Origin of the sequence: Bartonella sp. TT119HLJHH (genome assembly GCF_042193385.1) — a bacterium.
In the GTDB taxonomy this organism is placed as follows: Bacteria; Pseudomonadota; Alphaproteobacteria; order Rhizobiales; family Rhizobiaceae; genus Bartonella.
Map to the genome: position 1 here is coordinate 115,343 of NZ_JBHILS010000003.1, position 57,671 is coordinate 173,013.

The 57,671-nt window shown below is 36.5% G+C and carries 50 protein-coding genes and 4 tRNA genes (2 of these 54 running past the window's edge); 27 read left to right on the forward strand and 27 right to left on the reverse strand.

Annotated elements, in window-relative coordinates:
• Positions 1–325 carry the end of an aspartate--tRNA ligase gene (aspS, locus tag ACFIJL_RS02865; RefSeq protein WP_375622405.1) on the forward strand. It extends 1,469 nt beyond the left edge of the window, so 325 of the gene's 1,794 nt are visible here — the last part of the coding sequence; its start codon lies beyond the left edge, outside the window; its stop codon occupies positions 323–325.
• Positions 326–1,101: 776 nt separating this feature from the next.
• On the forward strand, positions 1,102–3,351 hold the full coding sequence (gene parC, locus ACFIJL_RS02870; RefSeq protein ID WP_375622406.1) for a DNA topoisomerase IV subunit A: 2,250 nt from the start codon (positions 1,102–1,104) through the stop codon (positions 3,349–3,351).
• 546 nt (positions 3,352–3,897) lie between these two features.
• On the opposite strand, the gene ACFIJL_RS02875 is transcribed toward parC, so the two are convergent.
• From ACFIJL_RS02875 to rpe, 10 genes are all read right to left on the reverse strand, one after another.
• Complete coding sequence (locus ACFIJL_RS02875; protein ID WP_375622407.1) at positions 3,898–5,154, reverse strand: multidrug effflux MFS transporter; 1,257 nt, start codon at positions 5,152–5,154, stop codon at positions 3,898–3,900.
• A gap of 71 nt (positions 5,155–5,225) precedes the next feature.
• Positions 5,226–5,558 (reverse strand): Grx4 family monothiol glutaredoxin, encoded by a 333-nt coding sequence (gene grxD, locus ACFIJL_RS02880; RefSeq protein WP_375622408.1) that lies wholly within the window; start codon positions 5,556–5,558, stop codon positions 5,226–5,228.
• A gap of 99 nt (positions 5,559–5,657) precedes the next feature.
• Positions 5,658–5,891: a BolA/IbaG family iron-sulfur metabolism protein gene (locus tag ACFIJL_RS02885; protein WP_375622409.1), complete on the reverse strand. Its 234-nt coding sequence runs from the start codon at positions 5,889–5,891 to the stop codon at positions 5,658–5,660.
• Positions 5,892–5,946: 55 nt separating this feature from the next.
• Positions 5,947–8,157 (reverse strand): phosphoribosylformylglycinamidine synthase subunit PurL, encoded by a 2,211-nt coding sequence (gene purL / locus ACFIJL_RS02890; RefSeq protein ID WP_375622410.1) that lies wholly within the window; start codon positions 8,155–8,157, stop codon positions 5,947–5,949.
• A gap of 281 nt (positions 8,158–8,438) precedes the next feature.
• On the reverse strand, positions 8,439–9,110 hold the full coding sequence (purQ, locus tag ACFIJL_RS02895) for a phosphoribosylformylglycinamidine synthase subunit PurQ (RefSeq protein WP_375622411.1): 672 nt from the start codon (positions 9,108–9,110) through the stop codon (positions 8,439–8,441).
• 11 nt (positions 9,111–9,121) lie between these two features.
• On the reverse strand, positions 9,122–9,361 hold the full coding sequence (gene purS, locus ACFIJL_RS02900; RefSeq protein WP_375622412.1) for a phosphoribosylformylglycinamidine synthase subunit PurS: 240 nt from the start codon (positions 9,359–9,361) through the stop codon (positions 9,122–9,124).
• Between the two features lie 80 nt (positions 9,362–9,441).
• Positions 9,442–10,206: a phosphoribosylaminoimidazolesuccinocarboxamide synthase gene (gene purC / locus ACFIJL_RS02905; protein WP_375622413.1), complete on the reverse strand. Its 765-nt coding sequence runs from the start codon at positions 10,204–10,206 to the stop codon at positions 9,442–9,444.
• Positions 10,207–10,397: 191 nt separating this feature from the next.
• Entirely contained in the window at positions 10,398–10,946 is a 549-nt protein-coding gene (locus tag ACFIJL_RS02910; protein ID WP_375622414.1) for an RBBP9/YdeN family alpha/beta hydrolase, read from the reverse strand.
• 70 nt (positions 10,947–11,016) lie between these two features.
• Complete coding sequence (purB, locus tag ACFIJL_RS02915; protein ID WP_375606722.1) at positions 11,017–12,324, reverse strand: adenylosuccinate lyase; 1,308 nt, start codon at positions 12,322–12,324, stop codon at positions 11,017–11,019.
• Entirely contained in the window at positions 12,324–13,010 is a 687-nt protein-coding gene (rpe, locus tag ACFIJL_RS02920; RefSeq protein WP_375622415.1) for a ribulose-phosphate 3-epimerase, read from the reverse strand. The genes purB and rpe overlap by 1 nt, the downstream gene beginning before the upstream one ends.
• Positions 13,011–13,157: 147 nt before the next feature.
• On the opposite strand from rpe, the gene ACFIJL_RS02925 reads away from it, so the two are divergent.
• On the forward strand, positions 13,158–13,706 hold the full coding sequence (locus tag ACFIJL_RS02925) for a flavin reductase (protein WP_375622416.1): 549 nt from the start codon (positions 13,158–13,160) through the stop codon (positions 13,704–13,706).
• 314 nt (positions 13,707–14,020) lie between these two features.
• A complete protein-coding gene (gene dksA / locus ACFIJL_RS02930) occupies positions 14,021–14,437 on the forward strand; it encodes an RNA polymerase-binding protein DksA (protein WP_015856486.1) in 417 nt (138 codons plus the stop codon).
• A gap of 52 nt (positions 14,438–14,489) precedes the next feature.
• On the opposite strand, the gene ACFIJL_RS02935 is transcribed toward dksA, so the two are convergent.
• The gene (locus ACFIJL_RS02935) at positions 14,490–14,966 is read right to left on the reverse strand and encodes a hypothetical protein (RefSeq protein ID WP_375622417.1); all 477 of its coding nucleotides are present in this window, start codon (positions 14,964–14,966) and stop codon (positions 14,490–14,492) included.
• Between the two features lie 217 nt (positions 14,967–15,183).
• Between ACFIJL_RS02935 and ACFIJL_RS02940 the strand changes: the two genes are divergently transcribed.
• Positions 15,184–17,718 (forward strand): response regulator, encoded by a 2,535-nt coding sequence (locus ACFIJL_RS02940; RefSeq protein ID WP_375622418.1) that lies wholly within the window; start codon positions 15,184–15,186, stop codon positions 17,716–17,718.
• A gap of 272 nt (positions 17,719–17,990) precedes the next feature.
• Here ACFIJL_RS02940 and purN read toward each other — a convergent pair whose 3' ends face one another.
• Positions 17,991–18,602 carry a phosphoribosylglycinamide formyltransferase gene (gene purN / locus ACFIJL_RS02945; protein ID WP_375622419.1) on the reverse strand — a complete coding sequence of 204 codons (612 nt, stop codon included), beginning with the start codon at positions 18,600–18,602 and terminating at the stop codon, positions 17,991–17,993.
• On the reverse strand, positions 18,599–19,708 hold the full coding sequence (gene purM / locus ACFIJL_RS02950) for a phosphoribosylformylglycinamidine cyclo-ligase (protein WP_375622420.1): 1,110 nt from the start codon (positions 19,706–19,708) through the stop codon (positions 18,599–18,601). Before purM ends, purN begins: the two co-directional genes overlap by 4 nt.
• A 161-nt stretch (positions 19,709–19,869) precedes the next feature.
• Between purM and ACFIJL_RS02955 the strand changes: the two genes are divergently transcribed.
• The 5 genes from ACFIJL_RS02955 to ACFIJL_RS02975 all read left to right on the forward strand — a co-directional run bounded on the left by ACFIJL_RS02955 (position 19,870) and on the right by ACFIJL_RS02975 (position 23,063).
• Complete coding sequence (locus ACFIJL_RS02955) at positions 19,870–21,081, forward strand: AI-2E family transporter (RefSeq protein ID WP_375622421.1); 1,212 nt, start codon at positions 19,870–19,872, stop codon at positions 21,079–21,081.
• Positions 21,078–21,767: a DnaA regulatory inactivator HdaA gene (hdaA, locus tag ACFIJL_RS02960; RefSeq protein WP_375622422.1), complete on the forward strand. Its 690-nt coding sequence runs from the start codon at positions 21,078–21,080 to the stop codon at positions 21,765–21,767. The genes ACFIJL_RS02955 and hdaA overlap by 4 nt, the downstream gene beginning before the upstream one ends.
• A gap of 708 nt (positions 21,768–22,475) precedes the next feature.
• Positions 22,476–22,552: transfer RNA gene (locus ACFIJL_RS02965), tRNA-Pro, on the forward strand.
• Positions 22,553–22,641: 89 nt separating this feature from the next.
• A complete protein-coding gene (locus ACFIJL_RS02970) occupies positions 22,642–22,947 on the forward strand; it encodes an ETC complex I subunit (RefSeq protein ID WP_375622423.1) in 306 nt (101 codons plus the stop codon).
• Between the two features lie 39 nt (positions 22,948–22,986).
• Positions 22,987–23,063, forward strand: a tRNA-Arg gene (locus tag ACFIJL_RS02975).
• A gap of 750 nt (positions 23,064–23,813) precedes the next feature.
• On the opposite strand, the gene ACFIJL_RS02980 is transcribed toward ACFIJL_RS02975, so the two are convergent.
• From ACFIJL_RS02980 to ACFIJL_RS02990, 3 genes are all read right to left on the reverse strand, one after another.
• A tRNA-Val gene (locus tag ACFIJL_RS02980) sits at positions 23,814–23,888 on the reverse strand.
• Positions 23,889–23,985: 97 nt separating this feature from the next.
• The gene (cpdR, locus tag ACFIJL_RS02985; protein ID WP_375622424.1) at positions 23,986–24,348 is read right to left on the reverse strand and encodes a cell cycle two-component system response regulator CpdR; all 363 of its coding nucleotides are present in this window, start codon (positions 24,346–24,348) and stop codon (positions 23,986–23,988) included.
• Positions 24,349–25,248: 900 nt separating this feature from the next.
• Positions 25,249–26,151, reverse strand: coding sequence for a serine aminopeptidase domain-containing protein (locus tag ACFIJL_RS02990; protein WP_375622425.1), 903 nt, complete (start codon positions 26,149–26,151; stop codon positions 25,249–25,251).
• A 283-nt stretch (positions 26,152–26,434) separates the two neighbouring features.
• On the opposite strand from ACFIJL_RS02990, the gene ACFIJL_RS02995 reads away from it, so the two are divergent.
• Positions 26,435–26,902, forward strand: coding sequence for an Hsp20 family protein (locus ACFIJL_RS02995; protein ID WP_375622426.1), 468 nt, complete (start codon positions 26,435–26,437; stop codon positions 26,900–26,902).
• A 253-nt stretch (positions 26,903–27,155) separates the two neighbouring features.
• Here the strand turns inward: ACFIJL_RS02995 and ACFIJL_RS03000 are convergent.
• Positions 27,156–27,232, reverse strand: a tRNA-Pro gene (locus tag ACFIJL_RS03000).
• 615 nt (positions 27,233–27,847) lie between these two features.
• Here ACFIJL_RS03000 and ACFIJL_RS03005 point away from each other — a divergent pair.
• Entirely contained in the window at positions 27,848–28,213 is a 366-nt protein-coding gene (locus ACFIJL_RS03005) for an iron-sulfur cluster assembly accessory protein (RefSeq protein WP_375618518.1), read from the forward strand.
• Positions 28,214–28,283: 70 nt separating this feature from the next.
• Here the strand turns inward: ACFIJL_RS03005 and mazG are convergent, their stop codons facing one another.
• The 8 genes from mazG to ACFIJL_RS03045 all read right to left on the reverse strand — a co-directional run bounded on the left by mazG (position 28,284) and on the right by ACFIJL_RS03045 (position 42,108).
• Positions 28,284–29,099: a nucleoside triphosphate pyrophosphohydrolase gene (gene mazG, locus ACFIJL_RS03010; RefSeq protein ID WP_375622427.1), complete on the reverse strand. Its 816-nt coding sequence runs from the start codon at positions 29,097–29,099 to the stop codon at positions 28,284–28,286.
• 33 nt (positions 29,100–29,132) lie between these two features.
• Positions 29,133–30,062: a lipid A biosynthesis lauroyl acyltransferase gene (locus ACFIJL_RS03015; protein ID WP_375622473.1), complete on the reverse strand. Its 930-nt coding sequence runs from the start codon at positions 30,060–30,062 to the stop codon at positions 29,133–29,135.
• Positions 30,063–30,068: 6 nt separating this feature from the next.
• Positions 30,069–31,097, reverse strand: coding sequence for a zinc-binding dehydrogenase (locus ACFIJL_RS03020; protein ID WP_375622428.1), 1,029 nt, complete (start codon positions 31,095–31,097; stop codon positions 30,069–30,071).
• Between the two features lie 57 nt (positions 31,098–31,154).
• Positions 31,155–32,429 carry a beta-ketoacyl-ACP synthase gene (locus ACFIJL_RS03025; RefSeq protein ID WP_375622429.1) on the reverse strand — a complete coding sequence of 425 codons (1,275 nt, stop codon included), beginning with the start codon at positions 32,427–32,429 and terminating at the stop codon, positions 31,155–31,157.
• A 15-nt stretch (positions 32,430–32,444) separates the two neighbouring features.
• Positions 32,445–33,620 (reverse strand): beta-ketoacyl-ACP synthase, encoded by a 1,176-nt coding sequence (locus tag ACFIJL_RS03030; RefSeq protein WP_375622430.1) that lies wholly within the window; start codon positions 33,618–33,620, stop codon positions 32,445–32,447.
• An 11-nt stretch (positions 33,621–33,631) separates the two neighbouring features.
• Positions 33,632–33,916 (reverse strand): acyl carrier protein, encoded by a 285-nt coding sequence (locus tag ACFIJL_RS03035; protein WP_375613069.1) that lies wholly within the window; start codon positions 33,914–33,916, stop codon positions 33,632–33,634.
• Between the two features lie 188 nt (positions 33,917–34,104).
• A complete protein-coding gene (locus ACFIJL_RS03040) occupies positions 34,105–36,423 on the reverse strand; it encodes an NADP-dependent malic enzyme (protein WP_375622431.1) in 2,319 nt (772 codons plus the stop codon).
• Between the two features lie 1,128 nt (positions 36,424–37,551).
• Positions 37,552–42,108, reverse strand: a complete 4,557-nt coding sequence (locus ACFIJL_RS03045) for a hypothetical protein (protein WP_375622432.1) — start codon at positions 42,106–42,108, stop codon at positions 37,552–37,554.
• Positions 42,109–42,779: 671 nt separating this feature from the next.
• Between ACFIJL_RS03045 and hfq the strand changes: the two genes are divergently transcribed.
• The 4 genes from hfq to ACFIJL_RS03065 all read left to right on the forward strand — a co-directional run bounded on the left by hfq (position 42,780) and on the right by ACFIJL_RS03065 (position 47,612).
• Positions 42,780–43,019: an RNA chaperone Hfq gene (hfq, locus tag ACFIJL_RS03050; protein ID WP_005773461.1), complete on the forward strand. Its 240-nt coding sequence runs from the start codon at positions 42,780–42,782 to the stop codon at positions 43,017–43,019.
• 54 nt (positions 43,020–43,073) lie between these two features.
• Positions 43,074–44,417: a GTPase HflX gene (gene hflX, locus ACFIJL_RS03055; protein WP_375622433.1), complete on the forward strand. Its 1,344-nt coding sequence runs from the start codon at positions 43,074–43,076 to the stop codon at positions 44,415–44,417.
• 144 nt (positions 44,418–44,561) lie between these two features.
• Entirely contained in the window at positions 44,562–46,388 is a 1,827-nt protein-coding gene (locus tag ACFIJL_RS03060) for a hypothetical protein (protein WP_375622434.1), read from the forward strand.
• 147 nt (positions 46,389–46,535) lie between these two features.
• The gene (locus ACFIJL_RS03065; RefSeq protein WP_375622435.1) at positions 46,536–47,612 is read left to right on the forward strand and encodes a COX15/CtaA family protein; all 1,077 of its coding nucleotides are present in this window, start codon (positions 46,536–46,538) and stop codon (positions 47,610–47,612) included.
• Between the two features lie 21 nt (positions 47,613–47,633).
• Here ACFIJL_RS03065 and argC read toward each other — a convergent pair whose 3' ends face one another.
• Complete coding sequence (argC, locus tag ACFIJL_RS03070; protein ID WP_375622437.1) at positions 47,634–48,566, reverse strand: N-acetyl-gamma-glutamyl-phosphate reductase; 933 nt, start codon at positions 48,564–48,566, stop codon at positions 47,634–47,636.
• 323 nt (positions 48,567–48,889) lie between these two features.
• Between argC and glyA the strand changes: the two genes are divergently transcribed.
• The 6 genes from glyA to nusB all read left to right on the forward strand — a co-directional run bounded on the left by glyA (position 48,890) and on the right by nusB (position 53,428).
• A complete protein-coding gene (gene glyA, locus ACFIJL_RS03075; protein WP_375622439.1) occupies positions 48,890–50,203 on the forward strand; it encodes a serine hydroxymethyltransferase in 1,314 nt (437 codons plus the stop codon).
• A gap of 13 nt (positions 50,204–50,216) precedes the next feature.
• Positions 50,217–50,699 (forward strand): transcriptional regulator NrdR, encoded by a 483-nt coding sequence (nrdR, locus tag ACFIJL_RS03080; RefSeq protein ID WP_375611570.1) that lies wholly within the window; start codon positions 50,217–50,219, stop codon positions 50,697–50,699.
• Entirely contained in the window at positions 50,692–51,819 is a 1,128-nt protein-coding gene (gene ribD, locus ACFIJL_RS03085; RefSeq protein ID WP_273791384.1) for a bifunctional diaminohydroxyphosphoribosylaminopyrimidine deaminase/5-amino-6-(5-phosphoribosylamino)uracil reductase RibD, read from the forward strand. The genes nrdR and ribD overlap by 8 nt, the downstream gene beginning before the upstream one ends.
• The gene (locus ACFIJL_RS03090) at positions 51,801–52,418 is read left to right on the forward strand and encodes a riboflavin synthase (protein WP_375622442.1); all 618 of its coding nucleotides are present in this window, start codon (positions 51,801–51,803) and stop codon (positions 52,416–52,418) included. The genes ribD and ACFIJL_RS03090 overlap by 19 nt, the downstream gene beginning before the upstream one ends.
• 81 nt (positions 52,419–52,499) lie before the next feature.
• Positions 52,500–52,955, forward strand: a complete 456-nt coding sequence (locus ACFIJL_RS03095; protein WP_375622444.1) for a 6,7-dimethyl-8-ribityllumazine synthase — start codon at positions 52,500–52,502, stop codon at positions 52,953–52,955.
• A 2-nt stretch (positions 52,956–52,957) separates the two neighbouring features.
• On the forward strand, positions 52,958–53,428 hold the full coding sequence (nusB, locus tag ACFIJL_RS03100; protein ID WP_375622446.1) for a transcription antitermination factor NusB: 471 nt from the start codon (positions 52,958–52,960) through the stop codon (positions 53,426–53,428).
• A gap of 75 nt (positions 53,429–53,503) precedes the next feature.
• Here nusB and ACFIJL_RS03105 read toward each other — a convergent pair whose 3' ends face one another.
• Positions 53,504–53,983: an outer membrane protein assembly factor BamE gene (locus tag ACFIJL_RS03105; RefSeq protein WP_375622476.1), complete on the reverse strand. Its 480-nt coding sequence runs from the start codon at positions 53,981–53,983 to the stop codon at positions 53,504–53,506.
• A 221-nt stretch (positions 53,984–54,204) separates the two neighbouring features.
• Between ACFIJL_RS03105 and ACFIJL_RS03110 the strand changes: the two genes are divergently transcribed.
• The 5 genes from ACFIJL_RS03110 to ACFIJL_RS03130 all read left to right on the forward strand — a co-directional run.
• Entirely contained in the window at positions 54,205–54,762 is a 558-nt protein-coding gene (locus ACFIJL_RS03110) for a DUF177 domain-containing protein (RefSeq protein WP_375622448.1), read from the forward strand.
• A gap of 146 nt (positions 54,763–54,908) precedes the next feature.
• Positions 54,909–55,979, forward strand: coding sequence for a phosphate acyltransferase PlsX (gene plsX / locus ACFIJL_RS03115; RefSeq protein ID WP_375622450.1), 1,071 nt, complete (start codon positions 54,909–54,911; stop codon positions 55,977–55,979).
• 49 nt (positions 55,980–56,028) lie between these two features.
• Positions 56,029–57,003, forward strand: a complete 975-nt coding sequence (locus ACFIJL_RS03120) for a beta-ketoacyl-ACP synthase III (protein ID WP_375622452.1) — start codon at positions 56,029–56,031, stop codon at positions 57,001–57,003.
• A 77-nt stretch (positions 57,004–57,080) separates the two neighbouring features.
• Positions 57,081–57,395: an integration host factor subunit alpha gene (locus ACFIJL_RS03125; protein ID WP_015856447.1), complete on the forward strand. Its 315-nt coding sequence runs from the start codon at positions 57,081–57,083 to the stop codon at positions 57,393–57,395.
• A 196-nt stretch (positions 57,396–57,591) separates the two neighbouring features.
• Positions 57,592–57,671: the start of a MerR family transcriptional regulator gene (locus tag ACFIJL_RS03130; RefSeq protein ID WP_375622455.1), read on the forward strand. Its footprint extends 424 nt past the window's final position; only the first 80 of its 504 coding nucleotides appear in the window; its start codon is at positions 57,592–57,594; its stop codon lies beyond the right edge, outside the window.

Below are 57,671 nucleotides of genomic sequence, written 5' to 3' on the forward strand. Positions count from 1 at the left end.
ATCAGGTGGAATTCGTAATCACTTACCAGAAATGATGCTTAAAGTTTTTGAACTTGTAGGACTTTCTAAGGAAGTTGTGAAAGATCGTTTTGGTGGTCTTTATCGTGCATTCCATTATGGGGCTCCACCACATGGTGGTATGGCTGCGGGAATTGACCGCATCATTATGCTGTTGCAAGGTGTTAAAAATTTGCGTGAAGTTGCTTTATTTCCTATGAATCAACAAGCACTTGATCTTTTGATGAGTGCTCCGTCTGAGGTTTCTTCTACACAATTACGTGATTTAGGAATCCGCATGGCTCCTACTCACAAAAATAGCTCATAAAGTTGATAATGGATTGTTTTCATCTTTTCTACGTAGAGTGAAGTTTTTGTGCCTCTCAAAAGCCATCGGTGTGTGTGTATATGTACTGTTTGTAAATTTAGATAGGTAAAAACGCTATTGTGTTGATTTTTTACGAGGCATTTTTATTCCTTGTTTCTATAGTGGCTCTTCCCCTTGTGATAGGTGAGGAAATAATTATGATTGCTTGATCATGAATAAATTAGAAATGAAAGAACTCTATAATATTCGGGAGTCTCATTTTAGTTGAAAAAAATGAATTATCTTTATGTGTCAATATATTATTTATTTTTTATTGAAGTTTTTACAACGTTGTAGCAGAGAATTGTGTCTCTTCGTTTTTATGAGAATAATGTGATTTTTCATTCTATGGGCTTACTCTGAAAAGTTTAAATTTCATAGCTTTGAACATTTTTTTAGTTTTTCATAGAAAAACTGAAGGGGATTATTATACAATTTATCTTTATAATAAAAGATGATGTTTGAAAGGTGTTTTTGTCATTCCAGAAAGGATGAAATAACTCTTTGTGGGCAGTTTTATCGTCGGATTTGAAAAAACTTTCAATAAATTACTTAGGACAAGGGGGAAGGACATGTATAAATTTTTCAAATTGATATAATTTTCTGTTCATGTTCTAATTGCAGCGTTTGTTTTTATGTAATTGACTTTTAATAAAAAAGCCGACTCATAGAAGATTTCATTAAATAAATCCTATAAAATAATTTCTTATTATTGTGGGAATTGTTGTTTTAATACTATGTCTGATAAAATGAATTTACCTTTTGATAAAGAACATATTGAGCCAATAGAATTACGTTCTGCTTTACAGGAACGTTATTTGGCTTATGCGCTTTCTACGATTATGCACCGTGCATTGCCTGATGTACGTGATGGATTGAAACCGGTCCACCGGCGGATTGTTCATGCGATGCGTCTTCTCAAACTAAATCCTGGACAGTCTTATGCGAAATGTGCGCGGATTGTTGGTGATGTCATGGGAAAATTTCATCCTCATGGAGATGCATCTATTTATGATGCTTTGGTGCGCTTGGCTCAAAGTTTTGCTGTTCGTTATCCGTTGGTTGATGGGCAAGGCAATTTTGGTAATATTGATGGTGATAATGCTGCTGCTATGCGTTATACAGAAGCACGCATGACTGAAGTGGCTGCATTGTTGCTTGAAGGAATTAATGAAAATGCTATTGATTTTCGTTTGACTTATAATGAGGAAGATGAAGAGCCTGTTGTTTTACCAGGAGCTTTCCCTAATCTTTTAGCAAATGGTTCTTCTGGTATTGCTGTTGGTATGGCAACATCTATTCCACCCCATAATGTTGCGGAGCTCTGTGATGCAGCACTCCATTTGATTGCGCATCCCGATGTAAATGATGAGGATTTAAATCAATTTGTGCTGGGACCAGACTTCCCAACCGGTGGTATTTTGGTTGAATCTAAAAAGAGTATTGAAGAATCTTACCGTATAGGTCGGGGTTTTTTTCGATTGCGTTCGCGTTGGTATCAAGAAACGGGCAGCCGTGGTTCTTACGTGATTGTTGTGACTGAAATTCCCTACCAAGTTCAAAAGTCACGCCTTATTGAAAAAACTGCGGAATTGTTGCTTGCACGTCGGTTGCCAATGCTTGAAGATATTCAAGATGAGTCAGCAGAAGATATCCGCATTGTGCTTGTTCCTAAAAATCGGTCGGTTGATCCGGAACTTCTTATGGAATCCCTTTTTAAATTGACTGACTTTGAAGTGAGATTTCCCCTCAATCTTAATGTTTTATCTTCTGGAAGGATACCTAATGTTCTTTCTTTGCGCGAGAGTTTACAGCAATGGCTTGAACATCGGAAAGAAGTGCTTATTCGTCGCTCTCATTATCGGCTTGATCAAATTGATAGCCGATTGGAAATTCTTCATGGATATCTTATTGCCTATTTAAATCTCGATGAGGTCATTCAGATTATTCGTGAAGAGGATGAACCTAAAAAGCAGCTGATCAGTCGTTTTGAATTAACAGAAAATCAAGCTGAAGCTATTCTTAATATGCGCTTGCGCTCTTTACGTAAGCTTGAGGAATTTGAAATTCGTAAAGAATTTGAAAGTTTGAAAGCTGAAAAAGAAAAGCTACAGAATTTGTTAGCTTCTCCTATAAAACAGTGGAAAATAATTTCAGAAGAAATCAAAAAGGTTCGAAACACTTTTGGTCCTGAAACCCTCTTAGGGAAAAGACGTACGACATTTGAAGAGGCACCAAGACATGATCTTGATGATATTCAACAAGCAATGATCGAAAAAGAACCGATTACTATTGTTATTTCTGAAAAGGGGTGGATGCGTGCTTTGAAGGGACACTTGAACGATTATAAAGCACTTTCTTTTAAAGAAGGAGACAGTTTAAAGTTAGCATTTCCAGCATTTACGACCGACAAGATTGTGCTGATCAGTACGGGTGGAAAGTTTTTTGCTATTGGTGCAAATAATTTACCTGGAGGGCGGGGACATGGTGAACCTATTCGTCTCTTAGTCGATATGGATGATGAGCACGATATTCTCGCAGCTTTTGTGCATCACGCTGAGGAAAAATTGCTCTTGGTTTCATCTCACGGAAATGGCTTTATTGTTTCTTCTGCAGAAGTGATCGCCAATACACGAAAAGGAAAGCAAGTGATGAATGTGAAAGCTCCTGATAAGGTAAAGCTTTGTGTTCAAGTAAATGGTGATCATGTTGCTGTAGTTGGTGAGAACCGCAAAATGCTTATTTTTTCTATTGAACAAATACCAGAAATGAATCGCGGTAAGGGGGTTCGTTTACAGCGTTACAGAGAGGGTGGTATTGTTGATGCCAAGACTTTTAATTTATCAGAAGGCTTAAGTTGGCAAGATACTGCTGATCGAATCTTTAATCGTCAAGCTGATGATCTCATTGAATGGATGGGAATGCGTGCGGGCGTCGGGCGTTTGGTTCCAAGAGGATTTCCAAAATCAGGAAAATTTATCAATTAAATGTATTTTATACACAGGAAAGTTCCGTATGATTTTATGATATGCAATATATTGATTTATAAGGATCATTTATGATTTTTTTATATTAAAAAGAAAGATCTAAAGTGTGAGTTTTTCTCTTATTTTTCTTCTGTTCAGGTTAAATCAATCAAAAATGTTTGCTTGCATGTCATAAGATGAGGGGAGATTGTGTGCATAAAAACTATTTCTTGTAAACCGTTTCAAATACAAGAGTTTTACAATAATAGGTCTATTTGTTCTTTGGTCAGTGATTATGTTTTTGAAAACCGAGAAATAGTATCATAATGCCGGTTTGTGTTCTTTATTAAGTAAAGATGCTGCTATTCAATGGCTTTTATACATTTTCACATTATACCATTTATGGGTGCTGTCATGAAATGATTTGATATTTCAAGAGCTGTACTTTTAAACAAACAATATGAATGTTTAACATAAGAGTGTTCTATTGGGAGATGTTTTATTTTGTCTGATAGGTTTATCTTCTTATTGTTCAAGAGAGATGTTATTAATCTTTCGTAGTAATATTTATTCGTTAGGATTACTATGATATTGCCTAAAAAGATGACCACGTTCAGCCCATAAGACGAGAAGTATGGCAGTGAGACTCAGAAAGAAAAATCCTGCTGAGTTTGGGATGGTTGTTTCATCAAATTGTTGGGCAATAAAAAAGCTAAGTCCTGCACCGATAGATGTTTGAAGAAAGCCGGATACAGAAGATGCTGTTCCAGCAATTTCGCCTACAGATTCGAGAGCGAGTGTATTGAAATTGGCCATAATGCCACCACAGGTAAACATTAATATACAATATAACGTCATATAAAAAGGAAAAGGGATAACACCACCTGCTAAGATGGAGCCAATAAACCAAATGCATGAAGTGGCACAAAAGAGCAAAAGCATAGTATGAGCAATACGTCTCATCCCAAGACGTCCGACAAGTCGAGAATTCATGAATGATGAGAAAGCCTGAAATGCAGCACCGATGGCAAATGCGATAGGAAACCAAAAGCCTAAGTTATAAATTCCTTCATAGGTTTGTTGTGATGTATTAACAGCGATAAAAATGCACCCTAAAATGATAGAAGTTGCAAGTGTATAGCAAAGTGTTGTACGATTTGTCACAACAACCCATAAGTTGTGTTTAACTGAAGAAAAGGAAAGAGGGCGTTGTTCATGAAGTGTTTCAGGCAAGCGGAATTGAATCCAAATCATCAGCCCGAAACCAATCATTGCCATGAAAATAAAAATATATTGCCAATGTCCGAGCAGTAAAATGATCTGTCCTGTTGCGGGACCAACCATTGGTGCAACAAGAAAAACCATCATAACAATAGACATAACTTCTGCCATTTTTCGACCACTGTAGAGATCACGTACAACGGAAACTGTGAGCACGCGCATAGCAGCTCCTCCAATACCTTGCAAGATACGCAAAATAAGTAAGAGAGAAAAATCAGTTACAAAGGCACAGCCAATCGCCGTAAATGAATAAAAAGCAAGCCCGAGAAGAATAAGTTTACGTCGTCCATACCGATCGCTTATAGGACCGAAAAATATTTGAGCAATACCATAGCTAATAAGATAACTCGAAATAATATAATGTTGATCATTTTCATTAAGAACATTTAAGCCGTCCAAAATATTGGGCATAGCTGGCAGCATAATATCAACAGCTATAGCGTTAATAGCCATGAGAGAAGCAATAAGAACAACAAATTCTTTATAGCCAATTTTGTTTCTAATCGCATCACTATGTGTTTGTTCATTGAGTGAATATGACATATGGCATCCTTGAAATAAAAATTTCGTCTGAAAACAGCTCTTTTTTAGAGTCTGAATAAAATGAAAGATACCTATGATTGATTATAAGGAATATTTTTTTCTTTCAAAAGTTCCTGTAACTCATTGTTTTGAAACATTTCTTTAACAATATCACAGCCTCCAACAAATTCACCTTTGACATAAAGCTGTGGAATTGTTGGCCAATTTGAGTAATCTTTGATCCCTTGACGCAATTCGTCAGAAGTTAAGATATTAATCCCTTTATAATTCAATCCTAAATAGTCAAGGATTTGAACAACTTGTCCTGAAAACCCGCATTGCGGAGCGTCAGGTGTTCCTTTCATGAATAAAATGACGTCGTTTGTTTTAATCTCGTTATCAATAAAATCATGAACAGTGGTCATTTTTATCCCTCGATATTTTGGATTTTTATAAGTGTGTAATTTATACTCGTACTGTTTTTAAATCGTATTGAGTGAATGAATGCAAGAAAAAATTTTAGATTATTTGGGGATATTTGTTTGCAACATTAAGGCGTGAAGATCAGTTCCCATATTGCCTTTAAGGGCATCATAGACCATTTTATGTTGTTGAACACGGGTTTTACCGCGAAAACTTTCAGAAATAACTTCTGCCGCATAATGTTCTCCATCTCCAGCAAGATCACGAATTGTTACAGTCGCATCGGGAATGCCTTCACGAATAAGCGTTTCAATTGCATGGGCACTCATCGCCATCATTATTCTCCTATGTTGTTCACTTTTTGTAAGAGCTGTTTAAAAACAACAATTTTTACTCTTCACCCATAAATTGTGGAAACCAATTTTCATAGGCTTTTGTGAGTTTGTCTATAGAAAGTTTTAGTATTCCATCTATATCAAGTGCATCACCTGCAACTTGACCTAGCTCTGTTAAAGAAACTGCACTTATTTGTGCGAGCTCTTTAAGGCTATTGAGTGCTTCAGGTTTGACGGCTAAAAGATAACGTCCTTGGTCTTCTCCAAAGAGTTCTGCATGTTCTGGTGATTGGTTGCTTAATTTTGCTTTGATCCCTTTACCTGCTTTAATGACCATTTCAGCAAGTGCTATCGCTAATCCTCCGTCAGAAAGGTCATGGGCGGCGTGAATAAAACCACGATGTATGACATCTCGAACAAATTGACCATGCTTTTTTTCAAGTTGTAAATCTACAGGGGGGGGGGCGCCTGCATCAATATTTAAAATGTTACGTGCATAGATTGATTGTCCTAAATGGGAGCCGCAATTTCCTACTAAAACAAGAATATCTCCATTTTGCATACCACTTATTGTGACCATTTTAGACCAATCATTAAGAAGTCCTACACCAGCAATTGTGGGGGTTGGAAGAATGGCTTCCCCATTTGTTTCGTTGTAAAGAGAAACATTGCCTGAAACGATAGGGAAATCGAGGATTCTACAAGCTTCCCCGATCCCTTTAATAGCAAAAACCAGCTGTCCCATAATTTCAGGTTTTTCAGGGTTCCCAAAATTGAGATTATCTGTAGCAGCTAACGGTGTTGCACCTGTCGTACTAATGTTTCGCCAGCATTCTGCGACAGCTTGTTTCCCTCCCTCATAAGGGTCTGCTTCACAATAGCGAGGTGTTACATCAGAAGAAAAAGCAAGAGCACGTTTGCTATTGTTGCCTACACGAATAACGCCTGCATCACCTCCTGGGCGAATAAGGCTATTTCCTTGGATAAGGGTATCATATTGTTCATAAATCCATCGCCGTGAACTTTGATCAGCAGAATTCAATAAGGTCACAAGTGCATCACCAAGATTTTCAACTTTTTTGACGTCTTCTGCTTTTAAGGGTGTTTTTTTTGCCGGCTCACTCCAAGGACGGTCATAAACAGGTGCTTCATCACCAAGTTCTTTGATGGGAAGATTGACAACTTCTTCCCCTTGATGAAATACGCGGAAACGTAGATCATCGGTTGTTTTTCCAATAATGGAAAAATGGAGCCCCCACTTATGAAAAATTGCTGCTGCTTGCTTTTCTAACTCTGGTTTAAGAACCATGAGCATACGCTCTTGGCTTTCAGAAAGCATCATTTCATAGGCTGTCATGTTTTCTTCTCGAACAGGAACTGTATCGAGATTAAGCTGTATCCCTAAATTTCCTTTTGCACCCATTTCAACAGCAGAAGAGGTGAGACCTGCTGCCCCCATATCTTGAATAGCAACCACGGCTCCAAGTTCCATGAGCTCTAAACATGCTTCAAGAAGACATTTTTCTGTAAAAGGATCACCGACTTGAACGGTTGGACGTTTTTCACTGATTGAATCATCAAATTCAGCAGAAGCCATTGTTGCTCCACCGACACCATCACGTCCTGTTTTCGCACCAAGATAAACAACAGGGAGTCCGATGCCTTGTGCTTTAGAATAAAAAAGGGCGTCTGTCTTTGCAATACCGGCGACAAAAGCGTTAACGAGAATATTGCCATTATAACGTTCATCAAAATTGACTTCTCCACCAACCGTTGGAACACCAAAAGAATTGCTGTAACCACCTATTCCAGAAACAACACCAGAAACAAGATGGCGTGTTCGCGGATGATCAGGAGCGCCAAATCGCAATGCATTCATAGCGGCGACAGGACGGGCTCCCATTGTGAAGACATCACGCAAAATACCACCAACGCCTGTCGCTGCACCTTGATAAGGTTCAATATAAGAAGGATGGTTATGGCTTTCCATTTTAAAAACAACACATTCTCCTTCACCAATATCAACAACACCAGCATTTTCACCAGGCCCTTGAATGACACATTTTCCTTCTGTTGGAAGAGTTCTTAGCCATTTTTTAGAGGATTTATAGGAACAATGTTCATTCCACATTGCAGAAAAAATTCCTAGTTCAGTAAATGTTGGTTCTCTACCAATTAACGTCAAGATACGTTGATATTCATCCTCTTTTAGGCCGTGTTGTGCAATGAGCTCTGGTGTAATAGTGATGTTATCGCAAGGCTTCATGAGTATTTATCCGTTAAATTAACTGAAATTCAGCATTTTAGTTTCTATCTAGCAGCTATTATAAGCAATAATGTTGTTTAATAATAAAAATATTCATAGACCGTAAGCTGAAGATTTTGTTCGTTTGTTTGGTGGGATTTAAGACCAAAAACGATCTTAAATAATTATGTATTTAGAGCAATAATATCCATTGTTGTTTGTGAAGAATTTCGTTCATAGATTTACGATATGAGATATCAACCTTTGTTTTATAATTATGGAGCTCGAGGATTTTTGCGGCATCATCCCTTTACTAACTCTAAAGCACTTTGAAAAAGTAAACGACCGTCAATACCGCCATGGGCGGGTTCAATAAAGTTTTCAGGATGAGGCATCATACCAAGAATATTACCAGCTTTATTAACAATACCAGCAATATCTTTCATTGAGCCATTAGGATTTGTATTTTCTGCATAACGAAAAACAATTTGTTCATTATCTTCCATTTGTTTTAATGTTTCACTATCAACAAAATAATTCCCATCGTGATGGGCAACAGGACAACGAATAATTTGTCCTTTAGAATAATATCGAGAAAATTTTGTCTTGGCATTGACGACTTCAAGTTTGATTTCACGACAAACAAATTTTAAAGAAGCGTTACGCATTAAAGTACCGGGTAATAATCCCGCTTCCAACAAAATTTGAAATCCATTACAGATCCCTATTATTGTAGTCCCTTCTTGTGCTTTTTCACGAATGGCTTTTAAGATGGGAGTTCGCGCTCCAATTGCACCACATCTTAAGTAGTCGCCATAGGAAAAACCACCAGGAATAATAATAACATCTACATCTGGAATTGTTGTTTCTGTTTGCCAAATTTTTAGTGGCTCAACTCCCGTTATATGATGTAATGCTGCAACCATATCTCGATCACGATTTAATCCAGGAAGTTGAATGATGGCAGTTTTCATGAGTGTTTCACTTACAGAAGTTCGATTGTATAATTTTCAATGACAGTATTTGCGAGTAACTCTTCACACATTTGTTCAAGTTTTCTCTTTGCGGTTTCAGAAGGTAGATCATCAAGAACAATATCAAAAACCTTTCCTTGACGAATGGATTGAATGCCTTCGAAAGCCAAACTTTTTAAAGCACCGACAATTGCTTCTCCTTGTGGATCAAGAACGCTTTCTCTTAAAGTAACTGTAATGCGTGCTTTCATTATTTTACTTCCTGCTTTTTAAAAGAACCTCTCATTTGAAGAGGAGTATTTGTAGAAGATGATGTTATTTTATCTTGTGTTTACTTTACGAGAACGGGACCACTTGGTCGTATTGGTTCATTTTCATTCATAATACCAAGACGTTTGGCGACTTCTTGATAGGCATTAATAAGCCCACCCATATCACGACGAAAACGGTCTTTATCCATTTTTTCGTGTGTTTGCATATCCCATAGTCGTGCAGAATCAGGAGAGATTTCATCAGCAAGAACAATGCGCATGGTTTCATCTTCCCACAGGCGACCAAATTCCATTTTAAAATCAATTAACTGTATGTTAACACCGGCAAAAAGCCCAGAAAGAAAATCATTAATACGAATTGAAAGTTGCATGATATCTTCTATCTCTTGTGGGACAGCCCACCCAAAAGCCGTGATATGTTCTTCTGTCACCATGGGATCATCGAGAGAATCATTTTTATAGTAGAACTCAATGATGGATTGTGGAAGCGGGGTTCCTTCTTCCAGACCTAAACGCTTAGCAAGAGAGCCGGCCGCAACATTGCGAACAACAACTTCCAACGGAATGATTTCCACTGCTTTAATAAGCTGTTCGCGCATGTTTATGCGTTTGATAAAATGTGTTGGGATGCCTAAACGTCCAAGGTGGCTAAAGATATGTTCCGAAATTCGGTTGTTTAAAACGCCCTTTCCGTCGATAATTTCATGTTTTTTTGCATTAAAGGCTGTTGCATCATCTTTAAAAAATTGAATATAAGTTCCTGGTTCAGGTCCTTCATATAAAATTTTAGCCTTGCCTTCATAAATACGGTGGCGACGATTCATTATGTTTCTCTATTTATCTTGATGATTCTCTATTTATTTTGAGAGGTTTTTAATAACATTGACAACTGATACTATCCTAATTGATAGAAATTCTCAATGATATTGCTATAATACTTTATATAATTTTTGTCATGACACGTTTACCCAATGGTGGAGAATAGGCAATTAGAAAGAGGACTACTTCTTTTGGATCAAATTTTTGCAAGAAAGTGAGAGAGGACCATCAGCCCTTCAGGCCAAGGTCCGTGTCCAGATTCTGCATTAATATGGCCAGAATACCCAGCATCAACAAAGAGTGATCCCCAATCATTGGCAATTTCTTCTGCTACTGAAAATTGACAAAACTCATCGTTACGGCTGGCTATGACAAGAGAAGGAAAAGGCAACTTTTGGCGATAATAAGGGCCAAATGTCATTAAATGTTTGGGGCGTATTTTCTCATTGGCTACATCAGGAGGGGCAACAAAGAAAGCGCCACAAATTTTTTCTGCATTTTGTATAGTTGCCTGAAGAGCAGTAGGAACGCCTAATGAATGCGCAATAAGCATAACAGGCCTTTGAGCTTTTGCGATGGCGGTTTTAACTTTGTTAACCCACTCTTCACAAACAGGCTTTGACCAATGGAGTTGTTCAATGCGGCGGGCTGTCGACAATTTTTTTTCCCAGCGTGTTTGCCAATGATCTGGACCAGATCCTTTGTAGCCAGGAACAATAAGAATATCGAGTTGATTTGCTTTCATGAATTGTTTTCTTTGTTACAACAGATTTTTGATCATAGGTGGAATGGAGTTTGGTTCTTTCTATGTCGCTTTATTGTTCTTCAAAAACACGTTTAAAAATCGTATTGATATGCTTGGTGTGGTAAGAAAGATCAAATTTTTCGCGAAGTTCTTCTTCACTTAAAGCTTTGGTAACATCTTTGTCGTTGAGGAGTTCTTCTAAAAAGTCTTTTCCTTGTTCCCAAACTTTCATCGCATTTCGTTGTACAATCCGATAAGAATCTTCACGACTAATCCCTGCTTGTGTGAGGGCTAAGAGAACCCGTTGTGAGTGAACAAGACCGCGGAATTTATTGAGATTTTTTTGCATATTTTCTGGATAGACAATAAGATTTTCAATGACAGATGTAAGGCGAGAAAGAGCAAAATCAAGTGTAATAGTCGCATCTGGAGCAATATAACGCTCAACAGATGAATGGGAAATATCACGTTCATGCCAAAGCGCTACATTTTCCATGGCAGGGAGTGCAAATGCACGTACCATACGGGCTAATCCAGTTAAATTTTCTGTTAAAACTGGATTACGTTTATGAGGCATTGCCGATGAACCTTTTTGCCCAGGTGAGAAATGTTCCTCTGCTTCAAGAACTTCTGTTCGTTGTAAATGGCGTATTTCTATCGCTAGCCTTTCAATAGAGGAAGCAATAACACCAAGTGTTGCAAAAAACATAGCATGACGATCTCTTGGTATTACTTGGGTGGAAACTGGTTCAGCACGCATCCTCAAGGCTTTTGCTACATGTTCTTCAACGCGTGGATCGATATTTGCAAAAGTTCCTACGGCTCCTGAAATCGCGCAAGTAGAAATTTCTTCTCGTGCTGCAAGAAGACGTTTGCGACAACGGGAAAATTCAGCGTATGCAAGAGCAAACTTGATTCCAAATGTTGTCGGTTCAGCATGAATGCCATGACTCCGCCCAATGGTGATTGTCTCTTTATGCTCAAAAGCACGTCTTTTTAATGCTTCAAGAAGTTGATCTATATCCTCTAGCAAAATATCACTCGCACGCATCAATTGAATGTTCAGCGTTGTATCGAGAACATCAGATGATGTCATGCCTTGGTGGATAAAACGTGCCTCTGGTCCAATGAATTCAGCTAGGTGGGTTAGAAATGCGATAACATCATGTTTGGTAATTGCTTCAATTTCATCAATGCGATTGACATCAAATTTAGCTGCTGCCCCTTTTTCCCAAATGACTTTGGCGGCTTCTTTCGGAATAATCCCTAAGTGAGCAAGGGCATCACAGGCATGGGCTTCAATTTCAAACCAAATACGATATTTTGTTTCGGGAGACCAAATTGTTACCATTGCAGGGCGGGAATAACGTGCGATCATCATTTTTTTCCTTGTTGTGAGAGGATTGCGGCTTGGCGCAATGCACTAATACGTGTTTTGTAAAGCTCTTTATTTCCATCTTTATAAATTGAAGAGCCTGCGACAAATACATTTGCACCAGCTTTTGCAGCTATCCCAATTGTATCAACGGTGATACCACCATCAACTTCAAGATCAATAGGGCGGTTTGCAATCATGTTTTTAACGCGCTTAATTTTGTCTTTTATTTCTGGAATAAAACTTTGTCCACCAAAACCGGGATTGACCGTCATGATGAGAATGAGATCTAATTGATCAAGCAAATATTCAAGTACATGTTCAGGGGTGCTTGGATTGAGTGCTATTCCTGCTTTTTTCCCCATTTTTTTGATTGTTTGTAATGAACGATGAAGATGTGGACCTGCTTCAGCATGAATGGTTATAATATCTGAACCAGCTTTTGCAAAAGCTTCTAAATAAGGATCTACTGGTGCGATCATCAGGTGGACATCAAATATTGCTTTTGTTAATGGGCGTAAAGCTTTGACAATTTCAGGACCAAAGGTGATGTTAGGAACAAAGTGCCCATCCATAATATCAAGATGAAGCCAATCTGCACCAGCATCAACAACATCTAACATTTCTTGTCCAAGTTTAGAAAAATCAGAAGCCAAGAGAGAAGGCGAAATGAGATGAGAATGGGGCATTAAAATCTCCTTAGATTGGCAGTTTTTATCATGTCGCCTGTGTATACACAAATAACTTTTATGTTATGACGGAAAAGAAAAAATATGTATTATAGATCTTTTTATAAAAAGATCGCTTGAAATTTTAAAGCTTTATAAGTGAAAGATATGTCGAATCATAAAACATATTTAATGCCTAAACTTCAACATAATATTACGGTTTCTTCGCAAGAATATCGAGATGCTATGAGTCTTTTTGCAGGAGCTGTGCATATTGTGACAACAAATGGCATTAAGGGAAAGCGCGGGGTAACTGTTTCGGCGTGTTGTTCTTTATCTGATGATCCTCCGACCCTTCTTGTTTGTCTTATGCGCCATAATCTGAAGAATCAGGTGTTTATGGAGAATGGGAATTTTTGTGTTAATAGCTTGGCAGGAAAACATCGTTCATTAGCAGATATTTTTTCCAGGCGTTGTAATTCTTCACAAAATGAGTCTACTCAAAATGAGCATTTTGATGTTGCACAATGGGGAACTCTGCAAACAGGGGCGCCTAGTCTTTCAGATGCTTTAGCATCGTTTGATTGTCGTTTGATTTGTTGGCACGAGCATGCAACCCATTGTGTTTTGATTGGTGAGGTTGTTGCAATCAACTGTAATCAAGAAAAAGATGCTTTGATGTATTTGAAACGTGAATATCACACTTTGCCTTTATAAAGATTTTATTTTTTTGCATTGATGAAATGATTTATTGTTGCTTCATTTAGACTTTAAACAATGAGAGAGTAGGGGAGGGATGGCTCTGATATCTGATATTAGATTTCCTTCTTTTTAAAGTTTTTCAATAAGCGAGAAAAATGATTCTGGATGAGATTTGATCAAGAATCCAATCTACATAAAAAAGCGATTGAACCTAAACAGTGCATTTAGACTTATTCGTCGATTGTTATGAAAAAACATTTTACTCTTGTGTTGATGGGTATTGCACAATATATAGACCGCACATAGCATATGTGGAGGTTTTTTATTGCATGAGCGAAGAGATTGATGGTCAATATCGCCCTAGTGAAGATGAGCCTTTTATGAATGAGCGGCAAAAGGCGTATTTTCGTGCTAAATTGGTTTCTTGGAAGAATGATATATTAAAAGAAGCTCGTGAGACTTTGGAAAATTTGCAGGAAGAGAATGTTGGTCAACCCGATTTGACTGATCGGGCTTCTTGTGAAACTGATCGTACAATCGAATTACGTGCTCGTGATCGTCAGAGGAAACTTATTTCAAAAATAGATGCTGCTTTAGAGCGCATTGATAATGGGACATATGGTTTTTGTGAAGAAACCGGCGAGCCCATTAGTATAAAGCGTCTTGAGGCTCGGCCGATAGCCGTTTTGTCATTGGAAGCGCAAGAACGTCACGAACGACGAGAAAGAGTTTATCGCGATGATTAAGGTCATTGAGATGATAAACAAATAAAATTCGTGGTGATGAAATTGTATATTTTTATTTTTGAGGGGTAGGAATGAATAAAGATGGTTCTTGCCGCCCCTCAATTTCGGCGGTGATGGCTGAATCTTTTACCCCTTGATTCGTAAAAGGAGAGGGACTTTTATCCGATACATCGTTTCTTTCTGGAGGGGCGGAATTTAGATGTGTGTCTGTTTCTCTTTTTTGTATTTTTGATGTACCAGTAATATCGGATTCTACAACCACATCTGTTAATCCGCCAATAAGGAGCAAATGTTCTTTATTATCGCAACGGACTAAAACAAGGCGGCGTGCTCGATCTATAGAAATTACTTCACATAATGCTAATCGTGATAGACTTTTTTTTCTATTAATGCTGTATCTTCCTGTACTTAAGCGACGTAAAAACACGATAATTACGGTAATAGCTGCGATTGTTATTATAAAAAGCAAAAAGCTTATCGTTATGTTTGCAGCAGATACACCTATCTGCTCTGATAACCAGATATACATAGATTTTCTCCCATTTTGGATGGAAATATTATTTTTTATTGAGATAAATTTATAAACATACCCTCAAAAGATTCACTTATAATGTAAGAAATAAACTTTTGAATATTAAGCGAGCTTATCTTAGATAATATCATAGTATATACTTTATAACAACATAACAACGAATATAAAGGAAGTTTGTGACATAAGAAATAGCTATAAGCTAAGGCAAAGAGAGATGGATAAAGATTTTCAGAATAATGAAAGATCAGCGTCTTCGTTTCACCGGAGAGTTGTGATTTTTGGTATTGTTTTTGTATTAGGTTTTCTTTTCATTGTGGGTATTTTAGGTTTTTTTTATCCACAAAACTATTTGCAACAGGCAATATCAATATCTTTTTTGATTCTAGCAATGATCGGTGTTGCAACACTCGTTTTGTGTGGAATGGGAATTTTAAGATATCATGTGTGGTCGCATGAAGATTTTGATTTTAGCATCTTTAATAGGAGCGATGATGCAATTGTAATCTCTGATCTTTCTGGTTTTGTTTATTATTCTAATCACAACTATCGAAAAATTCTGACCTATAAGCCTGAAGTGTCTTGTTATAGGGTTATTGCAGATCTGCCAGGAGCTGGTGCACTCTCGTACCGCTTAAAGGTTGCAGCCTGTAATAATCTTGCAGCGCAAGAGGAATTAAGAGTAGAACAGCCAATTTTTACCGATTCTACATTAAAAAAATCTGTTTGGTATAATATTTCCATTCAACCTATCACAAAACAGAAAAAAAAGCTTTTATTTTGGCGTATTACTGATATTTCGCACTTACAACAAACGCGAGAAGTTTTTTTCTCGAACCTTCAAGAGGCTATCAATCACTTGGATCAAGCTTCTATTGGTTTTGTATCCGTTAATAGACAAGGAACTATTCTTTATGCCAATGCGACTTTTGCAGAATGGTTTTCAATTGATTTAGCGAATTTCTCAATTGGTCAATATAATTTTGATTCGTTATTTGATAGCGTTGGCGCTAAGAGCTCATGGAGTGATATCTGTTTACAAACCAACAGATATCAAAGTTCAGGTTACTCTTTACCCTATAGGTTTTCGTTATGTTTAAATTCACACACGACTTGTGAGAAAATATTCCATTGTCTTATATCTGTTTCTTCTCTCTTAGAAGAGGAAGCCATTTATCGTGTTGTGATCATTCCACAACAAATACAAAAAGAAGAGGATGATCAATTAAAATTACCCAGTATATTAGAAGAATATTTTGATGCGAGTCCTTTTGCAATAGCCGTGGTGGATCATGCAGGGCAATTGGTTCATATGAATAAAGCTTTTTCATCACTCACGGGATGTATGGACAAAGCTGTCAATTTTTATGATGTTATTTCTCGTCGTGATTGTGTGCAGTTAGAGCGTTCTTTTCAGAGAATTGCGACAAATAAAAATTATTTTGTTTCTCTAGAAACTGTTTTAGAAAAAAATGAAGAATGCCATTTACGGCTCCATATTATGTCTGTACCGCCCTATCATGGTGATGCATTGCAAGATTTGCTTATTATCTCTGTCATTGAAACAACCGAACAAAAAACACTTGAAGATAAAATGATGCAAAATCAGAAGATGCAAGCTGTAGGACAATTGGCTGGCGGCATTGCTCATGATTTTAATAATGTTTTAACAGCAATTTTAATGTCGTGTGATCTTCTTTTAAATACGCATCGTAGTTCTGATCCTGCTCATGCTGATCTGATCAATATTAAAAACAATGCTAATCGTGCAGCTGCTCTTGTCCAGCAATTATTAGCTTTTTCTAGAAAGCAAACACTTCGACCTGAAGAAGTCGATTTTACTGAATTTTTATCAGATATCCGCAATCTTATTTTACCACTTTTGGGGAATAATATTCAGTTAAAAATTATCCATGGAAGAGATTTGTGGAGCGTTGAAGTTGATCAAGCATCTTTTCAGCGTGTTATTATGAATTTGGTTATTAATGCGCGTGATGCCATGTTCGATGGAGGTATTGTTACGATTGCAACAAATAATATTACAAAGCAACAAAGTGCTGAATTTAATCATCTTGGATTAGCAATTGGCGAGTATGTGCAATTGACTATTTCAGATACAGGGGCTGGTATATCTGCTGCTATACAAGAAAAAATGTTTGAGCCATTTTTTACAACAAAAGAAGTTGGAAAAGGAACCGGACTTGGTTTATCAATGGTTTATGGAATTATCAAGCAGAGCGGTGGGTACATTTATTGTGAAAGTAAAGAAGGTGAAGGAGCAACATTTCATATTTTTCTTCCCCGTTATATCCCTAATATAAAAGGAGAAATTTCTCAAAAGATTGAAAAAGATGAAGAGAAAGATAAAAATATAGATTTAACAGGATCTGCGACCGTTTTATTGGTTGAAGATGAAGATGCGGTTAGAATGGGAGGGGTAAGAGCTCTTAAAATGAGAGGATATACGGTTTTAGAGGCTGCAAGTGGGGTGGAAGCACTCTCTATTCTTGAGGAACAAAAAGGAGATGTTGATATTATTGTTTCCGATGTGGTGATGCCAGAAATGGATGGGCCCACTTTATTGAAGGAAGTCCGTAAAAACTATCCTGATATCAAATTTCTTTTCGTTTCTGGATATGCAAAAGATGCTTTTTCTAAAAATCTTCCACAAGATGCTGTTTTTGGTTTTTTGTCTAAACCTTTTACACTCAAACAGTTAGCTGTAACAGTTAAAGAAACACTTTCGTCATGATACAAAAATTTAATGCCATAGAAAAATTGCGTGTTTTAAGATTTTTTAGGTGAAATACAAGAGTATTTTGATAAATAATGTTAGAAAATTAAATAAAGAAGAACCATTTAGAAATTCAATTAAAATTCAAAAAAATCACATATTCTGTGCAAAAAATTTATGAAGAGATGGACTCTATTATGTCAACATTTCATAGAGATTTTTAATTGTAGATACTGAGCAAAAACTATGTGTAAAGCATTGAAATATGCTGATTAATAGATTGTTGATACTCAAAAAGATAAAAGCTGTTGTTGCGTATCGACTATTTTGCTCTTTCCTTCAATAAATGCTTTTAAAGCTTCAGGGTAGAGTTTATGCTCTACTTTAAGAACTCTTTGTGCTAAGCACTCAGCAGTATCATGAGGATAGACTGGAACGGCTGCTTGGGCAAGAATTTTTCCTGCATCCATGTCTTCTGTAACAAGATGAACAGTGCAACCCGTGATTTTTACACCTGCTTGTAAAGCTTTTTCATGTGTGTTTAAGCCTTTAAATGAAGGTAAAAGAGAAGGATGAATGTTTAAAATTCGTCCTTCATAAAGTTTTACAAAACGTGGTGAGATAAGGCGCATATACCCCGCAAAGCAGAGAAAATCTGGTTTATATTGATCTAAAATCGTAAAAATATCTTCTTCATGCTCTTCTTTTGTTTTGTAAATTTTGCGCTCAACAATATGAATGGGTAAGTTGTGGTTTTGCGCTTTTTCAATACCGTTTGCACGCGGATTATCGCAAATAACAGCAACAATTTCAGCAGGATATCCTTTTTGTTGACTTGCTTGAGCAAGGGCGACCATATTGGATCCATTACCAGAAATAAAAACGACGATTTTTTTTTTCATAAATGCAGTACCCCTTTATAAAGTATTCCTTTATTTTGATCTTGTCGTTTTGTTAAAATGCCAAGTGGAGTCACCTTCTCTCCTTTTTTTTCAAGAGCTTGCGTAATTGTTTCAGCCGCATGCTGTGCTACGATAATGATCATTCCAATACCACAATTGAATGTTCTTAACATTTCTGTTTTTTCTATTTTACCTTGTTTGGCAATCCATGAAAAGACGGAGGGAACATTGATGGTAGAAAGATTAATTTCAGCGCAGAGAGAAGATGGAATAACCCGTGGAATATTTTCAGGAAAGCCTCCACCCGTAATATGAGCAAGAGCTTTGATTCCTTCATATTTTCGCATGATGGGAAGAAGCGATTTTACATAAATGCGTGTTGGTGTAAGAAGTGCTATACCAAGGCTGTTTTCAGGGGAAAAAGGGGCAGGGTCATTCCATTTGAGATAATTTTGTTGGATGATTCGTCGAACAAGCGAAAAGCCATTGGAATGAATTCCAGAGGCGCTTAGACCTAATATAATATCACCTTCTGTCAAATCTTTTGAAGGGAGTATCTTGCTGCGTTCGCATGCTCCTACAGCAAAACCGGCTAGATCATAATCTCCCTCTGCATACATTCCTGGCATTTCTGCAGTTTCTCCTCCAATAAGAGCAGCACCGGCTTGTTTACATCCTTCTGCAATACCAGAAACAATCGCAGCACCTTGTTCTGGGTCAAGCTTTCCAGTTGCAAAATAATCCAGAAAAAAAAGAGGTTCAGCCCCCTGTACGAGTAAATCATTGACACACATAGCTACAAGATCAATACCTACAGTGTTATGGTGATCTACTTCAATGGCAATTTTTAATTTTGTTCCCACACCATCATTGGCTGCGACTAGGATAGGATCTGTAAAGCCAGCTGCTTTTAAATCAAAAAGGCCACCAAACCCGCCAATTTCTGCATCTGCTCCGGCTCGTTTTGTCGCGCGTATAAAGGGTTTAATTTTTTCTACCATAGCATTACCCATATCGATGTTTACACCGGCTTTTGCGTAGGTAAGACCAGCTTTGGATTTATCCCCAGCCTTGGATTTATTATTTGTAAGATCTTGATTGCTCATTGGAGCCTTCCTTTAATGGAAAATCAGTTTTTGATGTTATGCAATGCCATGATAGAGTTTCCTCTGCAAGAGATATTGATAAGAAAATAAGCAACTTTTCTTGTACCTTATTTTGAAAATGCTTATAATTTTTTGTGAAGAAATTTTTTTTAGGATATTTTATGAACAAGATATCAGATAACCACGGAAAGTCTTCTTGGCAACTTATGAGAAAAAAAGTGAATGAGAATACATCCCATGACCGTTATAAAACTTATATGCCAGCATATACTCAATTACCGTTGCCGAATAATATGAAAAGACAAATCTTTTTTTGGCTTGGTACGCTGATTTTTTTCATTCTTTTTATGTTTGTTTTTGGATCAATTTTGCTTCCTTTTGTGGCTGGGATTGTGTTGGCTTATTTTCTCAATCCCATTGTTCAATTACTTGAAAAATTTGGTATTCGTCGTGTGTTTGGGACTGTCCTTATTACTTTATTTATTGTTATTACCTTTGTTGCTGCTTTAGTTATTTTGATTCCTGTTATTAGTTGGCAAATACAGCAATTTATGAGTGATGGTTTACCTGTTTATATTAATCGTATTCAGACCTTTTTTGTTGAGCATGATTTTGATTGGATAAGGCGCTATTTTGGAAGTGATCCAAATGAATTACGGAATAATATTAAAGGATTTTTGGGAGAAGGTTCGGATTTTATTACGTCTCTTTTGAATTCACTTTTAAAGTCAGGAAAATCTATCGTTAATATCGTTAGCCTATTGGTTGTGGCGCCTGTTGTGGCATTTTATATGTTGTTAGATTGGCCACGGATGGTGAAAGCAATTGATTCGTTAATACCGCGTGATCATCTTGAAACTGTTCGGAGTATTTTTCATGAAATGGATAGAGCTATAGCAGGCTTTGTTCGTGGACAAGGAACAGTTTGTCTCATATTGGGAGGCTATTATGCTATTGGTTTAACGATTGCAGGACTCAATTTTAGTCTTTTGATTGGTATGTTTATTGGTCTTATTAGCTTTGTTCCTTATATTGGCACAATGAGTGGTTTGGTCCTTTCTGTTGGTATTGCATGGGTCCAGTTTTATCCCAATAATTGGGGAGGAATCATTGTTGTGATGACACTTTTTTTAATTGGTCAATTTATTGAAGGTTATATTCTTCAACCCAAGCTTGTAGGTTCATCAGTGGGATTACATCCTGTATGGTTGATGTTTTCACTTTTTGCTTTTTCTTCACTCTTTGGTTTTACTGGTATGCTTGTTGCTGTTCCTGCGGCAGCGGCTGTTGGCGTTTTAGTTCGTTTTGCTCTTCATACTTATCTGAGTTCTCAGATGTATTCGCGAAGCGGAAATTCGGAGCCGCTAAAATGAATGGGCGTGAAACGCAATTATCTTTAAATTTTCCTCATAATCCAATTTTTCAATTTGATGATTTAGTAGTAACGGAAAGCAATCGTATGGCTTTTCAGCTTATTGATCACTGGCCTAATTGGAGCTTACCTATTGCAGTTTTGGTTGGCAAAGAAGGATCTGGAAAAACGCACTTTTCTAATATATGGCTCCAAAAAGCAGATGCTTTCAGGATTCAGCACAATGAAATTGATCAGGCTATTACTATGGCTTCTTTAGGCAGATCATTTTTAATAGAGGATATTGATGCAGGTGAAATCAATGAGACAGAACTTTTTCATTTAATTAACAGTATTAAGCAAGCAAATCTTGATGCACGACAAGCTACTTTATTGATGACGGCACGAACACTTCCTTCCGCTTGGAATTTAATGTTAAATGATCTCAAAAGTCGTCTTAATTCGGTGATGTTCGTTGAAATTAATCAGCCTGATGATGCATTGTTAACAGCTGTTGCATTTAAGCTTTTTTCCGATAGGCAACTTATTGTACATCCAGATACGGTTTATTATCTTGTAAGTCGTTGTGAACGTTCTTTATTTTCATTGAAGCGTGTTATTGATTCTGTTGATCAGTTGGCATTACAAAGAAAAAGAAAAATAACACGTGCTGTTATTGCTGAAGTTTTAAATAGAAGAAATCCGTAAATACTCCTTATCATGGCTTACTTATTCTGTCCTTCTATTATCGTTTCAATATGTGGAAGACAAGTCATTTAAATTTTCTTCTTTTTGGATATCTATATAAGAGTAAAAAATAGTATTTTTTACTCTTATCGTGTGTTTATTTTAAATAGCTTTGAGATTTTATTGTATGATGTTGAATTCTTACCATTTTCGCATTTGAAAATTTTTCTAAAAAGAGCGCTTTATTTTATTTATAATAAAACCTTTGTGCTTTGAAAAAATGTTTGTTGTTTATGGATTTGGATTGTAGAAGATTCTAGAATTTTTAATAAAAGTGTCCTTGGAAAGATAGAAAAAGAGGGGAAAAAAGCTTAATACAGCTGAATTTTTTGGCTTATGTTCTCTTTGGGAAAGTTTTTCTATGATATTTAAGTCATTTTTTTCTAAAATTGTATCTGTGGAATGTGTTTTGATACAATGAGAGCTTGCTTAAAGCAGGATAAAAATTATGAAGTCCTTATAGAGAAATTCATTCTTTTTTATATAGATTGGATTTTTACGGAGGTTGTTTTCTACTATTTGTCAATAAATTTGTTATTGAGTAGGGAAAAAAATTAAAAAATGTGCTTTTTTGTAAAGAAATGCAACAAAATTAAAAAAAAGTGTGTTTTTCTCTTGCACTTCTGTTGTGAAAATTTTAGGAAATGTGCATCAAGTAAATGTAAATGGCGGAGCGTAGCGCAGCCTGGTAGCGCACCTGATTTGGGATCAGGGGGTCGTAGGTTCGAATCCTATCGCTCCGACCATATTTGATTGAGTGTGTGAGAATGACCCAATTGGGTACGTGTGGTGAAAAACTATCATCCAAGCGTTGTGTAATCTGAAGGAAAAAGGCATGATCGCACGTATTTATAGTCCTGCTAAGACAGCTATGCAGTCAGGTAAGGGGAATACAGGTTTTTGGATTCTAGAGTATGAGCCAATGAAAGCAAAAATGCTTGAACCTCTTATGGGCTACACAGCAACGTCTGATATGAATAATCAGGTAAGGATTCGATTTAATAGGAAGGAAGAAGCGATTGCTTTTGCGCGTAAGAATGCTATCTCTTACCGTGTAGAAAAGAAACATACATCGATTCGACGTTCTATTTCTTATTCTGATAATTTTCGCAGTGATCGGCAGCATTCTTGGACACATTGAATTGAAGATGCTATTTTGAATTGAGAAAATAATCAGTTGGGTCCCGTAGCTCAGCTGGATAGAGCAACGGCCTTCTAAGCCGTAGGTCACAGGTTCGAATCCTGTCGGGATCGCCATGTTTAAATATATTGATAGGCTATAAAAATTTAGAGAGTTTTCTTTTTATTCTGTTAGCTTATTTCTCTGTATACTCCCGAACCTTTTTGATGTTTTTTGTAGATTTTGTTGCTAAATGCTTTCTTTTGGCTATTTTAGTATAAAATGATTCTATTTTATCTTTTTTCAGTAAAAATTGCTTTCGATTGCTGAAACTATAGCATTGCATTTTCTTACTGCGTGTTGCTACTACATTACATGCTTTAGGAAACAGATTGCAAAATTTTTTTTACGAGATTCTTTTCATCTTTCTGAAAATGAATATTTTATTTCTTAGATTAGATTTAAGCATTGCGGCTAATGCTGGTGAAATTACAAAAAAACATCTATTGTAATTTTTTTTATTTTTTGTGAATAATATTATTACGTTTTTCAGCATGTTTATATAATTTATTACCTAATACCAGTTCCTCTTATGACGTATAAGAGAGAAGACGGTTTTGATTGATTCAATATAAATAGGTTTAAAATGAGAAAACATTACGATATTCGGATTTCTCATTCAACGAGGCTGTTATTACGTTTGTGATACTTTTAGATGGCTTCCTCCAAGAGGCGCTATCAGAACGTAAAAAATATTAAAAACACTCCGTAAAGCATGCCCTTTGTAGAGGCATGTTGCAAAATCTTATTTCCGAATCTTTATTTATGCATCCCGTACCTTGAAAGAATACGATAACTCAATAATTTATTTATACTATAAAGTTGAATGGTGGGCGTGACAGGGATTGAACCTGTGACCCCTACGATGTCAACGTAGTGCTCTCCCGCTGAGCTACACGCCCATTCATTGATGTTGCATACATCATATAGAATGACAAACGTCAATGCCTAATTTCATTTTCTCTTTTATCAGACATGAATAATTTAAAAAATATCCTTTTAAGCAGCTATAAGAATCTTTTCAACCTCATTTACCAGATCACGTAAGTGAAATGGTTTAGAGAGTACTTTTGCATCAGGAGGGGCATCACTATTTGAATTGAGTGCAACCGCTGCAAAGCCTGTAATAAACATTACGCGTAAATCAGGGTCAATTTCAGTAGCGCGTCGTGCGAGTTCGATGCCGTCCATCTCTGGCATCACAATGTCAGTAAGGAGAAGAGAAAAAGGCTCTTCTTGTAAACGTTCATATGCGCTAATGCCATTATCGAAGTCGGCGACTTCGTAGCCTGCACGTTCTAAGGCTTTGACTAGGAAGCGACGCATATCGTTATCATCTTCTGCGAGCAGGATTCGTTTCATGATTATGTTCCAATAGCTCCATTTGTCAGAGTTTTTGCCGCATCAATTATACAATATAGAGTATTTATAAAAAAGATGGTAAAATGCTCATAATTGAAATGAATGGCAAAATGGTTAATTTTTACATTCTTATTCAGAATACAGCATATTCGTTGTGAGTTGGTTAAATTCGAAATGTATGTACTTTAAAAAAGGAGGGACTTGCAAAATATTTTAAGATAATTCATTGTTATTTTTTCTTTTAATTTTTTTCATTCTTAACAGAACTCCATTAAAAAACTTATGAAAATCATTACTGTAGAGACTACCTATATTAGAAAATTAGAAGAATATTATGTTAATTTGTTGTTTTAAAAAATTTATATTACAAAATATATTTTTTATAGTTATTTGTATTTTATAGATATTTTAAAATAAATATTATGAACAGCGTTTTTTTAGAGTATTTTATTTAAATGGATAAAAACTGTTATTTTTATAGATATAATATAAAATAACAACTTAATAATAAATAAAAAACAGTATTTTGATGTTTTATTTATAAAGATGTATAATTTTTATTAAATCCGTTTATTTTATTTATTTTTATTTAAATTTATATTAATAATATAAAATATTTTTATTTATATAAGTATAATTTTATATATAATTATTTTTTTATTTTATAAATTATATTATTATTTAAATAATATCGTTTAATATAATGATATACTTTGTATATTAGGTATTTTTTAGAGGATGTAATGAATATTTAGCTCATGGCTTGCATGTAGAGTCTATAAAAAGAATCATGTGAGTTGTTAAAAGAGGCTATCTACTGTATCAAAGAAGTCTTTATAGATTGACGTTGCTCGTAGAAATTTTTGTTTTGATGGAGCAAGCGGAAGTGAAGGTCTCATGTTATTTTACAGATACATTATCGGGAATAAAAGCATCAAATGCAGCCCAAAATTGTTTTTTGTAATCTTCGTTAACCATAATTGTATCAAGTTCAGCGCCTGTAATAGTAATATTTTCTGTCAGACGTGTGTGTTGGCATAATTGCCGCACTTCAATATTGTTTGCAATATTTTTTTGATTGGCGAGAATAAAGAGTGTTGGGATTTGTAAATGCCCGTGAAGTAGATTTTTTTTCACAGAATCAATCGCATTAAATACCGATGCCATCCATAGGGATGTTGGGGGATTAATGAAAGGGAAGGACACTTTTTGAGCGTGTTTTAATTGCATATTTTTTAGTTTTTTTTCATTTCTCGCTGGTATGAAGCCAAGACCTATATCAGAAAGAAATTGTGTTAACTTATGTTGAAAACCATTTGTTTTATTGCCGAATGGAGCAAAAAGGGGAGAAACACAGAGCAATTTATTAAACTGATGATTAATAAGATCTAATCCGCTCAGTGCTATCAATCCACCTATGCCATAGGCTAGCATAGAGTAAGGTGGCGGACAATTAGGATAAACAATATTTTTAAGAAATTCATATAAATCATTAATATCATTATTTATATCAAAATAATAATGTCGGCTTTGTTTTCTTGTTTTAAAGGATGTCTTTTCTTGATCAAACCAGTCAAATATTGCCGTATGAAAACCACGTTTAGAAATTTCATTTATTGGTAAAAAATATTTTTCTAAAATATTTGCGTAGCTTTTGAGAATAACAATTGTTCCCTTAGATTTTTCTAATTCAGGATATGTTATCGCAAAACGGATTTCGCGATCTATTGCTATTTTAAAGGTGCTATGATGAATATTAGGAGGAGTAGATTCCCAGTCTATGCGATAAAGAGGTGTTTCCAATTGACATCCTTTACAGTAGTATTTCTGCAACTTAGTGCAACGTGAGATAATGAGATGACTTTGACTATTTATGTAATGAGGAAGAAGGATTAAGAAAGGGGTATGGTACTTTTTAGATAGTTTTTATCAATTCAGGTACAAAAGAGTTGAAATGAGGAAAAACAATTACCAGATAATATAGTGTGGTTGCCGTGAAGGGACCACTGGTTCACAAGTAAGTTTGCCATTTGGGAACTTTGTGAATCAATTATAAATTATAGTCGCTCTAGAGGAGGGCAATATTATGCGTCAAGTAGATTTTTCACCATTTTATCGTTCCACAGTAGGTTTTGATCATCTTTTTAACTGGTTTGATTCTAGAACACAACCAGACGAAGTTTCTTCTTATCCGCCTTATAATATCGAGCGTTTAACTGAAGATTCTTATAGAATTTCTATGGCTGTTGCTGGTTTTTCTCAAGATGAAATTGATATTGAAACGCATTGTAACCAGTTGATCGTTAAAGGAGACAGAAAGCCTGAAAATGATAATGAAGAACGAGAATTTCTTTATCGAGGTATTGCTTCGCGTGCTTTTGAACGGCGTTTTCATTTGGCTGATCATGTTAAAGTTATTGGAGCAGAACTTGGAGATGGGCTTCTTCATATTCAGCTTAAAAGGGAGATGCCAGCTGAATTAAAACCTAAAAAGATAACCGTACAGATGTCACCATCCATTACAAAAAATGATAATAGCAACAGTATCGCATAAAGAAAATTTAGAAAATATGAGATCGAATAATTATACATTTTTCTAAAGAATGAAATAACGCGAGACAAAAGGTCTCGCGTTTCGTATGTGTTTTCCTAAGAACGAAGCGCATTTAAATAAAACAGCTTATCTCGAATTTATGATAAAATATCATTGCACATTATTCTTTGTTGAAGAAAAAGTTCATGTGTGTGCAATTGAAATACATAATAATTCACTTTTTAAGTAAGCTTATTTTATAGCTTTTTAAAAATGGTCGGAGCGGCGGGATTTGAACCCACGACCCCTTGACCCCCAGTCAAGTGCGCTACCAAGCTGCGCTACGCTCCGAGTTCGTGTAAAACGATTAAATGACTGTTTCTTTAAAGGCAAGAGAAAAAATAAACAGAATAAAATCTAAAATGCTCTTGCACTTAGAGCTTTTGAAAAAAAATTTGGACATCAATATTTTGTTGTTAATTCAAGATAAGTAACGAATCTATAAAATTCTTTGTGATCATTAAATTTTTAGTTCTATAGTTAATAGATGTATGCATTTAATTACTTTTGCAGATTATAAGGGGATAAGATTAGTGACTTTAGGGGTATGCATTGGAAAAGGAGGGGAGAAAATGAATGTGGGAGGTATATTTTTTCCTTACCTAATCGTTACTTTATCTAAAAAGATAAAGACTTTCAAAGGAAGAGAAGTGAATGTATGGTTTTGAAAAGTTTTCGTTTTTTTAGAGTTTTTATAGATGAGGTATTTTGCATTTTATGTGGATAAAAAATTGTAAGTTTTGGATTGTATAATCACAAGTCTCATTTTACGGGTATGTATTTTTATCCAAACAAACAAGGTCACAATGCTTTAATTTATGTTTTGTTTTTTTTCTAAAAGATCAGATAAAATATTATAGAGGAAAAACTTTCAAAGTGTCTATTGAACTAAGAAAAGAGTAAAGAATGAGCCGTTTTTCGGTAATAAATTTGACGCAAGCAGCAGTGGATCGTGTTAAAGCGATTATGGATGCAAAAGATGCACAGGGTATTCTTGTTGGTATCAAAAAAGGTGGTTGTGCAGGGATGGAGTATACAATTACTCTTGTCAAAGAAAAGGGGATAGATGCGGACGTTGTTGAAGTGAATGGTGCCCGTGTTTTTGTAGCACATGATGCGGTATTATTTTTATTAGGGACGCAGATGGATTATGAAGTGACAACGCTGCGGTCTGGTTTTGTCTTTAAAAATCCTAATCAAGTTTCAGCATGCGGGTGTGGAGAATCGGTGGAACTTCGTCCTGCTACGCAGGATCAATATAAAACAAATTGAGCTGAGCTAAATTATAATTTAGTAATTTTAGAGGGGCTTGTTCTTTTAGGTAGAAGAAATCTACTATTTTTTATTGTTCATTTTTAGCTTGCTTCCAAAGTGCTTCCATTTCCTTCAAAGATGCATCAATGAGTGTTTTAGATTGAGTGGATAGCTTTTCTTCAATATAGGCAAAACGATTTCGGAATTTTGTATTTGTTTTTTTTAATGCTTTTTGTGAATCAATCGCTAAGTGGCGTGCCAAATTGAGGAGAATAAAGTAGAGGTCTCCAAACTCTGCTTCTATTTCTGAAATTTTCTTATTTTTGATGGCTTCTTTGAGCTCTTCGAGTTCTTCTTCTATTTTTGCAAAAACTTTATCACTCTCTTGCCAATCAAAACCCACTTTCGCCGCTGCTTCTTGTAAAGCAAGCGCTTCTTGGTTTGCTGGCTGGATTGGTTTTACTTTTGCGAGTATGCTTGTGGAGGAATTGTTGTTTTTTTCTTCACACATTCTTTTTTGTTCAACCTGTTCTCTTTTTTTTATATATTCCCACTCTTCTTTTATAAATCCTCGTTTTTTTTGCTCAGCATTTCCAAAAACATGAGGATGGCGTCGAATCATTTTTTCCGTGATTGCATAAACAACATCTTCAAAAGTAAAGCTGCCTTCTTCTTGTGCTATGGTAGCATGATAGACAACTTGTAAAAGAAGATCCCCAAGTTCTTCACAGAGATCCTTTCGATTTTTTCGTTCAATAGCATCGATGACTTCGTAAACTTCTTCGAGCATATAGGGTATGAGGGATTCAAAAGTTTGTTTTTTATGCCAGATACAACCATTATCAGAGTTTCGTAATGCAGTGATAATTGCAGTGAGATCTTTGATATCTTTTGAGGCTAACATTTTGCACTTCCTTTGTAAGCAATAGAGCTTATGTTAGATGTCCCAACGTCTATGTAACCACATCCATTGTCCAGGATATTCACGGACCCAAGATTCAACAATATCATTTAATTTTTGTGTAGAAGCAGCTATATCGATATCATTTTTTTCATCACGTGGAAGTTCTACATGTTCATATAACTCTAAACGATGACGTCCACTAGGCAAACGAATACAACGTGCTGGATAAATATCACAGTCATATTGTCGAGCAAGTTTTATAATTAAGGGGTTTGTTTTAAGAGGTCTGTTAAAAAAAGTCCCCATGACACCGCGGCGAAATTTTTGATCAACGAGCATACCAACATTTTCACCTTCTTCTAATTTGGCTGCTAATGCCCATGCTGCACCGGCCTTGGAGGGAACAAGATGTCCCATAGAAGTTTGTCGTGCTTTAAGGATTCGTTTGGCAACATAGGGATTATTGGGTGGTCTAAATAATACTGTAACATTAAGATCAAAACTTTGTGCGCAAATAGGCAGAAGTTCAAAATTTCCAGTATGTGCGGTGAAAAAAATATGTGGTTTTTTTTCATTTTTTAATCGCTCAAATATTTCAATGCCTTTAACCTCAATGAAACCTGGCTCGTCTGCATGAGGATCAAAATCAAAAATTTTATCAAGAAAAATATATTCGGCTAGGAAACGTCCTATATTTTCCCACATTTCTATTGCAATCACATGGAGTTCTTGCTCTGTTTTTTCTGGATATGCACTCCTAAGGTTTGCAAGTGTGATTTGATGACGATGTACAAGGGGACCAATTTTTTTTGCTAACCAAGCAAAAAAAGAAATTCCCATTTTGGCTGGAAAACATTTTAGAATAAATAAAGAACCAAAGAGCAGATATGCCCATAACAAGTAGGATATTTTTTTAGCTATAATTTTAATACGATATATGAGATTTTTAAGAGAAAGCTTCATCATGATTTAATCGATTTTAAGGATAATTTTACCAAAAACATCACGACTCTCCATTCGTTTTAAAGCTGTATCAATTTCATCCAGCCCAACAATTGTATCAATGACAGGGTGCACGGCTTTTTGTGCCATTTTTTGCATGGCATTGTTCATATTTTCCATACGGCAGCCAAATGAACCGAATATCTTAAGCTGTTGCTGGAATAATTGCATGAGATTTATTGGTGCTGAAACACCAGAGGTAGAACCGCAAGTCACTAAGCGTGCTCCTTTTTTCATACATAACAGAGAACCGTTCCATGTATCGACACCAACATGCTCAAAAACAACGTCAACACCTTTTTTTTGGGTTAATTTACGCACTACACCTTCAAAACGATCTTTACGATAATTAATCACATGATCTGCCCCAAGAGCGTGCGCTTTTGCAATTTTTTCATCTGAACCTACAGTTGTGATAACTGTACAGCCCATGTGTTTTGCAAGTTGAATGGCTGCAGAACCAATACCTGAGCCACCAGCCTGTACTAGGATTGTTTCTCCTGCTTGTAGTTTTGCGTTATCGAAAAGCATATGTTCTACGGTACCAAAAGTAATTGGAGCAACAGCTGCTTGCAATTCATCACATTGGAGAGGGGCTGGAACTAATAAACGTGCTGGCAAATTGACAAGCTCACACGCAAATCCATCAAGGTGAAAACCGTAGACTCCCTTTACATTACTGCAAAGATTATCCCGTCCTTCATGACAAGCTTGGCATATTCCGCAGGTTTGTGCACCATAAATTGAGACAATTTGTCCAAGTTGGAGATGTTCAACGCCATCTCCTATTTGTATAACCTCACCAGAGGCTTCAGCACCAATGATGAGTGGCATTTTTCTTTTCGCAAAGGCCATGCCACGCCATCCCCATACATCAATGTGATTAAGGGCAACAGCTTTTATCCGTACCGTTACTTCACCTAGGCTCGGTGGAGATGGCGAGGGAATATTGGTGATTTCAAGCCGACGTTCATCGAAGAGTTGCAGTGCACGCATTATTATCCCCCTTAAATATATTATTGGTTAGCGTTATAAAATTTTATTATTAAAGGATTATCCTTTATATGCTGTGATAACAAGACTCGTATTTTGACCACCAAATCCAAAAGAGTTTGACAAAACCGCATTAACACAGGCTTTACGGCTATGATGAGGAACAACATCTAAAGGGATAGCAGGGTCAGGATTATCGTAATTTATTGTCGGTGGAAGTATCCCCGATTGAATGGTTAAAAGCGAAAAAACGGCTTCTATTGCACCAGCAGCAGTTAATGTATGCCCAATCATTGATTTATTAGAAGAGACTGGAATATGCTCTAACTGATCACCGAAGACTGTTGATAACGCAAGATATTCCATTTTCTCATTTTCAGGTGTTGAGGTTCCATGTGCATTAATATAGTCAATTTCATTGATGGTTATTTGTGCATCGTCTAAGGCTTTACGAACGGATTCAATTGCTGGTGATGCATCAGGTTTTGAACGTGTACGGTGAAAATCATCGGCTGTTTCTCCACAGCCAGCTAAAATTCCTAAAACTGTAGCGTTACGGTTTAATGCGCTTTGAAGAGATTCAAGAACAAGAGCGCCTGAGCCTTCTGCCATAACAAAACCATCTCGATCACGGCTAAAGGGTTTTGCTGCTTTTTCTGGAGGCTCATTCTGAGTTGAAAGAGCAGATAGTAGCGAAAAACGAATAAGAGATTCTGCTGAAACTGACCCATCTGTCGCAATTATGAGAGCACGATTTGTCTCTCCCCGTCGAATAGACTCAACACCTAATTGAATTGCTGTTGCACCAGATGCACAGGCAGTGGAAAGTGTAACAGGAAGTCCTTTTGTACCGAATGTTTTTTGAAGTTTTTCTGCAATTGCACCAAATTGTGTGGTTTCAAAAAGCGTTTCATGGAGTTTATGCTTACAGACTTTAAGAAGATGTGCATAAGAAGGCTCATTATTGAATTCTTCCTCTTGATCAAGACTAAAACGTGCTTTCCATTCAAGTTCAACAGGAGGAGCAGCTAGAAAGAGTGGTCCATTAAAATTTGTTTTATCAATAGCAGCTTGTTTTAAAGCTTCTTCAGCAGAAAGATGCGCAAGCTTTTCAGAGAGAGCTGAAGCACCAAGCGTACTTTCTTTGAGGAAATCAATTGTTCCAGCAATATATGTATTTAATCCCTCAACGGGAAAACGTGTTATTTTGTGGATACCGCTTACACCGTTTGTTAATTTTTGCCAATTTTCATGTTTCCCTTGTCCTAGTGATGTGACAATGCCTGCACCAGTTATTGCTACAAGTGGACGCCCAAAATGATCATGATATTTCACTATAGAAATTCCCCTTCAAACAGCTGTAAGACGTACGATACCTTCAGCTCTTTTTATACCAATAGTTGTCACAAATATTTCATGTACTTCTTTAAGAAAAGGTTTTTCATGAGGACTTAACGCTGGAAAACAGTGTTTTTTTTCAATTGCAAGTGCTGCAAGAGCAAGTGCTAGAGGAAATTGTGCTTCCCGCATATAGCCAAATAACGTTGTAATACCGCGATAAGATAGATTAGCATCATCAAGAGCATTTTGTTCTGCTTTTGTTGCTTCATGAGCACCAGAGGCTGCTGAAATGGCTAAGGCAGATTTAGTGCCCACAGTTTTTAACATTGTTGCAATTGATTCTCTAAGTGAAGTTTTGGTTCTATCTATTTGGTCTGTAACAATTTGACTAATTTCAGCATAAGCACGTGCGTTACGTTTTTTCGCATGTTCTCCACTTTCAAGAACGAAGAAAATACCACCAGAACCGGTTATAATACCGCCGCCAGGGTGAACTTTACGATCCCACACTGGGCTCCACCCATTATGAGTTAAAAGACCACCAAGCTCATGTGCTAACAACATATCATAACTTTGTGCATTATAGGAACTTCCTACAAGAGCATGGGTACTTTGTCCCGATTTAATACGGGCTACAGCAACTTGAAGTGCAGAAAGTCCACTACCTTCTTCTCCCATAAATGTGCGAGATGATCCAGTGACTTTATGAACAATTGAAATGTTTCCTGCCAGAAGGTTTGAAAGTTGTGCCAAAAATAATGTTGGACGAAGTTCGGTTGCAAGAGCAACATTTAACATAGAGGCATGATCGACGACTGCGCGCGCTTTAGAAAGGATTTGTGTATCAACAGTAATATCACGCTCTCCTCCACTTGCTGCTACGATCATATCCATTGTTGAAGTGAATTGCTCATTATTTTTCATACCGGCGTCATCAAGAGCAAGACCAGCCGCATAAGTACCAAGACGTTGCCATGTTCCCATTTGCCGTTGATCACTTTTTTTAGGAATTTGTAAACTCCAATCAACTTCGGGCAATTTATGAACTGTGTAGGGCGAAAAAGTTGTATAATCTAGGTTTGGTTGACGGGCTGGATCATTTAAGAGATTCCAATGTTGATCAGTTCCTTCTCCCAGAGAGCTTATGAGTCCTATACCAGTGATGAATACAGATTGATCATGCATGATGAAAAAAATTACTCCGCCTGTTTTAAGGCAACGAGATCATCAATTTTTGCACAAAGGTTTTTAAGAACAAAGTATTCTTCCGTTGCAACTGTACCTTCGTTGACTTCTTGCGTCCATTGTTCTAGTGGAACTTTTATTCCGAAAGCTTTATCAATAGCGAAAACAATATCAAGAAAATCAAGACTATCAATTCCCAAATCGTCAATTGTATGACTTTCAGGTGTAATTATATTGCGATCAATTTCACTGATTTCTGCAATAATATCAGCAACTTTATCAAACGTAGCAGACAATACACGGATTCCTTATTATAGAGTTAGTAAATTCAAAATACATTTAATACTGTTCTTCTAGCCTTTTTTCTCTTTAAAAAAAAGCCTTAATCCAGAATATAACTGTCTTTTCTATAGAGAAAAGAGGTTTACAGTACATAAAATACTATATCTCAATATTTAAAAAACTTTGAAATTTTATTGCGCATTTATTTTACGAGACTATTTTTTCTATTGGCAGCAAGGACAGCAAGGGCTGTTATATTAACAACTCCCCGTGAAGTTACTGAAGGCGTTAAGATATGGGCGGGACGTGCTGCCCCGATTAGAATAGGACCAACATGGAGTGCATTTGTAAGGCTTTTAACAGTGTTGAGCGTGATATTGGCTGAATCAAGTGTTGGAAAGACAAGTAAATTAGCTTCACTTTTAAGACGAGAATCAGGGAAAACACGATCACGAAAAACTTTGGAAAGGGCAGCATCAGCATGCATTTCACCATCTGCTTCTAAATCAGGGTGTAATTTGGCAAGAATTTCTGTTGCACGTCGCATTTTACGCGCACTTTCTGTGTTTTTAGAACCAAAGTTTGAGTGTGATAATAAGGCTGCTTTTGGTGTTATTCCAAATGCTTCAACTTCTTGAGCTGCCAACACAGTCATTTCAGCGATTTCTTCTGCAGAAGGATTTTCATTGACGTAAGTATCTGTAAGGAAAAGAGTACGTTGTTGAGAGATAAGCAAACTCATAGCAGAAAAACGGTGAACATGAGGATCAAGACCGATAATTTGTTCAATCAATTCAAGTTGGCGTTCAAAGCGTCCTTCTAAGCCGCAAATCATCGCGTCTGCTTCTTCACGCATGACGGCGAGGGCAGCAATGGCTGTTGTTGATGTTCTTACTACTGTTTTTGCCATTTCAGGCGTAACACCACGTCTTCCTGTATAATGAAAAAATAAATTAACATAATCACGAAAACGTGGATCATCTTCAGGGTTTGTTAATTCAAAATCTATACCAGGACGAATTCTCAAACCAAAGCGTTTTAATCTTGCTTCTACGACATGTGGACGACCGATAAGGAGAGGTGTTGCCGTTTGTTCTTCAATGACAATTTGTGCTGCACGAAGGACGCGTTCATCTTCACCATTCGCATAAATGACGCGTTTACGTTTTGCTGTTTTTGCTGCAGCAAAAACAGGTTTCATTGTTAAACCAGAAAGAAAGACAAATCGATTGAGGATATCATAATAGGCTTCCATATCTTCAATGGGACGAACGGCGACACCCGTTGCCATTGCTGCTTTAGCAACAGCAGGAGCAATACGCAGTATTAAACGCGGATCAAAAGGAGAGGGGATCAAATAGTCTGGACCAAAACTCGGGGGTTCTTTTGAATATGCGCGTGCCACAACATCTGAAGTTTCTTCACGTGCAAGGGCAGCAATCGCATGAACAGCAGCCATTTTCATTTCTTCATTAATTGCAGTAGCACCTACGTCTAATGCACCACGGAAGATATAGGGAAAACACAGTACATTATTAACTTGATTGGGATAATCAGAGCGCCCTGTACAGATCATTGCATCTGGCCGCACGGAGCGTGCTTCTTCGGGCATAATTTCTGGTACTGGATTAGCCAGCGCTAAAATGAGTGGATTTTGAGCCATTCTTTTAAGATATTCAGGCTTTAACACACCACCCGCAGATAAGCCCAGAAAAATATCTGTATTATCAATAATATCAGATAAAGTTCGTGCGTCTGTTTTTTGGGCGTAATTGTCTTTCCAACGATCCATAAGGGTCTTGCGACCTTCATAAACAACACCTTCTAAGTCACTAAGCCAAATATTTTCAACTTTTGCCCCAAGACGGACCAAAAGATTAATACAAGCTAGGGCCGCAGCGCCTGCACCTGAGGTAATTATTTTTGCATTTTCAATTTTTTTTCCTGAAAGATTTAAGGCATTTAATACAGCCGCAGAAACAATAATAGCAGTTCCATGTTGGTCATCATGAAAAACTGGAATATTCATCTTAGCGCGCAGTTTTTCTTCGATTTCAAAACATTCAGGAGCCTTGATGTCTTCAAGATTGATACCACCAAATGTAGGTTCTAAAGTCGATACCGTTTGTACCATTTGTTCTATATCGGATGCATCAATTTCAATATCAAAGACATCAATATTCGCAAATTTTTTGAATAAAACGGCTTTACCTTCCATAACTGGCTTTGAAGCAAGTGGGCCAATATTTCCTAAACCAAGAACAGCAGTTCCATTGGATATAACAGCGACTAAATTAGAACGGGAGGTATATTGAGCAGCAAGATTAGGATCTTCATGAATTGCAAGACATGGTGCAGCAACACCTGGAGAATAAGCAAGAGCTAAATCACGTTGGTTATCAAGAGGTTTTGTTGCTTGTATTTCCAATTTTCCAGGTTTAGGGTACTGGTGATAAAAAAGTGCGGCACTGTCAAGTTCAGCTTTTTGTGAACTGAAATTACTATTTCGTTCTCTAGACATTTTTATGATATCCAAGTTAGTGTATGTTTATACTGAGCGTTCCATCTACGATAAGGTTTTGTCTACTATAGATCCTCATTTCTCTGCATATCAAAATGCATGGGCATGAGTAAATTCTCCTGGATCGTAAAACCAATTTGATGCTTCTTTTTGTTTGTGCGCGTAAATAATTTTGTTGATAGCAGCACGTTTGTTTTTCTTTCCTTAATAAAACACGTAAAAATTAATTAGTTTACAAAAAAATGAAATATTTCTTAATGCTTACATTACCAAGTCATTATTTTTTTTGCAATGCTTACAAAATAAGGAAAACACAGAAGAGCTTTTCCTATTAATTTCATCCATTTTTTATAAAATATATATTTTATTTAAAATTCTATACGTAGGTAAAAGAAGTTTTAAACAACAATTTAAAAGTTATAAATTTTTTATTCAAATATTTTAAAGGTAGTTGAAACGTTAAGAAGAGAAATTGTGTTGTTTATTGTTCAATAGAATTTCTAATAGTGAAAGCTTTATTTTTTATATACTGATAAGTATATGTTTTAAGCAACGAAGATGTCGCTGAAATAGCTGTAATTGCGCATTCTATACATGAAGTTCATATATTCCATATAACGCTTTTCTTTATAATTTATAATGAATCATCTTGTATATTGGATGGGAAATTTGAATACAATAAAATCCATTCATTTCAAATTCACCTAATATAACAAAAATATTGACTTACATATTTCAAGGAAGAGCAATATGTGAGTAAAAAATCTTTAAGAAAGGAATAAAAATGTTTCTTATGAATTGTTTTCATAAAAACGCATGAAAAAACATTGAGAGGTAGCAAATAAAATAATATTGTTAGAGCTTTATGTTTTTATGAAACTATGAAAAAAAAGATTAAGAGAAGAATAAAGAAGTAGGAAATATGTTTTATTATTCTTAGAATGCTATGCTGTTTGATAAGTTATTATGCTTCTTTAGGATTATCGTCTAGGATATCAAAGAAAATCGCATGCCAATTATCCCAGCCTTTGAAAGCTACAGTTGAAAGCAAAGTACTCTATGATGAGCCATTAAAACAACTGGAGAGAGAAAGTGGAAAAAATATTTTTTCCCACTTTTCTTATTTGTTTATTGAATACGGCCACTTGCATGAGCAAGCATGGTATAAACTTTTCCGGTATCTGATATCAGGTATTTGCGCACTGAGCTGGAAGAACTAGAACTGCGCGATATATCACGTAAGAGCTTTTCGAAATCTGTAACATATTGATTCACTGAACGTTTAAACTCAAAATCGCTCATATATTTTTTCTTAATCATTTCAAATATTGTTTTTCCACTCAAGGTGTAAAGACGTTCTGTTACAATGTTTTTTTGTCCACGTTGATAATGATCCCATAGCTCAACAATGGCATTATGATTAATCGCTTGCACTATACCAGATGCTAATGAGTTAAGAGAGGTGTTTGCAGGACGTGGTTTTGTTTGCACAGACGTTAAAACAGCATCACTAGGGGCGTCATAAAATGTTTCTTCACGTGAAGCTCTTTCTAAGAGATTCGATACCCATTTATTTGGTCTTTTTTTGCTTTGATCTTGTTGCAAAACAGGTTTAGGTGGTACGATCTTTTTAATGGTTTCAGGGGAACTATCACTTCTTTGATTAAACATTGATGATGTAGGAAATGCCGATATCAGCTGTTTTTGCAAATCCTTTTGATCATTTTGTATAACACTGACTAAATCTTGTAACGCTGTAATCTGTTCATTCAAAGCTGTGCGAATTGTTTGCGTTGTTTCTTTTGTTTTTTCTGGAAGTTTTTTTACATTTTCATTGATATCATTATTAATCTTTGAGAGCTCTAAACGAACTTCATCAGCGGAGCGACGTATATTTTCTGCTGCTTCTGAAAAACGCGTTGATGCTTCACTAACAAGTCCATTAAGTGATTGTTGGAATGAATTTGTGGAGTTACGCGCATTCTTATCAGAGCGTTCAAGTGCTAAGTTGAAGATTTTTTCATAATGCTCAATCATTTGATTAATTTCATGAGACTTTGAAACAAGTGCATCACTTAATACAGAAAGCGTATTATGTTTTTCTTCAAGTGTTGCACTAAGTGAATTTTCAGACTGTTCAAGAACGTGAATAGTTTGGGTGAGTGTTTTTGCATGTTCACCAAAACTGCTTGTTATATGATTAATTTGTTCAAAGGTATTCTCTGAGAGTCCTTGCAGAATTTCAACATTATTGTTGAGTGCTTGATTTGAGGCTGTTAAACGCTCTGCTACTTGGTTTGTATTACGGAAAAAATTATTCGTCGTTTCACTAAACTGACCATCAATATTTTGAACAGCTGATAATAAAACATTACTATTTTCGTGAAAATTGTAAATTGATTGATTCAACTGTTTTAAGATGGATGAGACATTATTAACAAGCTCTTCCTTCATCGCTGTTACTGTTTGAAGTGTTTCGGAGTTAGCTTTGGTCAAGCTATTCACTAAAGATTCATTATGTGCATAAATTCTTTGTTCAGCATTTTGTGTAGAGAGAGAGAGTTGTTCACCGATATGCTGTGTTAAAGAATCAATAGATTCTGTCGTATTTTGCGCTGCTTGATTTAAGTAATTTGTCAGCTCTGTTATTTTTCCAACATGTTCTGAAACTTGTGTCGCTGTTTGATTTCCAGCATCTTCCAGACGGCTCGTTACATCAGAAAGCTGATGTCCTAAATTATTTTTAAGATTTTGCATAGAGTGATGAAGAACATCACAGCGTTCATTAAGAACTTGTTCTATTGCTGTTGTTGATGTGTGAATAGTTTCATTCAATAATGCTTGTGCATTATGACTGGCTGTTGCGAAAGCTTCGACAGTATGCGCTGTTTGTTCAGACAGAACGGACAGAACTTTTTCACTGGTATCATAAACAGTTTTTTTGACATTTGATACAATGCGATTGCCTGATTCTGAGAGAATATTTTCTGCTTGGGCAGTAACATTTGTAACAGATGAAAGAATTTGTTCACTCGTAGAAGAAAGAATATCAGAAGCTTTTATAATCTTATTATGCAGGTTATCTGTAACTGTATTAACAGAGTCTTCTAAAGTTACACGCATATTGTCAACACTGCTTTCCAGCGCTTGTTGAATTACCTGACTTTGCTCATTATTAAGCATGAGAGACGTTTTTAACGTGTCAGAACGTTCCTCAATAACAGATGTTTGCATATCAATGGCTTCACAGATTTGGCTAAACTTTTCAGATAATGTTTCCTCTAGCGTTGTTGTCCGTTCAAAAATTTTGTGTGCACGATCTTCTAGATCTGTATCGAATGATTCCATACGTGTTTCAAGGGTTTCAAAGAAAACTCCACTCGATTGAGAGAGGGTATTCTTTAAAATTTCGGCATGGCTTTCAAGGTTTTTGATATGATCTTGAACCGTTTCAGTAATGTTTTTATTATTGGCAACAATTGCACTCTCAACTAAATCTATTTGTTGTTTCAATGCAACATCAACACGTATATCACTTTTTGCAATGAGGTTATGGATTGTTTCCATGCGTTGCTCAAGTGTGCGTGCTTGATCGGCAAGAACTTCATTGAGAGAAAAACTATTAATCGCTAAAGAATCGCGCAGAGCATCGGCACGGATATCAATATTTCTCGCTTGTGCTTCTAAAGCATCTTGGGTTGTATTACAGCTTTGTACAATGACGTCTTGTAGCTTTTCAGTGCATTGAATGATGTTTGTAATATGATTTTCAGCTTGTTTATCAACAACTTGAACATTATCAGCCAAAACTTTTTCAATATGAGAAGTATTTTGGGACAAAACATCAATTTGATTTCTTAATGTATCTGCAATTTTATTCTTCTCGTTATCGAGCATGTCTGCCATAAGAGCTCGTTGATCAGAAAGTTGTACTTTAAAATCTTGTGAACGTTCTTGTATGATATCAACAATGGCATTGTCGACATATTGAATTTCTTCTCTCAGACTTTCTTTACTTTTATCAATTGCAGAAAGAATAGCTTCACGTCCATTTGTAAATGCATGGGTAATGTCTGCTGTTTTTTCTTGGAGGTTTTCATTTATTTTCAAGACATGAGATTCCAAGAAGTTACCAAGTTTTTCAGCATTATCCTCTAAAGCCTGACTGCGTTCTATAAAGGAATCAATAATGGAATCACTATGTTCTTTAAGAGAAAGATCAACAGTTGCTAAACGTTGTTCAAAGGCTCCAATTGCTTGCGAGGTTACGTTATCAAATTTAGAAGAGAGTTTATGTGCTTGGTCGTCGAGCTTTAAGATCTTCTCATCAAAATTCTGTAGAGATTGATTATTACGATCAATAAGAGCTTTATCCAAGGCTTTAAACTTTTCATCGACAGCGTGCAAAGTTTGATCTGTTACTGCTTGTATATGTGTTGCAATTTTAGCAACATGTACTTCCGCTTTTTCAGCTGTTTCATTAAAGGTTTTTTCTATTTGTTTTTCATTATGATCAAATCGTTTTGCAAAACCATCGAAGTTTTTTCCTAATTCATGAAAGAATTCTGTGTTTTTCTGCTGAATTTGTGTTGTTGTTTTGTTAAATTTTTCAACAAGCTGATTTGTTACGCCATCACTGGCGTAGGAAAGTTTTTCAACAAGGTCTTCACCTTGTTTTTGTAAAGTTTGAGAAAGGGTTTGTGCAAGTTTTTCAACGTTGGTTACAATGTTAGAGGTAACCAAACCAAATTCATCACTCAGTTGTTCTTGGGTTCCTTTAATTGTTGATTGTACGCGATCTGCGTGATTCAAAATGGCGATGCGTTCATTACTCAATTCTTTGATTAATGTATGGATACGTGATTCATTCTCAGCATAGGCTTGTTCTAAATTGTGAACTTCACCTTGTATGATCGCTTCAAGTTCAACAGCACGTCCGAGGGTACGTTCAATACCTTCGTTCATTGCTGCTACTTCTTCACGAATGGTTTGCCCTATAGCAATAGCTTGTTTTTCAGATAGATGTTGTGGTTCACTAAGGCGCTGTGCAGCATTGGTCATAAGAAGAGCAATATTATGCAAGTCGTTTGAGCGTTTTGTTAATTGAGCAACGCCCCAAGATATAAGGATAGGAATTGCTGTTCCAGCTGCTACAGCAAGGCCTGTTGGGGATGTAACAAAAGTGCTGATATTGGATAAGGAGCTGAGTCCGGTAGGTGCAAGCTTATGCGCAATAAAAGCTCCTCCAGTTGCCCATAAAGCACTAAGCGCTGTTGTATACCAGTAGACTCGAGAGGAAGAACGCTGCTTTAATGGTCCAAAATTTACAGGGGTTGTTATATCATCATTTGCAGGAAGAAGTTTTGTAGACAACAATGTATTATGAACAGTTCCACCTGAAATATCAGGTGAAGGTTTTGGAGAAAAAAGCTGTTCAACAACGGATTTATCAATAACAGCTTCATCATGAATATTAGAAACAAAAGTTGACGTACCGTTTTCAGCAAAAAATTCTTGTTCTGCCATTGCAATTTTTTGAATCAGATCATCGACATTAACAACATTTTCAGAATTATTGGATGATATTGTTTCAAATCCTGTGTTATCGAAATCAAAGTCCATAGCTTTTGTGAGGGCTTCTTCAACTTCAACTTCAAATGTTTGCAATTTTGTTCTGCGTGCCATACTCGCCTCGTACTCTTACAGACGGAAAAGGGATACGTCCTCTTCCACATAATTTCTACATACTAGCTGTTAATTATTTAGAAAGGAATATGCTTAGGGAAAAATTTTGAAAACTTATCAAGATAAAGTTAACGCAGTTTCTTATACCCTGTTTAAAAGTGCTATAAAATGTAACAAAAACAATTTATTATTTGACTCTAATAAAAACAAAAATACTGTTTACAACTTGTGTTTATAAAAAGCTTTATAAATCTATTATTTTTAAGATAAGATGATTTAATGGCGTATATATGGCATATATAATGTTAAAAAAACAGTGAGGTGCGAATGCCTCTTTTTAAATATCGATGATTGTTAATAAATGCTGTTGTTTGCTTACTTTTATTGATTCGAAACAAAGGAGATTTATCATCACAGATATAGCCTGTAATAGCTTAGTATAAATTTTTGCTTTTTAATTGTAAGCTCATAAAAAAGTAAACGTGGAAAAATTTTTAATTTAATATAGCTTTTCGTAAGTTGTACTTTATTATTGCCTTAAAGAGCCGTTTTTTCTCTAATTTCAGTTGTTTGTTGCTGAATTTTGAAGCTTCTACGTTGACAATTGGATATTTTTCAGTCGATATGCATGCACAAATATTTTATGCAATCTAGATAAAGGTGTAAGAATAATGGCAGAGCGATCACAACACCTGCAAGATGTGTTTTTAAATACGGTGCGTAAGCAAAAAATTTCCCTTACAATTTTTCTTGTCAATGGCGTTAAACTCACGGGAATTGTAACTTCATTTGATAATTTTTGTGTTCTTTTGCGCCGAGATGGACACGCGCAATTGGTTTATAAGCATGCTATTTCTACGATTATGCCTGGACAACCTGTACAGATGTTTGAGGGTGAAAGTCCTGAGTAAACATATCATTTAAAGATAGACCTCTTATCCCATTTTAAAAGTACTTAGATTGCTATGATAAATGAAAATGAGAGATTAGGAGGGGTGTTTTCGCAGAATACAGGACAAGTGCGTGCACTTGTTTTGATACCAATTTTTCAAGAAAATAGAAGTGAAAGCTCTTTGAGAGAGTGTTCTATATCTTCTCGTGTTAAAGAATCATTGGGGTTAGCGCGTGCTATAAGGTTAGAAGTTGTTAATTATGAAACGATTAATATTGCAACGCCTCGCTCTGCGACTTTCTTTGGAAAAGGTAAAATAGATGCGTTAACCTGTTATATAGATGAATATTCTATTGAGCTTGCAATTGTAGATCACTTTTTAACGCCAGTACAGCAGCGTAATTTAGAAAAGTTATGGAATTGCAAAGTTATCGATAGAACGGCTTTGATTCTTGAAATTTTTGGTGATCGTGCACGAACAAAAGAAGGGGTTTTGCAAGTAGAATTGGCGCATTTATCCTATCAAAAAGGGCGGCTTGTGCGTAGTTGGACGCACTTGGAAAGGCAACGGGGAGGGCGTGGCTTCCTAGGTGGACCTGGTGAAACTCAAATTGAAGCAGACAGGCGCCTTTTGCAAGGAAAAATTGTTCGTATTCGCCGCGAATTGGAAACGGTTATTAAAACACGTGCTCTTCATAGAGCAAAAAGAAAAAAAACATCTTATCCTGTTGTGGCACTGGTGGGATATACGAATACAGGAAAATCGACACTCTTTAACCGTTTAAGCGGTGCAGATGTTTTAGCAAAGAATATGTTATTTGCAACGCTTGATCCGACTTTGCGCAAAGTTGTGCTTCCCCATGGAAAAACTATTCTTTTGTCTGATACTGTAGGGTTTATTTCTAACTTGCCAACGAATTTGATTGCAGCTTTTAGAGCAACCCTTGAAGAAGTGGTTGAAGCGGATCTCATTCTTCATGTAAGAGATATGTCAGATCTTGATCATCGTGCACATGCCCAAGATGTTTTAGAAGTGCTTTCAAGTCTTGATATCGATATTGATGATACGGAGCATATCATAGAAGTCTGGAATAAGATTGATATGTTGGATGAGCAAGCATTGAATGTTTTACAAGCAAGCGCAAAAACACGATTAAATCCTGCTCTCATGGTATCAGCACTTAAGGGGGATGGACTCGATCAATTATTAAGAGCCATTGAAAAGCGAATTTTTGGAGATGTGCAAAGCATTGAATATCTTTTACAACCTCATGAAATGTCGCTTATTGATTGGTTTTATGAAAACTCTGCGGAAATAGTGCAAGAAGGGCATGATGATGGGTCTATTACCATTAGAGCGGTTGTTACTTCTGAAGCAAAAAAACAACTAGAGAGCCTCAAAAAAAATATGGATTAAGTTCTTTAAAGCTATTGTTGAACATTTGTGCTTAAATTTTATATTTTTATTATCTCAAAATAATATGACAGCAAGTTAAGAGGATAGTTACTACTTTCTCTTAATAAAACAATATGAAGAAGTATTTTGCTGGTTAAAATAAAGATGAGTCTTACATGTAATAAAAGACTGTTCGTATGTACAGTATGGCGAAACATTTTGATTGTTTTGCTATTACAAATCCTGTGTGTATCTTTGATTTGGTTGTATTATTTTGTCCAGCCCCGTGGTTACCAAGCAACTTTAACATTTTCATTATCTGATTCTGTAGGAAAGCCATTACCAACTGAAAAGCAAGACAATGTTATCGGCTTTTTGTTTTCACAGCCTATATTCTCAAATGATTCGCATTTTTCTTTAAGCGCTTCCTATAAGAAAAAAAATCGGGAAAATATTCGTTTATCGCGTCATGGTGATCTTATCAATCTTACTTTTGAAGCTGAGACACTTGAAGCAGCTCAACATGGGTTGGAAACTTGGTTTTCCGCATTTTCACAAGCAATCATAAAACAGAAACAATCCTTATTAAGTGATAAATCAGAAGACCAACAATATGATGATACTGCGATCGTTAATATTGTACAGGGATTTCGTGCATCTGTTGATTCTTTTATTCAGCGTGGTGTAAAGCAAACAGAGCTTCATGATCTTTCGATGCAATTAACGCAAGCAACTTTAAAGCGTATTCATTTAACAAGTTTGAATTCAATGATTAACATGATGCGTGAAAGTGGGCAGTCTTTATTGTCTTTATCGTTTATTGCAGGCAATTCAGCAATTGTTTCTCTTGAATCTAAACGTGATCTTTTGGAAACGCAAAGAGCACATATGGCGGCGCAATTGGGGTGGACTCATCCTCAAATTAAGGCAATGACTGCGGAATTAGAGGCGGTTTCTCATCAATTAAAAAATAAAATTTTACAGATTGTTTATCAAGTTCATTCAGATGAGGTTATTGCAACGGAATTAGAAAAACAGCTTCAAAAAAGGGTGAGTTTTTTTGTAAAAGATCAATCCCAATCTTTGAATGAAATATTTAACGAGTTTGAAAATAAAATAAAAGCAGCAGTTGATGCCCAAAATGAAGCGATGAGCAAGTCTGCTCAACGAAGAGAAAAAATTGTTGATTCATATCCGAGATTGAGTGATGATCCTCTTCTCTTACAAAATACAAATATCCACGTGGTTATGCCAACAACGTTAGCACCAATTTCTTTTATGGCTCTTTATGGAAAAAATATTCTTGTGAGTGCATTGGCCAGCTTCCTTACTCTTTTGCTAGGAATATTGTTATTTTATCCGTGCTTTAGAAGCAAAAAAGACCAACTCTCAGAAGAGGGGTTGAGATCAAAAGAAAATGCTCTTAAGGAAACTGAGAGTATTTCAGTTTCTCAAGAAACAAAAGGTCTTGAAGCTTTTATTACAATAGAGGGATTATCTGATGTTTTGAAATGGCGTGCTTCAACCATTATTTCAATCATTGGACCAGAGGCAGCACGGACAGCGGCAAAACTTTCACTTCATCTCACAAAAGAGAACAAAACAATTTTGTTAGTCGATATTTCTGGTCAACAAATAGAGAAAGTCATTGGTCCACATCGTGGGCTGAGTGATGTTTTAACGGGCAATGCCCAGTTGCATGATGTTATTTACCGTGATTATGATACGGGGGTTGATATTCTCCCCCAGGGGTTAACAAGCGCTGTTTCTGCACAAGATTTTTCAAATGATATTTCTCATATATTACAAGAATTTAAAAAAGAATATGATTTTATCATCCTAGAGATGGCAAGTGAACCCAAATATGGATTTGAGCAATTTGCAGAGCTAACAGATTATTATATTTGTAATACTGTTCTTAATGAACAGGATTGGATGATGCGGATGGTAAGATGCTTTCCAAAGACTGTTTATCGCGTTGTTGCATCATAAGCTTCGTAAAAAAGAAATATGTATCACATGTTATAGTGGTACGCTTGTTTTTTGCTAAAGTTGTAGTACATACTAAAATAGATAACAGAGTTAATGTTTAAATTTTAAAATGCATTTTAGTTGGAGAGAAGCGTGGGGCAATCAGAGATGGCAGTAAAGGAATTAAACAATAGCATTTTAACGCCCGTGCAAAAGAAAAATAGAAAACAAATACAGGTGTGGCTTTACTCTATTTTATTGCTTTGTTTAGCAATTGTCTTAGTGGGGGGCGCTACTCGTTTGACGGGATCAGGATTATCGATAACGGAATGGAAGCCAATACATGGCGTTATTCCACCGATTGGTGTGGATCAATGGCAAGAGGAATTTTTAAAATATCAACAGATAGCACAGTATAAGCTGCTTAATCCTGATATGACTTTAAGTGCTTTTAAGGTCATTTTTTGGTGGGAGTGGGCGCATCGTGTTCTTGGGCGTCTTGTTGGTCTTGTCGCTTTATTGGGGCTCATTTGGTTTTGGGCAACTAAACGTGTTGAAAAAAATATCTTACTCCCGATTATTGTTGTGCCTATTCTTATCGCCTTTCAAGGCTTTATTGGTTGGTGGATGGTTGCTTCAGGGATTGGACAAAGTAATTTAACAAGTGTGAGCCAATATCGTTTGGCATTTCATCTTATAACGGCATGTTTTGTGATTATTTTTGTTACTTATTTATCTCGAGGGCTTGCAGAATATTCAGAAAAACCAGCAAATAAAAAGGTGCAATATTTTGCGGCATGGCTCGTTATTCTCGTCTTGATAGAGATTTATTGGGGTGCTTTGGTTGCAGGGCTTCATGCTGGAAAAGTCTATAATACATGGCCCCTTATGGATGGTCAGATTATTCCTGATGGATTGTTACAGCATCGTCCTGTTTGGCTCAATTTATTCGAAAATCCCTTAACGGTTCAGTTTATTCATAGATTTTTTGCTTATTTTTTATTGTTTGCCTCGGCTATTCATGCTTTCTATGTACAAAAAAATGTTCCCCGTTCAACCCACTCTCGTCGTGCATTTCTTATCTGTGTTATGATTATTATCCAAGCACTTTTAGGTATTTTGACACTATTACATGAGGTTCCGATAAGTTTGGGGCTCATTCATCAAAGTATGGCATTAGTTGTGTTGTGTTTTGTTGTTGCGCATTGGCGAGCAACAAAAGGGGCATATTGTGCTGTTGAATAAAAGCTTGTATCTAGGTGGAGTTTAGTTGCTTGAAAGCATTAAATCAAGGTTTTGGACAGCAGCAGCTGATGCGCCTTTTCCTAAATTATCGAATATGGCGCTGAGATTAAAAATGCCTTCACGATCATTTCCAAATACGAACAGTTTCATACCATCTTTATTGGCTAAACATTCTGGATTAAGTCTTTGAAGTGAAGCAGTTTCTTCTTGTGATGCAACTAAAATGGTATTTTGTCCATCGTAATGGTTTGCGAGAATTTCGCGCAAATCAGAACAGTTTGCTGATTTTGTGAATAAATGGCGATGCAGAGGAAGATTCACAATCATTCCCTGAGGGAAACGACCCACACTTGGTATAAAAACTGGGGTTTGATTGATTTGTCCATAGATCTTGATTTCTGGCACATGTTTGTGTTCAAGATTAAGACCATAGATAAAATAATTTTCCTGAATATTTTTTTGAGATTGATTTTCCATTTGTAAAATCAACTGTTTTCCACCTCCGGTATAGCCGGAGATTGCATTAATCGAGATGGGATAATAGGCGTCTAGCAGTCCTGCTTCACGGAGTGGGCGAATCAAACTAATGGCACCGGTAGGATAGCATCCGGGATTGGTTACATAATGTGCTGTTTGGATGCGCTTTCTTTGTCCTGCTGTCATTTCAGGAAATCCGTAAACCCAGTCTGGTGCAACACGGTGGGCTGTCGAGCTATCAATAATCCTAATGTTTTTATTTTTTTTAAGCCAATGAACTGTTTCGCGAGCAGCATCATCTGGAAGACACAAAATAGCAATATCAGCTTGATTAAGATAGTCTTGTCGCAGATGAACATTATGGCGATCTTTATGAGAAAGAGAGAGTAGTTTTAAATCTGTACGCCTTTCTAAGCGTTTTTGTATTTGTAGTCCGGTTGTGCCGTGTTCACCATCAATAAAAACTTTGGTTAGCATTCTTATTTGCCTTCGTATTAACTTTTCCTACTATATTCAGCTTTTCAAAATATAAATTATTTTTAATCATTAAATTATTGAATTTCTTTAGATTATAGATTTTTTTTGAAAAAGGTGTAAATAAATTAAGAGTGTAAAAGAAGAAATGTAATCTTATTTTTTACCATTCTTGAGAGGAAAGTTTTTCGCTGTTTTTATAACAAAGAATAAGATAAATATTTTCCTCATTATTTTTGAGTGGAAGTAGTTTAAAATGTTTGGTTTGCATGGTTTGCTGTGTTATCGTTCAGTGACTTTATTTTTTTATGTTAGGAATGTGTTTTATGACTCAGCAAGAAAATGACGCACAAAAGCGCTTTTTTAATGATAATTTACAAACTGTTGATGGTGCAATTTTTGACGCAATTAGAGGGGAGTTTGAGCGTCAACAACGTGAAATTGAGCTGATTGCTTCAGAGAATATTGTTTCAAGAGCGGTTCTTGAAGCGCAGGGGTCTGTGTTAACCAATAAATATGCAGAAGGTTATCCAAGAAAGCGCTACTATGGTGGGTGTCAATTTGTTGATGTCGTTGAAGATTTAGCTATTGAAAGGGCAAAACAGCTTTTCGGTGCTGCGTTTGCGAATGTACAGCCTAATTCTGGTAGCCAAATGAATCAAGCTGTCTTTTTAGCTTTACTTCAGCCTGGTGATATATTTATGGGATTAGATTTAAATGCTGGTGGTCACCTTACGCATGGTTCATCTGTTAATATGTCAGGAAAATGGTTTAATGTTGTTTCCTATGGTGTCCGTAAAGAAGATCAGATTATTGATATGGATGAAGTTGAGCAGCTTGCAAAAGAACGTAAGCCAAAACTTATTATAGCAGGGGGATCATCTTATCCACGGCTATGGGATTGGGAAAGATTCCGTGAAATTGCAGATGAAATCGGTGCTCATCTACTCGTTGATATGTCTCATATTGCTGGTCTTGTTGCTGGCGGCGTGCATCCTTCACCTGTTCCACATGCGCATATTGTAACGACAACAACACATAAATCGCTTCGAGGTCCTCGGGGTGGTTTGATATTGACAAATGATGAGGCTTTATCCAAAAAAATTAATTCTGCTATTTTTCCTGGTCTTCAAGGGGGGCCTTTAATGCATGTGATTGCCGCAAAGGCTGTTGCATTTGAGGAGGCTTTGCGTCCCTCTTTCAAGAGTTACAGTGCGAATGTTGTTGCTAATGCGAAAACTTTAGCGAAAACATTACAGAGTAATGGTTTTGATATTGTTTCTGGCGGTACAGATAATCATTTATTGTTGATTGATTTACGTTCCAAAAATTTAACAGGAAATCGCGCCGAATTGGCTTTAGGACGCGCTCATATTACCTGCAATAAAAATGCTATCCCTTTTGATCCTGAAACACCATCTATAACATCGGGAATTCGTTTGGGGTCACCTGCTGCCACAACGCGTGGTTTTTCAGAAAAAGAATTTATTCAAGTTGGTCATTTGATTTCAGAAGTTCTTGATGGTCTTCGGGATGCAAAAAGTGATGAAGATAATCATGCTGTTGAAATAGCTGTTAAGAAAAAGGTGGAAGATATAACGAATCAATTTCCTCTTTACTCTTATCTTAGCACTTGTTAAGGATGCAAAAGAGATGCGCTGTCCTTACTGCCAATATGAGGATACACAGGTTAAAGACTCGCGTCCAGCAGAAGAGGGGGCAGTGATTCGCCGCCGCCGTGTGTGTTCCGTTTGTGGTGGTCGCTTTACAACTTTTGAACGTGTTCAGTTGCGTGAGCTCTTGGTTGCTAAAAAAAGTGGACGATGTGAACCCTTCGATCGTGATAAGTTAATGCGATCAGTTGATGTGGCTGTACGTAAGCGCAATATTGATCCTGATCATATTGAACGAGCAATTTCTGGCATTGTACGCCAGCTTGAAAGTTTGGGAGAACCAGAGATTTCTTCAGAAAAAATTGGGCATCTTGTGATGGAAGCATTGAAAAGAATTGATGATATTGCTTATATTCGTTTTGCTTCTGTGTATCGAGATTTTCGTAATGCAAGCGATTTTCACGATGTTATAGATGAATTGTCAAAGGGTATCGCGGATACAGAATCTCGTTTTGATGAATAAAAAAGTGCAAGATGAACGGTTTATGGCTGCAGCTATTCGTTTAGCAGAACGTCATGTCGGTCTTACAGGTGGGAATCCTTCTGTTGGTACGTTAATTGTGCAAAACGATAATGGTGCGGGGGCTTTTATTGTTGGCTATGGCGTAACAGCTATTCATGGGAGTCCTCATGCAGAAGTGCAAGCTTTACACATGGCAGGTTCTCTGGCTCAAGGAGCGACTGCTTATGTTACTTTAGAACCTTGTGCGCATTATGGAAAAACTTCGCCGTGTGTGAATGCACTTATTGATTCAGGTGTTTCTCGAGTTGTTGTTGCGCTGACTGATTGTGACAAGCGTGTTGATGGTCATGGTATTGCTCTTTTGCGAGCGGCGGGTATTGAAGTGGTTGAAGGCATTTTAGCTGAAGAGGCTTTTGAATCCTTATGGACGCATTGGTGCATAAGGAAGATACAACGCTGTGCGGTCACTTTTAAAATGGCAATTTCTGCCGATAATGGTGTTGGAAAAAGAGAGAAGGGCAGCGTAAAAATTAGTGGAACACTTTCTCATGCCCATACGCATATTCTACGTGCTCAAAATAATGCTATCCTTGTTGGTATTGGTACTATATTAGCAGATGATCCACAACTCAATTGCCGTTTGCCAGGGATGGAGATGCGTTCACCAATTCGTATTATTTTGGATGCAGATTTATCTATCCCCCTTGATGCAAAAGTTGTCCAAACAGCCATAAAAATTCCTACATGGGTTATTTGTGATGTGGATCTTTCAAAGAAAAGCAAAAAAAATGCATTGGAGCAATATGGTGTGTCTGTTTATTCGGTCGAGATGAACAATGGTTGTGTAGAACCCTTTGCTCTTTTACAGATGCTTTATAAACATGGGATTAATAGTGTTTTATTGGAAGGGGGTGTCAAGACAGGGGAAAAATTTTTGAATGCTGGTTGTGTTGATCATTTGATATGTTTTCATACTCCCATTGTTTTAGGCAAAAATCGTATTGAAGCCCCTCATTTTGGAAATTATCTCTCGCAGTTTCATGAGATTGAGACAAGAATGTTTGGAAATGACCGTTTTTATAAGTGGAGACGTAAGACATTATGTTCACAGGAATTATAACGGATATTGGTTGTGTTGAAGATGTTCAACCTTTAAAGCAGGGGATGCGTTTAAAGATTTCTACCCGCTATGCTATAGAAAGCTTAGCAATTGGCGCATCAATTGCTTGTTCAGGAATTTGTCTGACAATTGTAGAACGAGGATTAAAACAAGAAGATTCTAATTGGTTTGTTGTCGAAGCGTGGGAAGAAACATTACGTTTAACGAATCTTGCACAATGGATAAAAGGAACTTTTGTTAATTTGGAACGTTCGCTTCGATTGGGTGATGAAATGGGAGGACATTTGGTTTCTGGTCATATTGATGGTTTGGCTGAAATCATTGATCAAAAAAATGAAGGGGATGCAATTCGTTTTTATTTAAAAGTTTCAAGACAATTTATGCCTTTCATTGTTAATAAGGGATCTATTGCACTTAATGGGACATCTTTAACTGTTAATGGTGTTGAGGATTGCGTTTTTGATGTTCTTATTATTCGCCATACACTCGAAATGACAACGTGGGGACAAGCTAAAATTGGAGATCGGGTCAATTTGGAAATTGATCAACTTGCTCGTTATGCTGCAAAATTTTTTGCTTTAAAAAGAGAAGATGAATAAACCAACACTCTATTGATCGTTTTCAGAATTTTATGCTTTATAACCTTAATTTTTTTGATTCGTTTTTTATGGAATTCCATTATGATGAAAGAGATACGTAAAAATCCTCACGTATTGATTGTTGAAGCACGTTTTTATGAGGGGATTTCTGATGCGCTTTTGAGAGGTGCAGTGAATACTTTGCAAAAATCTGAAGCAAGTTATGATGTTGTAACGGTTCCTGGAGCATTAGAAATACCAAGTGCAATAGCTTTTGCTGAACAAAACAAGACATCGTATGATGGTTATGTTGCTCTTGGTTGTGTTATTCGGGGTGAAACATATCACTTTGAAATTGTTGCTAATGATTCTTGTCGTGCATTGATGGATTTAACTGTTCATCAGCATTTGGCTATTGGAAATGGTATTTTGACTGTTGAAAACGAAGAACAAGCATGGGTGCGTGCAAAACTAGATGATAAAAATAAAGGTGGTTTTGCGGCTGAAGCTGCTTTATGTATGATCGCTCTAAAAAAGAGATTTGGAGATAATCGTTAAATATGGCTGATATAAAAAGCAGACATTTTCCGCGTTCAGCCAATAAACGTGGAGCAGCAAGACTCGCTGCAGTTCAAGCACTCTATCAAATGGATATCGTGGGTTCGGGGGTGATGGAAACGGCAGCTGAGTATGAGGCTTATCGTTTGGGAAAAGATATTGATGGAGAGCAGTATCTTGACGCTGATTTTCAATGGTTTTTGGCGATTATAACGGGTGTTGTAAAAGATCAAAAGCAGCTTGATCCTCTGCTTCATCAACAGCTTTCAGCAGAGTGGTCTCTTTCACGTCTTGATTCTATATTGCGAGCAATTTTACGAGCAGGTTTATGGGAGTTGATCAACCGTAAAGATGTTCCCGTTGCGGTTGTCATGAATGAATATGTTGACATAGCAAAGGCGTTTTTTGAAGGTGATGAGCCAAAACTTGTTAATGCAGTTCTCGACAGTATGGCAAAAAAAGTCCGCCTCTAAGAGCGACAAATCCCCTTATTATAGGTCTGATATTATCAGACCTATAATATTGAAATGGTGTGTAGACTATATGATTTAGTTATGGGATGGCAAATTTGCAGGGCCTTTTATAATTTGAATTAAGAAAGGATGCTCTTTTGTTACAGTTGGTGTTGTTTGTGTAATAAAATCAAACACTTGACCGTCTTGTAATCCGTAATTTGCAACTTTTGCAACCTGATTATTTTTATTGAAGTAAATGGCTAAAACTTTGCGATCAATAATCTTTGTTTTCATAAACTGCATCCCACGATAGCGTGTCTGTGAGATGTAATAAAAAACTTCATTGTCATATTTTGTTTTTAATGAAGGGGTCCCTAAAGTTAAAAGAACCTGCTCTTGACTGGAGCCAATAGAAATAGAGCTTAAAGCATTTTTATCAAGAACATAGCCCTCTCTATAAATTTGGCTCGAACCTGAAGAATCAAGAAGACTACATCCCGCAAGCATTCCTATGCTTGCTATTGATAGACCAATTAATAATTTACGTTTGATTAAGGTTATTATGTGAGGCATTTGAAACAATGATATCTCCTTTTTATACTGAGATGTAGGACAAGAAGGCAACCTCAAGTTTTTTCTAATTTTAACTTAATCTACCGTAGCTTACACTGAGTTTCCCTGTTATAAAGCAAATTATGCCATATAGAATTTCTTTAGAAAAGAAAAAAATGCATAAATACTTGAGATAAATAAAAACACAGTGCTTTATGCGTTTTTATGTTTGGGAGTTGTCAATGAATGTTCAAAATGTTCCTCAAATGACATTTGCTTTGGCTTATCCAATATCCGTACGTTCTCTACCTGCTAAAGGTATAAGGGTTCATCTTTGTGCAAATAAAAAAGAATGTACACATTTAGCCCAGAACCATAATTTAATTGAAGTAAAATCTTGTGAGGGAAAATTCCATATTTTCCCGTGGAAAAAACGCGGAGTGCGTATAAAAGGTCTGTTGCAAGCGCGTATACTACAGTTATGTGTTGTTACATTAGAACCATTAGAAAATATCCTTTGTGAAAATATTGAGGTTGTTTTTGTTCCTGAAGATTCAAATTTGATGAAGCCCAAAATATCAGAGGATACAGGAGAATTGTTTTTAGATGTGGAGGGGCTTGATACTCCTGAAGTATTTTATGATGATAAAATTGATATTGGTGCAATCATGGAAGAGTTTTTTGAGTTGTCTATTAATCATTATCCACGTAAAGAAGGGATAAAGATGAATATGGTTGAAAATTTAGAAGAAGCAGAGCAAAAATTTTCGCCATTTTCTGTTTTGAAAAATTGGAAGTGATTGTAAAAACATACAAAAAATATCTATTGTATGCTAAACGGTATTTTCTGCGGAGCGATTTTTGCAAGATGTGCTGTGTGAGTGTTCAGGAGCCAAAAATCATAATATGTATTTGATGTAAATGAAAAGATGTGGGATATGCAAGCGTGATTAGAATTTCTGTGGATGTCATGGGCGGTGATTACGGTCCAGAAGCAGCTATTGCAGGAGCAGCAATTGTACAAAAATATTTATCAAATATTTATTTTCTGTTTTATGGAGTAGAGGAGGCCGTTCGTCCGGTTTTAAAAAAATATCCCAGTTTGGATTCTGTATCGCGCTTTTTCCCTACAGAAAGTTATACACGCATGGATGAAAAGCCAAGCCAAGCACTTCGTAATGGGCGTGGTAAATCATCAATGTGGTACGCCATTGAAGCGGTAAAAAATGGTGAAGCTGATGCTTGCATTTCTGCTGGGAATACGGGTGCGCTCATGGCCATGTCTTATTTTTGTTTGAAAATGCTTGCAGAGGCTGAACGTCCTGGTATTGCGGGTATCTGGCCAACACTGCGTAGTGAGAGTATCGTTTTAGATATTGGAGCAACAATAGGTGCTTCGGCTAGTCAGTTGGTTGATTTGGCGGTTATGGGAGCGGGTATGTTTCGCGCTTTATATCACACTGAAAGGCCAAGTGTTGGGCTTTTAAATGTGGGGGTGGAAGAGGTCAAAGGACTTTATGAAATAAAAAAAGCAGGAATGATATTGCGTGAAGTGCAATTAGAAGGATTGGAATATAAAGGATTTGTTGAGGGCAATGACATTGGAAAAGGAACAGTCGATGTTGTTGTGACAGAGGGGTTTTCTGGTAATATTGCTTTAAAAACCGCAGAAGGAACCGCGCGACAGATAGGAGAGATTTTAAACTCTGCACTGCGCAGTTCTTTTTTAACATCTCTTGGTTATTTTTTGTCGCGGAGTGCTTTTCGTACACTAAAACATAAAATGGATCCCGATAGGGTGAATGGAGGAGTGCTTTTAGGTTTGAATGGTGTTGTTATAAAAAGCCATGGCAGTGCTAATGCTAATGGTTTTGCTTCTGCTATCCGCGTTGGTTATGAAATGGTTAGTAATGGACTTTTACAAAAAATAACGGCTGATTTACGGCGGTTTCATGAGAATAAAGAAACACTTTTTGATCAAGAGGATGAAGCGGTGATGAATGGAGAGTCCTTATGATAAGCTCTTATAATAGAAATGAAAAATTTGAAGAAAAGGTAAGAGCTGAATGATTCGGTCAATTATACGTGGTGTAGGAAGTGCTTTGCCGAAAAAAAGTTTATCAAATGATGAGATTGCAAAGTTTGTTGAAACGTCAGATTCATGGATTGTTCAGCGTACAGGAATACGCCAACGTTATATTGCCAGTGAAAATGAAACAACTGTTTCTTTAGGAGTTGAGGCTGCGCAAGCCGCCCTTATAAATGCTGGTTTAACAATAAAAGACATCGATTGTATTATTTTAGCAACGTCTACTCCGAATCGTACTTTTCCTGCTTCTGCTGTTGAAATTCAAAGCGCTTTGGGAATGAGCCATGGATTTGCTTTTGATATTCAAGCTGTTTGCTCTGGTTTTATTTTTGCTTTAACAACAGGAGATTCTTATTTACGGTGTGGAGGGGCTAAAAGAATTTTAGTTATTGGGTCCGATACATTTTCTCGAATTTTAGATTGGGAAGATCGTACGACATGTGTTTTATTTGGTGATGGTGCGGGTGCCGTTATTTTAGAAGCTCAAGAAATTGAAGGGGAGATTGCTTTTGAGCGTGGTATATTGTCTGCGAAACTGCGCTCTAATGGTGCTTATATAAATAAGCTATATGTTGATGGTGGACCTTCAACAACACAAACGACAGGCTATTTGCGTATGGAAGGACGAGAAGTTTTTAAATATGCTGTTGGTATGATAACGGATGTGGTTGATGATTGTTTTGCAGCTGCAGGTATGGATTCTTCACAACTAGATTGGTTTGTACCTCATCAGGCTAATAAGCGCATTATTGAAGCATCTGCTAAAAAGTTGGGAATTTCACTAGATAAAGTTGTGATTACCGTTGATCAACATGGTAATACGTCTGCCGCATCAGTTCCGTTGGCTTTAACAACAGCGGTTTGCGATGGGAAAATAAAAGAAGGAGATCTTATCATGTTAGAAGCCATGGGAGGTGGATTTACATGGGGAGCAATTCTTATTCGTTGGTGAATTATGGCTACTTGACCATATTTCAAGAAAACGTATAAGTCATTTTGTAATTTTTAATATTTTAATAGGTGGTTATAATGACAAGTAAGACAGTAACGCGTGCAGATTTAGCGAGCGTAGTTTGTAAAAGAGTGGGCTTGTCACATACTGAATCAGCAGCTTTAGTCGAATTGGTTTTGGATGAGATTTGCAACTCACTTGTAAGAGGTGAAGCGGTTAAATTATCTTCTTTTGCAACTTTTCAGGTTCGCAGTAAAAATGAACGTGTTGGACGAAATCCAAAAACAGGTGTTGAAGCACCTATCCCGCCGCGACGTGTTGTGACGTTTAAGGCTGCCAATGTCCTTAAACAGAGAATTTTAGATTCGCATCGTGCAAGACAGAAAAAATGATATCTCATAAATAAATGCCATGGTATGTTTGGTATTTGTTAAAAAAATGTATAAAATAAAGGTCTTTGTTTTTTAGAAAAAGACTGTTCAGTAAGTCGTCAATGATGGTCTTATTTTTGACTAATCTTGTTGAGAAATTGAGACAGAATGAGTCATTGTAAAGTATTTTATTTTGTTTTAAATAAGGTGTTGCAAAATGGATAAAAGCTCTGATGCTTTTCGCACAATTAGCGAAGTAGCGGAGTTGTTGGAGCTTCCGCAGCATGTCTTAAGATT

Bases quoted from the DNA above. Each gene is read 5' to 3' on its own strand.
- parC (WP_375622406.1), top strand. From the start codon at position 1,102: ATGTCTGATAAAATGAATTTACCTTTTGATAAAGAACATATTGAGCCA.
- ACFIJL_RS02875 (WP_375622407.1), bottom strand. From the start codon at position 5,154: ATGTCATATTCACTCAATGAACAAACACATAGTGATGCGATTAGAAAC.
- grxD (WP_375622408.1), bottom strand. From the start codon at position 5,558: ATGACCACTGTTCATGATTTTATTGATAACGAGATTAAAACAAACGAC.
- ACFIJL_RS02885 (WP_375622409.1), bottom strand. From the start codon at position 5,891: ATGGCGATGAGTGCCCATGCAATTGAAACGCTTATTCGTGAAGGCATT.
- purL (WP_375622410.1), bottom strand. From the start codon at position 8,157: ATGAAGCCTTGCGATAACATCACTATTACACCAGAGCTCATTGCACAA.
- purQ (WP_375622411.1), bottom strand. From the start codon at position 9,110: ATGAAAACTGCCATCATTCAACTTCCTGGATTAAATCGTGATCGAGAT.
- purS (WP_375622412.1), bottom strand. From the start codon at position 9,361: ATGAAAGCACGCATTACAGTTACTTTAAGAGAAAGCGTTCTTGATCCA.
- purC (WP_375622413.1), bottom strand. From the start codon at position 10,206: ATGAATCGTCGCCACCGTATTTATGAAGGCAAGGCTAAAATTTTATAT.
- ACFIJL_RS02910 (WP_375622414.1), bottom strand. From the start codon at position 10,946: ATGAAAGCAAATCAACTCGATATTCTTATTGTTCCTGGCTACAAAGGA.
- purB (WP_375606722.1), bottom strand. From the start codon at position 12,324: ATGATCGCACGTTATTCCCGCCCTGCAATGGTAACAATTTGGTCTCCC.
- rpe (WP_375622415.1), bottom strand. From the start codon at position 13,010: ATGCCCCATTCTCATCTCATTTCGCCTTCTCTCTTGGCTTCTGATTTT.
- ACFIJL_RS02925 (WP_375622416.1), top strand. From the start codon at position 13,158: ATGTCGAATCATAAAACATATTTAATGCCTAAACTTCAACATAATATT.
- dksA (WP_015856486.1), top strand. From the start codon at position 14,021: ATGAGCGAAGAGATTGATGGTCAATATCGCCCTAGTGAAGATGAGCCT.
- ACFIJL_RS02935 (WP_375622417.1), bottom strand. From the start codon at position 14,966: ATGTATATCTGGTTATCAGAGCAGATAGGTGTATCTGCTGCAAACATA.
- ACFIJL_RS02940 (WP_375622418.1), top strand. From the start codon at position 15,184: ATGGATAAAGATTTTCAGAATAATGAAAGATCAGCGTCTTCGTTTCAC.
- purN (WP_375622419.1), bottom strand. From the start codon at position 18,602: ATGAAAAAAAAAATCGTCGTTTTTATTTCTGGTAATGGATCCAATATG.
- purM (WP_375622420.1), bottom strand. From the start codon at position 19,708: ATGAGCAATCAAGATCTTACAAATAATAAATCCAAGGCTGGGGATAAA.
- ACFIJL_RS02955 (WP_375622421.1), top strand. From the start codon at position 19,870: ATGAACAAGATATCAGATAACCACGGAAAGTCTTCTTGGCAACTTATG.
- hdaA (WP_375622422.1), top strand. From the start codon at position 21,078: ATGAATGGGCGTGAAACGCAATTATCTTTAAATTTTCCTCATAATCCA.
- ACFIJL_RS02970 (WP_375622423.1), top strand. From the start codon at position 22,642: ATGATCGCACGTATTTATAGTCCTGCTAAGACAGCTATGCAGTCAGGT.
- cpdR (WP_375622424.1), bottom strand. From the start codon at position 24,348: ATGAAACGAATCCTGCTCGCAGAAGATGATAACGATATGCGTCGCTTC.
- ACFIJL_RS02995 (WP_375622426.1), top strand. From the start codon at position 26,435: ATGCGTCAAGTAGATTTTTCACCATTTTATCGTTCCACAGTAGGTTTT.
- ACFIJL_RS03005 (WP_375618518.1), top strand. From the start codon at position 27,848: ATGAGCCGTTTTTCGGTAATAAATTTGACGCAAGCAGCAGTGGATCGT.
- mazG (WP_375622427.1), bottom strand. From the start codon at position 29,099: ATGTTAGCCTCAAAAGATATCAAAGATCTCACTGCAATTATCACTGCA.
- ACFIJL_RS03015 (WP_375622473.1), bottom strand. From the start codon at position 30,062: ATGAAGCTTTCTCTTAAAAATCTCATATATCGTATTAAAATTATAGCT.
- ACFIJL_RS03020 (WP_375622428.1), bottom strand. From the start codon at position 31,097: ATGCGTGCACTGCAACTCTTCGATGAACGTCGGCTTGAAATCACCAAT.
- ACFIJL_RS03030 (WP_375622430.1), bottom strand. From the start codon at position 33,620: ATGCATGATCAATCTGTATTCATCACTGGTATAGGACTCATAAGCTCT.
- ACFIJL_RS03040 (WP_375622431.1), bottom strand. From the start codon at position 36,423: ATGTCTAGAGAACGAAATAGTAATTTCAGTTCACAAAAAGCTGAACTT.
- ACFIJL_RS03045 (WP_375622432.1), bottom strand. From the start codon at position 42,108: ATGGCACGCAGAACAAAATTGCAAACATTTGAAGTTGAAGTTGAAGAA.
- hfq (WP_005773461.1), top strand. From the start codon at position 42,780: ATGGCAGAGCGATCACAACACCTGCAAGATGTGTTTTTAAATACGGTG.
- hflX (WP_375622433.1), top strand. From the start codon at position 43,074: ATGATAAATGAAAATGAGAGATTAGGAGGGGTGTTTTCGCAGAATACA.
- ACFIJL_RS03060 (WP_375622434.1), top strand. From the start codon at position 44,562: ATGAGTCTTACATGTAATAAAAGACTGTTCGTATGTACAGTATGGCGA.
- ACFIJL_RS03065 (WP_375622435.1), top strand. From the start codon at position 46,536: ATGGCAGTAAAGGAATTAAACAATAGCATTTTAACGCCCGTGCAAAAG.
- argC (WP_375622437.1), bottom strand. From the start codon at position 48,566: ATGCTAACCAAAGTTTTTATTGATGGTGAACACGGCACAACCGGACTA.
- glyA (WP_375622439.1), top strand. From the start codon at position 48,890: ATGACTCAGCAAGAAAATGACGCACAAAAGCGCTTTTTTAATGATAAT.
- nrdR (WP_375611570.1), top strand. From the start codon at position 50,217: ATGCGCTGTCCTTACTGCCAATATGAGGATACACAGGTTAAAGACTCG.
- ribD (WP_273791384.1), top strand. From the start codon at position 50,692: ATGAATAAAAAAGTGCAAGATGAACGGTTTATGGCTGCAGCTATTCGT.
- ACFIJL_RS03090 (WP_375622442.1), top strand. From the start codon at position 51,801: ATGTTCACAGGAATTATAACGGATATTGGTTGTGTTGAAGATGTTCAA.
- ACFIJL_RS03095 (WP_375622444.1), top strand. From the start codon at position 52,500: ATGATGAAAGAGATACGTAAAAATCCTCACGTATTGATTGTTGAAGCA.
- nusB (WP_375622446.1), top strand. From the start codon at position 52,958: ATGGCTGATATAAAAAGCAGACATTTTCCGCGTTCAGCCAATAAACGT.
- ACFIJL_RS03105 (WP_375622476.1), bottom strand. From the start codon at position 53,983: ATGCCTCACATAATAACCTTAATCAAACGTAAATTATTAATTGGTCTA.
- ACFIJL_RS03110 (WP_375622448.1), top strand. From the start codon at position 54,205: ATGAATGTTCAAAATGTTCCTCAAATGACATTTGCTTTGGCTTATCCA.
- ACFIJL_RS03120 (WP_375622452.1), top strand. From the start codon at position 56,029: ATGATTCGGTCAATTATACGTGGTGTAGGAAGTGCTTTGCCGAAAAAA.
- ACFIJL_RS03125 (WP_015856447.1), top strand. From the start codon at position 57,081: ATGACAAGTAAGACAGTAACGCGTGCAGATTTAGCGAGCGTAGTTTGT.